42 protein-coding genes, 7 tRNA genes, 3 rRNA genes and 6 pseudogenes (2 of these 58 cut by a window edge) are annotated in these 57,671 nt (G+C 49.6%); 29 read left to right on the top strand and 29 right to left on the bottom strand.

Annotated features, from left to right (window positions below):
• The 3 genes and pseudogenes from IT774_RS02160 to ahr form a co-directional block, all read left to right on the top strand.
• Positions 1-1,127, top strand: the 3' portion of a protein-coding gene (locus tag IT774_RS02160) for a GAF domain-containing sensor histidine kinase (RefSeq protein ID WP_232365083.1). The gene continues 712 nt to the left of window position 1, outside the view; 1,127 of the gene's 1,839 nt are visible here — the last part of the coding sequence; the start codon falls outside the window, past its left edge; it ends in the stop codon at positions 1,125-1,127.
• Positions 1,070-1,276 carry a response regulator gene (locus tag IT774_RS17190; RefSeq protein ID WP_232365082.1) on the top strand — a complete coding sequence of 69 codons (207 nt, stop codon included), beginning with the start codon at positions 1,070-1,072 and terminating at the stop codon, positions 1,274-1,276. Before IT774_RS02160 ends, IT774_RS17190 begins: the two co-directional genes overlap by 58 nt.
• A 204-nt stretch (positions 1,277-1,480) precedes the next feature.
• A pseudogene (gene ahr / locus IT774_RS02155) lies at positions 1,481-2,487 on the top strand (NADPH-dependent aldehyde reductase Ahr).
• A gap of 65 nt (positions 2,488-2,552) precedes the next feature.
• On the opposite strand, the gene mdh reads toward ahr, so the two are convergent.
• Positions 2,553-3,491 (bottom strand): malate dehydrogenase, encoded by a 939-nt coding sequence (gene mdh, locus IT774_RS02150; RefSeq protein ID WP_195811141.1) that lies wholly within the window; start codon positions 3,489-3,491, stop codon positions 2,553-2,555.
• A gap of 221 nt (positions 3,492-3,712) precedes the next feature.
• Here mdh and argR point away from each other — a divergent pair, with 221 nt between their 5' ends.
• Positions 3,713-4,177, top strand: a complete 465-nt coding sequence (gene argR, locus IT774_RS02145; protein WP_195811140.1) for a transcriptional regulator ArgR — start codon at positions 3,713-3,715, stop codon at positions 4,175-4,177.
• 52 nt (positions 4,178-4,229) lie between these two features.
• Here the strand turns inward: argR and IT774_RS02140 are convergent, their stop codons facing one another.
• Together IT774_RS02140 and IT774_RS02135 are read right to left on the bottom strand one after the other, a co-directional pair.
• Entirely contained in the window at positions 4,230-4,916 is a 687-nt protein-coding gene (locus IT774_RS02140; RefSeq protein WP_195811139.1) for a type 1 glutamine amidotransferase domain-containing protein, read from the bottom strand.
• 223 nt (positions 4,917-5,139) lie between these two features.
• Positions 5,140-8,310 (bottom strand): TonB-dependent receptor, encoded by a 3,171-nt coding sequence (locus IT774_RS02135; protein ID WP_195811138.1) that lies wholly within the window; start codon positions 8,308-8,310, stop codon positions 5,140-5,142.
• Positions 8,311-8,746: 436 nt separating this feature from the next.
• Between IT774_RS02135 and IT774_RS02130 the strand changes: the two genes are divergently transcribed.
• The 5 genes from IT774_RS02130 (at position 8,747) to IT774_RS02110 (ending at position 13,561) form a co-directional block, all read left to right on the top strand.
• The gene (locus tag IT774_RS02130; RefSeq protein WP_195811137.1) at positions 8,747-9,592 is read left to right on the top strand and encodes a PhnD/SsuA/transferrin family substrate-binding protein; all 846 of its coding nucleotides are present in this window, start codon (positions 8,747-8,749) and stop codon (positions 9,590-9,592) included.
• Positions 9,585-10,553 carry a hypothetical protein gene (locus IT774_RS02125; RefSeq protein ID WP_195811136.1) on the top strand — a complete coding sequence of 323 codons (969 nt, stop codon included), beginning with the start codon at positions 9,585-9,587 and terminating at the stop codon, positions 10,551-10,553. Before IT774_RS02130 ends, IT774_RS02125 begins: the two co-directional genes overlap by 8 nt.
• Positions 10,554-10,700: 147 nt before the next feature.
• Positions 10,701-11,324 carry a uridine kinase gene (gene udk / locus IT774_RS02120; RefSeq protein WP_195812178.1) on the top strand — a complete coding sequence of 208 codons (624 nt, stop codon included), beginning with the start codon at positions 10,701-10,703 and terminating at the stop codon, positions 11,322-11,324.
• 23 nt (positions 11,325-11,347) lie between these two features.
• Complete coding sequence (locus IT774_RS02115) at positions 11,348-12,559, top strand: NupC/NupG family nucleoside CNT transporter (protein ID WP_195811135.1); 1,212 nt, start codon at positions 11,348-11,350, stop codon at positions 12,557-12,559.
• Between the two features lie 162 nt (positions 12,560-12,721).
• A complete protein-coding gene (locus IT774_RS02110; RefSeq protein ID WP_195811134.1) occupies positions 12,722-13,561 on the top strand; it encodes an isopenicillin N synthase family dioxygenase in 840 nt (279 codons plus the stop codon).
• Between the two features lie 63 nt (positions 13,562-13,624).
• On the opposite strand, the gene IT774_RS02105 is transcribed toward IT774_RS02110, so the two are convergent.
• Positions 13,625-14,785 carry a tetratricopeptide repeat protein gene (locus tag IT774_RS02105; protein WP_232365081.1) on the bottom strand — a complete coding sequence of 387 codons (1,161 nt, stop codon included), beginning with the start codon at positions 14,783-14,785 and terminating at the stop codon, positions 13,625-13,627.
• Between the two features lie 163 nt (positions 14,786-14,948).
• On the opposite strand from IT774_RS02105, the gene IT774_RS02100 reads away from it, so the two are divergent.
• A complete protein-coding gene (locus IT774_RS02100; protein WP_195811132.1) occupies positions 14,949-15,455 on the top strand; it encodes a fasciclin domain-containing protein in 507 nt (168 codons plus the stop codon).
• Between the two features lie 204 nt (positions 15,456-15,659).
• On the opposite strand, the gene IT774_RS02095 is transcribed toward IT774_RS02100, so the two are convergent.
• The gene (locus IT774_RS02095) at positions 15,660-16,298 is read right to left on the bottom strand and encodes a LysE family translocator (RefSeq protein ID WP_232365080.1); all 639 of its coding nucleotides are present in this window, start codon (positions 16,296-16,298) and stop codon (positions 15,660-15,662) included.
• A gap of 127 nt (positions 16,299-16,425) precedes the next feature.
• On the opposite strand from IT774_RS02095, the gene grxB reads away from it, so the two are divergent.
• From grxB to IT774_RS02075, 4 genes are all read left to right on the top strand, one after another.
• Positions 16,426-17,076, top strand: coding sequence for a glutaredoxin 2 (grxB, locus tag IT774_RS02090; protein ID WP_195811131.1), 651 nt, complete (start codon positions 16,426-16,428; stop codon positions 17,074-17,076).
• Positions 17,077-17,153: 77 nt separating this feature from the next.
• Entirely contained in the window at positions 17,154-17,576 is a 423-nt protein-coding gene (locus IT774_RS02085; protein ID WP_195811130.1) for an MAPEG family protein, read from the top strand.
• A 209-nt stretch (positions 17,577-17,785) separates the two neighbouring features.
• The gene (locus tag IT774_RS02080; protein ID WP_195811129.1) at positions 17,786-18,715 is read left to right on the top strand and encodes a GGDEF domain-containing response regulator; all 930 of its coding nucleotides are present in this window, start codon (positions 17,786-17,788) and stop codon (positions 18,713-18,715) included.
• A gap of 26 nt (positions 18,716-18,741) precedes the next feature.
• Positions 18,742-19,098: an Hpt domain-containing protein gene (locus tag IT774_RS02075; protein WP_195811128.1), complete on the top strand. Its 357-nt coding sequence runs from the start codon at positions 18,742-18,744 to the stop codon at positions 19,096-19,098.
• Positions 19,099-19,134: 36 nt separating this feature from the next.
• On the opposite strand, the gene IT774_RS02070 is transcribed toward IT774_RS02075, so the two are convergent.
• Together IT774_RS02070 and IT774_RS02065 are read right to left on the bottom strand one after the other, a co-directional pair.
• Positions 19,135-19,860, bottom strand: a complete 726-nt coding sequence (locus IT774_RS02070) for a hypothetical protein (RefSeq protein WP_195811127.1) — start codon at positions 19,858-19,860, stop codon at positions 19,135-19,137.
• 1,059 nt (positions 19,861-20,919) lie between these two features.
• Positions 20,920-21,006, bottom strand: a tRNA-Leu gene (locus tag IT774_RS02065).
• Between the two features lie 291 nt (positions 21,007-21,297).
• Between IT774_RS02065 and IT774_RS02060 the strand changes: the two are divergent.
• The 4 genes and pseudogenes from IT774_RS02060 to IT774_RS02045 all read left to right on the top strand — a co-directional run bounded on the left by IT774_RS02060 (position 21,298) and on the right by IT774_RS02045 (position 27,286).
• Positions 21,298-24,719 (top strand): annotated as a pseudogene (locus IT774_RS02060) (hybrid sensor histidine kinase/response regulator).
• A 186-nt stretch (positions 24,720-24,905) separates the two neighbouring features.
• Positions 24,906-25,811 carry a 30S ribosomal protein S6--L-glutamate ligase gene (gene rimK, locus IT774_RS02055; protein ID WP_195811126.1) on the top strand — a complete coding sequence of 302 codons (906 nt, stop codon included), beginning with the start codon at positions 24,906-24,908 and terminating at the stop codon, positions 25,809-25,811.
• Between the two features lie 5 nt (positions 25,812-25,816).
• Positions 25,817-26,842, top strand: a complete 1,026-nt coding sequence (locus tag IT774_RS02050) for a succinylglutamate desuccinylase/aspartoacylase family protein (RefSeq protein WP_195811125.1) — start codon at positions 25,817-25,819, stop codon at positions 26,840-26,842.
• 6 nt (positions 26,843-26,848) lie between these two features.
• Positions 26,849-27,286, top strand: coding sequence for an ATP-dependent zinc protease family protein (locus IT774_RS02045; protein WP_195811124.1), 438 nt, complete (start codon positions 26,849-26,851; stop codon positions 27,284-27,286).
• A 6-nt stretch (positions 27,287-27,292) separates the two neighbouring features.
• On the opposite strand, the gene IT774_RS02040 is transcribed toward IT774_RS02045, so the two are convergent.
• Both IT774_RS02040 and acs read right to left on the bottom strand, forming a co-directional pair.
• On the bottom strand, positions 27,293-27,943 hold the full coding sequence (locus IT774_RS02040) for a response regulator transcription factor (protein ID WP_195811123.1): 651 nt from the start codon (positions 27,941-27,943) through the stop codon (positions 27,293-27,295).
• 10 nt (positions 27,944-27,953) lie between these two features.
• Positions 27,954-29,898 (bottom strand): annotated as a pseudogene (gene acs, locus IT774_RS02035) (acetate--CoA ligase).
• Positions 29,899-30,159: 261 nt separating this feature from the next.
• Between acs and IT774_RS02030 the strand changes: the two are divergent.
• On the top strand, positions 30,160-31,323 hold the full coding sequence (locus tag IT774_RS02030; protein ID WP_195811122.1) for a DcaP family trimeric outer membrane transporter: 1,164 nt from the start codon (positions 30,160-30,162) through the stop codon (positions 31,321-31,323).
• A gap of 75 nt (positions 31,324-31,398) precedes the next feature.
• Here IT774_RS02030 and IT774_RS02025 read toward each other — a convergent pair.
• Positions 31,399-32,448 (bottom strand): annotated as a pseudogene (locus IT774_RS02025) (aldo/keto reductase).
• A 216-nt stretch (positions 32,449-32,664) separates the two neighbouring features.
• Here IT774_RS02025 and IT774_RS17185 point away from each other — a divergent pair.
• From IT774_RS17185 to IT774_RS01995, 10 genes are all read left to right on the top strand, one after another.
• A complete protein-coding gene (locus IT774_RS17185; RefSeq protein ID WP_232365079.1) occupies positions 32,665-34,197 on the top strand; it encodes a S8 family peptidase in 1,533 nt (510 codons plus the stop codon).
• Between the two features lie 11 nt (positions 34,198-34,208).
• Positions 34,209-34,748, top strand: a complete 540-nt coding sequence (locus IT774_RS17180) for an S-layer homology domain-containing protein (RefSeq protein ID WP_232365078.1) — start codon at positions 34,209-34,211, stop codon at positions 34,746-34,748.
• Between the two features lie 8 nt (positions 34,749-34,756).
• A complete protein-coding gene (locus tag IT774_RS17175) occupies positions 34,757-35,146 on the top strand; it encodes a hypothetical protein (protein ID WP_232365077.1) in 390 nt (129 codons plus the stop codon).
• 84 nt (positions 35,147-35,230) lie between these two features.
• Positions 35,231-36,073 carry a DUF6689 family protein gene (locus tag IT774_RS02015; protein ID WP_195811121.1) on the top strand — a complete coding sequence of 281 codons (843 nt, stop codon included), beginning with the start codon at positions 35,231-35,233 and terminating at the stop codon, positions 36,071-36,073.
• Positions 36,074-36,083: 10 nt separating this feature from the next.
• Positions 36,084-36,479 (top strand): FHA domain-containing protein, encoded by a 396-nt coding sequence (locus tag IT774_RS17170; RefSeq protein WP_232365076.1) that lies wholly within the window; start codon positions 36,084-36,086, stop codon positions 36,477-36,479.
• Positions 36,443-36,946: a GAF domain-containing protein gene (locus tag IT774_RS17165; protein ID WP_232365075.1), complete on the top strand. Its 504-nt coding sequence runs from the start codon at positions 36,443-36,445 to the stop codon at positions 36,944-36,946. The genes IT774_RS17170 and IT774_RS17165 overlap by 37 nt, the downstream gene beginning before the upstream one ends.
• Before the next feature lie 321 nt (positions 36,947-37,267).
• On the top strand, positions 37,268-39,031 hold the full coding sequence (locus IT774_RS17160; RefSeq protein WP_232365074.1) for a protein kinase domain-containing protein: 1,764 nt from the start codon (positions 37,268-37,270) through the stop codon (positions 39,029-39,031).
• The gene (locus tag IT774_RS17155) at positions 38,953-40,218 is read left to right on the top strand and encodes a tetratricopeptide repeat protein (protein ID WP_232365073.1); all 1,266 of its coding nucleotides are present in this window, start codon (positions 38,953-38,955) and stop codon (positions 40,216-40,218) included. The genes IT774_RS17160 and IT774_RS17155 overlap by 79 nt, the downstream gene beginning before the upstream one ends.
• Positions 40,211-40,903 (top strand): sensor histidine kinase, encoded by a 693-nt coding sequence (locus tag IT774_RS02000; protein WP_195811120.1) that lies wholly within the window; start codon positions 40,211-40,213, stop codon positions 40,901-40,903. Before IT774_RS17155 ends, IT774_RS02000 begins: the two co-directional genes overlap by 8 nt.
• The gene (locus IT774_RS01995) at positions 40,900-41,526 is read left to right on the top strand and encodes a response regulator (RefSeq protein WP_195811119.1); all 627 of its coding nucleotides are present in this window, start codon (positions 40,900-40,902) and stop codon (positions 41,524-41,526) included. The genes IT774_RS02000 and IT774_RS01995 overlap by 4 nt, the downstream gene beginning before the upstream one ends.
• 44 nt (positions 41,527-41,570) lie before the next feature.
• Here the strand turns inward: IT774_RS01995 and IT774_RS01990 are convergent, their stop codons facing one another.
• The 19 genes and pseudogenes from IT774_RS01990 to IT774_RS01900 all read right to left on the bottom strand — a co-directional run.
• Complete coding sequence (locus IT774_RS01990; protein ID WP_195811118.1) at positions 41,571-44,027, bottom strand: S8 family serine peptidase; 2,457 nt, start codon at positions 44,025-44,027, stop codon at positions 41,571-41,573.
• A 204-nt stretch (positions 44,028-44,231) separates the two neighbouring features.
• On the bottom strand, positions 44,232-44,780 hold the full coding sequence (locus tag IT774_RS01985) for a hypothetical protein (RefSeq protein ID WP_195811117.1): 549 nt from the start codon (positions 44,778-44,780) through the stop codon (positions 44,232-44,234).
• A gap of 278 nt (positions 44,781-45,058) precedes the next feature.
• Positions 45,059-46,243, bottom strand: a complete 1,185-nt coding sequence (tuf, locus tag IT774_RS01980) for an elongation factor Tu (protein ID WP_195811017.1) — start codon at positions 46,241-46,243, stop codon at positions 45,059-45,061.
• A gap of 67 nt (positions 46,244-46,310) precedes the next feature.
• Positions 46,311-46,386, bottom strand: a tRNA-Thr gene (locus IT774_RS01975).
• Between the two features lie 8 nt (positions 46,387-46,394).
• A tRNA-Gly gene (locus IT774_RS01970) sits at positions 46,395-46,469 on the bottom strand.
• 32 nt (positions 46,470-46,501) lie between these two features.
• Positions 46,502-46,586, bottom strand: a tRNA-Tyr gene (locus IT774_RS01965).
• A 9-nt stretch (positions 46,587-46,595) separates the two neighbouring features.
• Positions 46,596-46,671 (bottom strand) — tRNA-Thr (locus IT774_RS01960).
• A 99-nt stretch (positions 46,672-46,770) separates the two neighbouring features.
• Complete coding sequence (locus IT774_RS01955) at positions 46,771-47,526, bottom strand: type III pantothenate kinase (protein ID WP_195811116.1); 756 nt, start codon at positions 47,524-47,526, stop codon at positions 46,771-46,773.
• On the bottom strand, positions 47,516-48,502 hold the full coding sequence (gene birA / locus IT774_RS01950) for a bifunctional biotin--[acetyl-CoA-carboxylase] ligase/biotin operon repressor BirA (RefSeq protein WP_195811115.1): 987 nt from the start codon (positions 48,500-48,502) through the stop codon (positions 47,516-47,518). Before birA ends, IT774_RS01955 begins: the two co-directional genes overlap by 11 nt.
• Entirely contained in the window at positions 48,499-49,491 is a 993-nt protein-coding gene (gene murB / locus IT774_RS01945) for a UDP-N-acetylmuramate dehydrogenase (protein ID WP_195811114.1), read from the bottom strand. The genes birA and murB overlap by 4 nt, the downstream gene beginning before the upstream one ends.
• Positions 49,492-49,595: 104 nt before the next feature.
• Entirely contained in the window at positions 49,596-49,883 is a 288-nt protein-coding gene (locus IT774_RS01940; RefSeq protein ID WP_195811113.1) for a hypothetical protein, read from the bottom strand.
• Positions 49,880-50,083, bottom strand: a pseudogene (locus tag IT774_RS01935) (integrase core domain-containing protein); the annotation flags it as partial. The gene IT774_RS01940 and the pseudogene IT774_RS01935, both read right to left, overlap by 4 nt.
• Before the next feature lie 20 nt (positions 50,084-50,103).
• Positions 50,104-51,156 carry an IS110 family RNA-guided transposase gene (locus IT774_RS01930; protein ID WP_195809695.1) on the bottom strand — a complete coding sequence of 351 codons (1,053 nt, stop codon included), beginning with the start codon at positions 51,154-51,156 and terminating at the stop codon, positions 50,104-50,106.
• 194 nt (positions 51,157-51,350) lie between these two features.
• Positions 51,351-52,309, bottom strand: a pseudogene (locus IT774_RS01925) (IS3 family transposase); the annotation flags it as partial.
• Positions 52,310-52,965: 656 nt separating this feature from the next.
• Positions 52,966-53,081: ribosomal RNA gene (gene rrf, locus IT774_RS01920) — 5S ribosomal RNA — on the bottom strand.
• A 249-nt stretch (positions 53,082-53,330) separates the two neighbouring features.
• A 23S ribosomal RNA gene (locus tag IT774_RS01915) occupies positions 53,331-56,427 on the bottom strand.
• Positions 56,428-56,897: 470 nt separating this feature from the next.
• A tRNA-Ile gene (locus IT774_RS01910) sits at positions 56,898-56,974 on the bottom strand.
• 174 nt (positions 56,975-57,148) lie between these two features.
• A tRNA-Ala gene (locus tag IT774_RS01905) sits at positions 57,149-57,224 on the bottom strand.
• Positions 57,225-57,304: 80 nt separating this feature from the next.
• Positions 57,305-57,671, bottom strand: a 16S ribosomal RNA gene (locus IT774_RS01900); it runs 1,169 nt beyond the window's last position.
• Together the 16S, 23S and 5S rRNA genes with 2 tRNA genes alongside form the textbook arrangement of a ribosomal RNA operon.

The raw sequence follows: 57,671 nt of genomic DNA, 5'->3' as shown, positions 1-57,671 counted from the left end.
AAGACTCGCCAAAAGCAAAACGCCTTGAACCCCGCACCTCCTTTACCGTGCATGAGCGTATTATTACCGGTCATTCTAAAGCTTTTGATAAAGCCGATATCAACACGGCTCATCGCCTTAACCGCATGTTTTTAGTGTATGCCCTGGAAGTCCAGGAGCGGATGCACATCAGCATTAAAGAGCTGGAAAAACAGGACAAATACCGTAACGAGTTTTTGGCAACGCTGGCCCATGAACTGCGCAACCCACTTGGTCCAATTATGTCAGGGGCCAGCATTCTAGAAACCGTCGATGATGAGAGCACCCGAAAACGCGTAACCTCTATTATCAATCGTCAGGCTGAATACATGTCGAAGCTGATTAACGATTTGATGGATATCTCACGCATCACCCGCGGTAAGGTTAAGCTGGAATTTGAAAAACTCAATATTCATGATGTTATTTCAGAGTCGCTGGAGATTGTCGATCAGCATGTTAAAGCCAAACACCACACGCTGGACGTGCAATATTTAAGTGAAGGCGTCACCGTTTTTGGAGACAAAGCCCGCCTGAGTCAGATATTTTCTAACATTATTCATAATGCCGCCAAGTACACCAATGATCAGGGCCAGATTCAGGTCGACATAAAAAAAGAAGGCTCGATGGTGGTGGTTCGCATTAGCGATAATGGCATGGGCATCCCAGAAGATCGTCTTAAAGATGTGTTTAATATGTTCACCCAAATTGAAGCGCACTCCACCCACACCAAAGGCGGGCTGGGCATTGGCCTGACGCTGGTGAGTAAACTGGTGGCATTACACCATGGCAGTGTCAGTGTGAACAGTGCCGGTACGGGGCAAGGCAGCACCTTTACCGTCAAGCTGCCCATGTCAGAACAGGCTTTTGAAAACCATGATGATAGTGAAGAGATTCATACAAGAACAGCTGGAAAGCGCATCATGTTTGTGGACGATAATGAAGATTTGGTCGACATGTATTGTCTTTTGGCCAACTCCATGGGTTTTAAAACCCGCGGTATCACCGCCCGCGCGATGCGATTGAAGAATTTAAACGCTTTAAGCCCCACTGTGTGTTTTTGGATATTGGCATGCCGGACCTGGACGGGTACGAACTGTGCAAAATCTTAAAAGCCTTGCCTGAGGCAAATATGGTGAAGTTTTATTCGCAAAGTGGCTGGGGCACCGACAAATATATAGAAAGCTCCAGACAGGCCGGTTTTGATGACCATTTTGTCAAGCCGTTGTCTAAGGAAACCATTAAAAAGGTGATGGACTAATCGCCATCTCATGCAGGGTCAGCCTGTTTTTTTGACCTGGCCCTGCATCACAAGCTGTGTAAATACGCAAAGGACCCAACGGTTCGCCTTATCCGTTGATAAGCGCTCCCCTGCTCATTAATCTGCCCCAGCCTCCGCTGACCCATTTTCCGTTAATCCGTGTAAAAAACCTACTACTTCTTTCTGAATATTTGAGACCTTTCTATGATCAATGCTTATGCAGCAAAAGACGCCGGCGGCAAACTGGAAGAGTTTTGTTACGACCCGGGCCAGCTTGGCCAGGACGAAGTTGAAATCAACGTGGAGTCCTGTGGCGTATGTCACAGTGATATAAGCATGCTAGACAATGAATGGGGCCTTACCGAGTACCCCTTCGTACCTGGCCATGAGGTTGTAGGTACGATTGGCCAGGTTGGCAGCAATGTCAGCGCATTGAAACCCGGTCAGCGTGTGGGTCTGGGCTGGCATTCGTCGTATTGCAACACCTGCCGCACCTGCCACAGCGGCGATCATAATCTATGCAGCCAGGCTCAAATGACCATTGGCGGGCGTCACGGCGGCTTTGCCGATAAAGTACGTGCGCAGGCCACGGCCGTCATTCCCTTGCCTGACAACATCAATCCCGATACTGCCGGTCCGCTTTTTTGCGGCGGCATCACAGTGTTTAATCCGCTGAATCAGTTCAATATCACCCCGACCTCAAAAGTGGGCGTTATCGGCATTGGTGGCCTGGGCCATATTGCGCTGCAGTTTTTGAATGCCTGGGGATGTGAAGTCACCGCATTTACCTCCAGCGAAGCAAAAAAACAGGAAGCCAAAGAGCTGGGAGCGCATCATGTGTTAAACAGCAAAAATGAAGATGAACTTGAAGCGGCGCAGGGCCAGTTTGATCTGATTATTTCAACGGTGAATGTCAAATTGCAATGGGACAACTACATTGCCACTCTGGCCCCAAAGGCCGACTGCATTTTGTCGGTGCCACCTTAGAGCCGCTGGATATTAATGTCTTTGGGTTAATTTTAGGACAACGGCAGGTCTCTGGCTCGCCGGTGGGCAGCCCGGCCACCATTAAACAGATGCTGGATTTTGCCGCCCTGCATAATATTGAACCGGTCACCGAAACCTATCCCTTCAGCGATATTAATGAGGCGCTGGATCGCCTACGCGAGGGTAAGGCGCATTATCGGGTGGTGTTAAAACACGATCAATAGACAATAAAAAACCGGGCTGTTTCCGGCCCGGTTTTTTAAATTTGGCTATTAAGCAGCTATATGAATTAGCTGTTTACAAAGTCTACGCCAAGCTGAATGTCCCCACGCAGGCCTTCCAGCATTTCTTCTTTAGCTTTTTGTTCAAAATCGCTAAGCTCGCCATATGGCAGAATTTCTTCTACACCATTGGGACCCAGACGTACCGGGTGCGCAAAGAAGGCAGCATCGTCGCTGTCGTCAGTTTGAACATAGGTGTACTCAACCACATTCTCACCCTGCATAGCAGCAGTCAGAGACAAACAGAAACGGGCTGCAGCCTGACCCATAGACAGGGTTGCTGAACCACCGCCCGCTTTCGCTTCAACTACCTCAGTACCTGCATTCTGAATGCGGGTCGTCAGGCTTGAAATGTCGTCGTCACTGAAACTTACGCCTTCAACCTGAGACAACAATGGCAAAATGGTGGTACCAGAATGGCCGCCAATAACCGGAACATGCACGTTGGCCGGGTCCATATCATTTAATTCAGCAACAAACGTTTCGGCGCGGATCACATCCAGCGTAGTAACACCGAACAACTTGTTTTTGTCGTATACGCCTTTTGCTTTCAGCGTCTCAGCAGCAATTGCCACCGTGGTATTAACCGGGTTGGTAATAATACCCAGGCACGCTTCAGGGCAATGCTCAGCTACACCTTCGACCAGCGCTTTAACAATGCTAGCATTGGTATTGAACAAATCAGAGCGGTCCATGCCTGGCTTACGCGGTACACCGGCAGGGATCAATACGATGTCTGCGTCGGTAAGTGCAACGCCCAAATCATCTTTACCGTGACCGGTTACTTTTACCGCTGTGGGGATGTGGCTTAAATCGACGGCAACACCCGGTACAACCGGTGCAACATCATAAAGCGCTAATTCTGAACCCGCTGGAAGTTGTGTTTTTAACAACAACGACAGCGCCTGACCAATACCACCGGCAGCACCTAACACGGCTACTTTCATTTCATTTCTCCTATGGAAATTTCACGTTTGTATAACGGTACGTCACCCTATAGTAACGCTATGAAAAAAACAATCATCGGGGCAGTTTGGCACCACGACAACATTCATTCTGCTCAAACATTCATCGACAATGCATGAATATGCATTAAAATTGCATCGGGACACCCTCTACGGCACAATAATAACTCTTTGTGAGATTAACACCAACACTGGCAGGCGCTATGGCAAATCAAAAACAAGAACAACTCATCAAAGCGTTCAAAGAAATTTTAAAAGCAGAAAGTTATGGCTCTCAGGGCGACATTGTTGAAGCATTGAAAGAACAGGGCTATGACAATATCAGCCAGTCTAAAATTTCGCGCATGCTTAGTAAGTTCGGGGCGGTGCGTACTCGCAATGCCCGCGGCGACATGGTTTATTGCCTGCCACCAGAGTTGGGGATGCCGACAGCCAAAAGTCCGCTGAAACAGTTGGTACTGGATATTGTGCATAACAATGTCATGGTGATCATTCGCACCAGTCCCGGGGCGGCCCAGCTGATCGCCCGTCTACTGGACTCTCTTAGCTCCAAAGACGGGGTATTAGGTACTATTGCTGGTGATGACACTATTTTCATTGCACCAGCGGATGTCAAAAAGATTGAAGAGCTGCGCCAACGGGTGGAAGATCTTTTCGATAATGTTTAATGCCTGCTAAACAAGGTCCCGGTTAGCACCGGGACAGGTTGTGTGACTTAGATTACTTACCCAGTTGTTTAATCAAAGCTTCAGCCGCAGGCTTTGACGAGGGAGGATTCTGACCGGTAATCAAACGACCATCTTCTACTACATAAGATTCAAAGTCGCCTTTTTTGGAATACTCTCCGCCAATATTTCGCAGTTCATCTTCCACCAAATAGGGCACCACATCGGTCAGCCCTACCGCGTCTTCTTCGGTATTGGTGAACCCTGTCACTTTCAATCCTTTAATCATTGGCTCACCAGCTTTGTTCTGCACGTTTTTGAGCACAATAGGCGCATGACAGACCGCCGCTACGGGCTTGTCCGCATTCAGCATATCTTCAATCAAAGCTTTTGAGTGAGCATTGTCAGACAGATCCCATAACGGCCCGTGACCACCAGGATAAAAGACGGCATCAAACTCGTCGGCTTTAACATCTTCTAAAGGGATGGTGGACGCCAGCGCAGAGTTGGCCAGCTCATCATTGGTAAACCGCTCGGTGTCTTCGGTTAACGCATCATCGCCTAAACTCATGGGATCCACCGGGACTGCGCCACCCATGGTTGAAGCCAGGGTAATGGTGTAGCCTGCATCCACAAATGCATAATACGGGGACGCGAATTCTTCCAGCCAGATGCCGGTTTTTTTACCCGAGTCGCCCATGATATCGTGCGAGGTCATTACCATTAACAGACGTTTTGTCATTGTGCTTCTCCTTTACGAGTTGAGTCATTGATACATAACTTGAGGTAAATTAGATTAGATTCAAGGGCAAGTCGGGGACCATTACACTGAGCGGGTACAAGCTATCAATAAGTACCCAGTGCAACACCTAGCCACCAATAAAAAAACACCGCTGCAGCGGTCAGGCTACAGCGGTGTTTTTATCTTATTGCCGGCACGGTAGTGCTGGCAAATTATGGTCTGATTAGAAGGTGTAGTTAATACCTACACGCACTTCCCATAGTGACGGCGCACGCTCAATGCTTTCGCGAGGTGCACTAAAGCCACTGTAAACATACTGACCAGCATCATTCACAGCTGCATCAATCACCGTTTCACCTACAAATGAACCCTGGCGGAAATCACCCCAGTCATCATTAAGCAGGTTAGTGAAGTTTTCCACCACGATAAAGGCGTTAGCATTATGACCGTCGGTAAAGCCTGGCAACTGCTGTGACACACGAATATCCGCTTTCAACCACCAGGCCGCGGTTTCACTGTTGCGCTCTAATGTCTGTCCACGCTCAAAGCCGTTTGCTTCAACCCACTCATTAAAGCCGTTTTCGGCTTCTGCTGCAGTTTGCAAAACGACGCCGTCACGGGTGACATCATCACCAAACACTACATTGGGGTCGCCGGCTTCTGGAATGTACAGCAGTTGGCGAGAGCGAGCAGTATCCCACGGGAACGCCGCATCATTCCCGTACACATACGAGTAAGGCTTACCTTCGTTGGCAGTGGCAAACAGGCTAAAGCGAGTGTCATAGCCATCAACTAACTCGGTCGTGTAGCTGAGTGACAAGTTAAAACGATTGCCAATGGCATAATCTGAAGTTGCCGCAGCCGGGTTATTCGGATCAGTGGTGGCAAAGTTTACGTAGTTAGAAAATGCCACCGAACTGTTCATCGGGTTGGCGTCTTCTGCATCCACGTAGGCATAAGATAGGCTAGCATCGATGCCATTGTCCCAGCTTTTGGTCAGACCCAACGAGAAGATGGTAGAAGACCCATCGCCCTGGTTTACATTACCCAGCACAAAATCGCTGCCTACCCGGCGATCAGCATCTACTTGCTCATACACTGGACGGCCATCAAATCGTGTGGCGCCAGAATACTGGATGTTAGGGTCACGATAAATCGCTGAGTCCTGACGATCGGTGAAAATCACATCGGCGGTAACAACCACCTCATACGGGGCAATATAAGTCGCGCCCAATGCGTATTTCCATTCAGAAGGAATATCAAAATCCGGGTCAGTGGCAACGGTATTACCATCGCCGTCTACCAGACTGGTATTCGCGACTTCGTCAAACTGTGCCTGCGGGATGTCATAAATTGGACGACCTTCGCCCGTTAACGGTACATCAAAGATTGAGGTCTCGCCGCTTACCCAGCCCGGAATATCACCTTCGCGGGTGCTGATATTGGTCACACCGTCATTTGAATAAGCATTGGAGATCCAGACGTTCGGGTTACCGCCGGAGTACAGACCAATACCACCACGCACTTCCAAATCGTCATTAACGGTATAGGTAAAACCAAAACGCGGTTGCAATAGGCTAATGCCATCGACATTACCGGTATTGTCATAACCATAACGGTTGGTGAAGTTTTCGTTCAACCGTGGGGTATCGCCAGAGCCATAGGTGTCATAACGCAAGCCCAGCATTACTTTCATGTCATCAGTCAGATAAAACTCATCCTGAACATAGAAGGTAGCCACATCAAAGCTAAACGAGGCACCGGCATCCGCCGGATTGTTGGTACCAGCTGAGTTGTTGTAATAAATACGGTCAGCCAGACCGGCTTCAAAATCAGCCAGTGAATCAAACCGGTATTCACCCACGGTATGCTGCATAAAGAGGTTAAATACATTGGTTTTTTCATACTCAACACCGGCAGTGATAACATGCTCACCCCAATAGTAAGTACCCGCCAACTTCATAGTGGTGACATCGTATTCCAGCTCGTTAGACTGACGTGAGTCATCCGGGCCAAGATAAATAGTACCACCATCGGCAGCATCAATTTGTACTTCAGCAAAGCCCGAGTCAGCATCCAAAGAGGTTTGACGGTTGTCCAGCTTGATATGACCTACACGAAACTCTGTAATAAAGTCTGGCGTCCAGTCTGAATACAGTGAACCCACTAAGCTTTGCAGTTCTGCGCCACGCTCATAAAAATGGTTACTGAACGGCAGTTCATCGCTGTCAGCGTCTGACTGGCTAATACTGAAACCATCATTCCAGTTGTAGACCAGTGACGCACGGTGACTAGAGTTGATGTTCCAGTCTAATTTAACCAGCAGCTTTTCATCTTCAATGGGTGACGACGGTGGGAAGCCGCCAGCATCATAACCATAAACGCGCTGAGCAATTTCAGCGGCGGCATCGGCATCTTCCTGAGAGATACGGTTGTTTAAACCGTTGTAATCAAATAATTGACTACCTTCCAGCTTTTCGTAAGTGGTGAACAAGAACAGCTTATCTTCAATTAGTGGCAGCCCTACGTTGAAACCGTAGCGTTTTTCGTTGTAGTTACCATTGTCCTGTTCGATATCGTCGGCCGTGTCACCACGCAAAGAATCGTTGGTGTAATCGAAGAACACGCCGCCATGAATCTCGTTGGTGCCTGATTTTGTAACCGCGTTGATGTTACACGCAGTAAAGCCACCGTATTCCACATCAAACGGGGCCAGTTCTACCGCAACTTGCTGAATGGCATCGTATGGAAATGGCATGCGCTCGGTTGGATAGCCATTGCTGTTCAGACCAAAGCCATCGTTCATACGAATACCGTCAAGGGTCAGGCTGTTGAAGCGGGGGCTGGCACCACCGCAACTGATCGCATCATTAAAGCTTTCGTCAACAAATACGCGCGGATCAGCACGCACAATGTCGGTAATACTACGGTTTATTGCCGGGGCATTTTCCAATTCATCCAATCCAAAAACACTTTGCGGCCCGGTGGCGCCAAAGTTTGTCGCAGCCAGCGAACTGCCGCTTACCGAGATAACTTCGATATCAGAAGGCTCCTCAAGTGCCAGATTCAGACCGTACGGGTCACCCAGGTTAATGAAGATATCGTTGATGGTGGTGTCTTGGTAGGTATCCGAATCAACCACAATTTTATAAGGGCCACCTACTCGCAAACCACGCAGGTTGAAGGTACCGTTGGCGTTAACGGTAACCTCACGGGTGGTACCAGAGGGCACATGGACTACTGTGACTGTAGTACCTGTAGCCGGTGTTCCCTGCGGCGTTACGATTTTACCTTCCATCGACGACGAGGTTTCCTGGGCCATTGCAGTAGAGGCAAGGCCCACCGACAATGCAACCGCCACCGCGACGCGACTGAATTTTGATTTAGAGATCATGTGTGTTTCCCTTTTATTCATAGTATGTAGGTAATTGTCATTCGAAAGCTGTTGTTGTATTGGCAATATAAGTTGAACTTTTCGCGGGCCGGATTGTTAAACATGTATGTTTCAAAAAGATGACAGTGTATGAAAAGCTCTGTCATACCTACTTCTGCTACATATTATTATCATGATTGCGCATCAGAAGTTGAAACCGGCTCAATGTAATACCGCCGCCATTGCCAGGTCCTGTTTTTATCGCGGCTTATTCTTTACTCAATTTGATTGGATAAACACCGTTTAATCAAATTCAGAATAAAACATATAATAACCTTTTAAATCAGACGCTTACTCGTTTCAGGTAAAGTTATCTATTGCATTAAATAAGCTTAACTGGTGAAATCACTCCAACAAATAAGGTTATAACCTTGATCTCGTTTTATTGTCAGAGTGCATGTATAAATTCGGAAAAACCCTGATAGTCCTGTTGGCTGCAGTAATCTGCTTTGTCTTAGGTTTTTATCAAAAAATAACAAATTTTGCACAGGTGCCCCCGCAGGTCGGGCAGTATGTCTATTGTAACGACACCCTGTCGTCAAACAAAGACGTGCTGAATGTGTATCTGACCGAGACCAGTATGGCCTCTACCCTGCTAAATAAGTTGTGCAATAACCCTATTGTGAAACGTCAGTTTGGGAATGTGCAATTGATGGTAGGCCAGAACGACTATGACACCTTCCGTTATATTAACCACGGGGTCAGTGACCTGGCGCTGGTGAAGAGCAATGTGGTCGAAGCTTTCGGGGCCCATGAGATTTACGGCTACGAAACGCTGGCTACCCATAATAACTACAGTGCTTACTTTATCGCTTTGCGTGAAAAGCCCGAACTGTCTAAGGAATATCTGATAGGCAAGCGTCTGGGGATTCTGGACTACCCCAGCAGCCGCTCGGGGCATATTGTGCCCAAGACGGTGTTACAATCGCTGGGACTAAGCGAGGACAATGTCACCTTGCGCTATTATAGCTCCCACGAAGAGCTTCGCCGCGCATTGAGAGCGGGTGAGGTGGATGTCATTGCGTCTTACTGGAGCGAGGCGGATGAGCAGCAGCTCTCCAAAAACTACATCACCGCCCTGGTCAACGATGTCAGTGGTATGCGCTGGTATTTACGCATGCAAACCCGGAATACGGATTTACGCTGCGCCTTACAGCAGGTGATTCAGTCTGCGACCGCCCAGAGCAACAAATCTTATTACCAGCATGTAAAGCTGGTGGATAAATGTGACCACAATGTTTGAGATAACACGATACTCACCCAGACAGTGGCTTAAAGGCACTAGCGTGGCTATCGGCTTGTTTGTGCTGTTCCAGCTGATTATCTCGGCAGGACAGCTTGCAGGCCACAAGTTTACCTATCATCAGGCTGTAGATGCAGTGAAACAGCGGGTCAGCCTGGATAGCGCTTATCTTGATATTGGTAACCAAACGTTGAATACCCCCGTTAACCAGTCCGCGGTGGCCCGCTACATCGATAAGCTCAATACCGCCTTAGCGGCCATGAAATTTCCGGTACGTCTGGCCAGTTTGCAGGGCGTCAGCGGTAACCAGCCTTTGCCTTCCCATCACAGTGTAGAAACTGTCTTTAGTATGCAAAATGCTGAGCAGCAACTGCATATCGCGGTATCAAAGATAAGCTGGTGGCAGGAAGTACAACTGCACCCGGCAAGTTTCATCGGGGCGCTGATTTTAGCACCGATGCTGGTGCGTTTGCGCCAGACTCAAAAAGCCCGGCGCCTGGCCGCGGTGATCAGTAGTCAGGAAGACACTCCACAGCCGCGGCTGGTTATCGACCTGCATAAGAAGACTATTGGTAACGGCGTGGATGACACCCATCCGCTGATGCAAAACAAACCGTTTTGTTTTTATGTGGCACTGGTCAAATATTGTATTGAACACCCAGACACGCCGTTGCTGCATCACAAAGACGTACCACCGGAACTTATTCATGCCGCCAATAATGTGTTTAGCCGGTTGATTGAGTTAGGACACACTAAGCGCAAACGGCCCGATTTTAATGCCAATCTGGATAAAACCCTGAGTGAAATCCGCTCAGCGTTAGAAGAAGTCTTCAGCCAGTTTAGTGAAGCAAAAGAAAAGTACTACCCTCCCCGGGCCCAGGGTGAAGGCTCGCGTTCAAAGCAACATTCCTTCGCGCTGACCAATTTAGATGAACAAGATGTTGAAATCATTGGAAACTAGGGCTTACCGTTGCGTCGGCAGCGCTTCGCAATGACTAATCAATGACTAAGCAAAGACTGATCCATACAAAGATAAATAGTAACTTAACATTGATTCATCAGGTATGATTGCGTATCTTTGCACCAGGAAAATCAGCCCCAAATCAATATGCAGTCTCCATTAATCATTGCTATTTCCGGAGCGTCAGGCTCTGGCAAGTCACTATTTACCGAAAATTTGCTTAACGCGTTTGCCATTCAGGGGCAACCGGTGCAAATCCTGCGCGAAGATCATTATTATCGCGCTCAGGATCACTTGCCTATGGAAGCACGTGAGCAAAATAACTACGATCACCCCAATGCCTTTGAGCATGAATTGCTTAAAGCGCATTTGCAGGCGCTGCGGCATGGCGAACCCATCGATTACCCGCATTACTGCTTTAAAACTCACACCCGCCTGCCAGAAACCGAACGCCTGAATCCGGCGCCGGTGATTATTCTGGAAGGGATTATGCTGCTGGCTCGTCCCGAGCTGCTGCCAATGTATGATGTGAAAATCTTTATCGACACGCCGTTAGACATTTGTCTGATGCGTCGCATGATGCGCGACGTGAAAGAACGTGGCCGTACCATTGAGTCGGTTGCCAGCCAGTATGAATCTACCGTTAAACCCATGTATCATGAGTTTATCGAACCCAGCCGGTTCACCGCCGATGTGGTGGTGACTCAGGGTGGTAAAAATCAAATTGCCCTGGATGTCATCAAATCCCATATTCAACAGGCAATACAATAAAATAATAAGAAAGGAATTACCCTATGGTGAGTTTACTGGGCATTGTAATGCTGCTTGGCATTGCATTTGTGTTGTCATCTTCCAGGCGCAGTATTAGCTGGCGCACGGTGGGTGGTGCCTTTGCGGTGCAGGCGCTGATCGGTGCTTTCATTTTGTACTTCGAACCAGGGATTCAATTTCTTCATGCCGCCACCAAGTTTGTCGGCAATATTATTGGCTATAGCCAGCAAGGCATAAACTTTATATTTGGTCCCATGGGCGATCAAAGCATGGGTTTTATTTTTGCTTTCAATGTATTACCGGTCATCGTGTTTTTCTCATCGCTGATTGCGGTGTTGTATCACCTGGGCATCATGAGCTGGGTGATTCGGCTAATCGGTGGCCTGCTGCAAAAGTTATTGAAAACCAGCCGGCCGGAGTCGATGTCGGCAGCGGCGAATATTTTTGTGGGCCAGACTGAAGCGCCCCTGGTAGTGCGCCCGTTTATACCTCATATGACCAAGTCCGAGCTATTTGCGGTAATGGTAGGTGGACTTGCCTCTATTGCCGGTTCAGTCATGGCCGGTTACGCCAGTATGGGGGTTGAACTTAAATACCTGCTGGCGGCCAGTTTTATGGCGGCGCCCGGCGGTCTGCTGATGGCCAAAATTATTCAACCGGAAACCGAAACAGCCAAAAATGAGCTGACCGACATCCAGTCTGAAGATACCAACTACGCCAATGTCTTTGATGCGGCTGCCAGCGGCGCTGCGTCGGGGCTGCAACTGGCCCTGAATGTCGGGGCTATGCTACTGGCGTTTGTAGCCTTGATTGCCATGCTAAATGGCATCATTGCCTGGGGTGGCGGCTTCTTCGGCTATGAAGAACTGTCGTTTCAAACGATTCTGGGCTTCTTGTTACAGCCATTAGCCTGGGTGCTTGGGGTGCCCTGGGATGAAGCACAGTTGGTGGGCAGCTTTATTGGCCAGAAAATTGTCGTCAATGAGTTTGTCGCCTACCTGGACTTTGTGTCCCATCAATCCCAGCTGTCGCCGGTGACTCAGGCCATAGTGACCTTTTCTCTGTGTGGCTTTGCTAACTTTTCGTCGATTGCTATTCTTATGGGTGGTATCGGTGCGATGGCGCCCTCGCGACGCAAGGAAATTGCCACCTTAGGATTAAAAGCGGTCATCGCTGCGACGCTGTCAAATTTGATGAGCGCCGCCCTGGCCGGGTTCTTTTTTGCGCTGGGTTAAAAGTTAAACCCGCCGGATGCATTAAATACACATTAAGTAGACTATTCGGTCAGGTTTTTATACATTACCGCTATTGGACGGATACGTTCTATGACACGGCCGTCGTTGTTTTTAAGAAGAGGCACACATTATTGTGCCCTTCGCGTTTTACAGGACACAGTTATGCAATTAGTTGCTGTTGATTATCAGTCTCCGACTGCCAAAGAAGATTTTGTTGAATCATTGCGTGAAACTGGCTTTGGGGTTTTAAAAAACCACCCTATCCAGCAATCCATGGTGACCGACATTTACAACACCTGGCAAAGCTTCTTTGACAGCGAAGAAAAGCACCAGTATGTTTATAACAAAGGAACTCAGGACGGGTTCTTCCCCCAGAGCGTTTCGGAAACGGCCAAAGGTAATACTAAAAAGGACATTAAAGAGTATTATCATTTTTATCCGTGGGGCCAATGCCCACCGGCACTGCGTCCGCAGCTGGAGCAGTACTATAAAGAAGCCAATAACCTGGCGCAGGAACTGTTGTCATGGATTGAGGCGTGCTCGCCCGAGAATGTGGCCAGCGAATACAGCCAGCCGTTATCGCAAATGATTGAAGACAGCGACCAGACCTTGCTGCGGGTGTTGCATTACCCGCCACTAAGCGGTGATGAAGAGCCTGAGGCGATTCGTGCTGCGGCGCATGAAGACATCAACCTAATCACCATTTTGCCGGCGGCCAATGAGCCGGGTTTACAGGTAAAAGCCCGGGACGGCAGCTGGTTAGATGTTCCCTGTGATTTTGGTAACCTGATTGTCAATATCGGAGATATGTTGCAGGAAGCCTCCGGCCATCATTTTCCATCCACGACTCACCGGGTGGTCAACCCTGACAATGCCGATATGACCAAGTCTCGTATCTCATTGCCGCTGTTCTTGCATCCGCGTCCGGACGTGAAGTTATCTGAGCGCCACACTGCGGGCTCATATTTGCAGGAACGTCTTAGAGAGCTTGGGGTTATCTGAGTCTGATTTTGTAATTAGAAAAGCCGTCACTCTCCTGACGGCTTTTTTTAGCCCGCTGCCGTGCTAGTTGCTGGATTGCAGGGCCGAAATTTTACGCTGATAGCGCTGCTTATCCTGATCCGAGCTGGCCAGATTTGCGGCCCGACTTAAAAAATGCTCGGCTTTGGTAATATCCCCCAGTTCGTAATAAGCGCGGCCCATCCCAAACATGACTTCATGCTGAGTTCGATCAAGGCGCATGGCGGCACGATAGTGTACTAATGCGGCTTCTGGCGACTCATTATCCAGCGCCTCTTCCCCTAAAATAAAATGATAAAACGGATTGGCTTCCCGTTTGGCGGTGATCCGGGCCTGAATAGTGTGAGCCTGCTCTTTACGGTCGGTCAGCCTGTATAAAAGCGCCAGATTTTCCCACGCCGTTAAGTTTTCGTCGTTAAGCGATAGCGCGCGCTGATAGCTGTTTTCCGCCGCCCCATAAGCATCCTGTTTTCGGTATAACACGCCCAGGTTGACCCACACCTGCCCAAGGGTTGCATCGGCTTTGGCGGCCGCCCTAAAATACGCATACGCCCGTGAATAGCTGTTGGCTATTAAAGCATCAGCCCCTTTGTTGTTGTAAAACATCGCCACCACCCTGTCTTTACTGATGGGTACCCGATCAAAACGGCTGCGTACCGCCTGTGGGTCAAAGTCGACATCAATATAAGGGGTTAACAGGCTTAGCTGCTGGCTGTTGGGCATGGGCTGTACCCGCAGGTTGATATGCCCATTAAGCAAATTATAACCATCTCTGCGGGTCCAGTACTCGGGAATATTGACCTGATAAAACTGCGGCATAAGTCCGGCCGCCCGCGCCATCGCATATGTCATCACCGACAGCGACAAGCAATTGGCCGCCCGATTATCAAAGGTCTCACTCGCGATAGAATTAGCACTGCCCTGATACAGTAATCCCAATTCCGAGTAGTCAAAAATCTGATTCAGCAGCGCCCGCATGTTCTGATGGGTATCATGCTGCGAGACCTGGGTACGGCGCACAAAGTCTTTAGCGTCTGCATTAAGCGCAAATATTTCATCTGGTGTTTCAACGCTGAATAAGTGGTGACTGGGGAATAAATCGTCTCGCAGTACCTGAACTTGCTCAGGTTCTGGGTGGTTTGAAGTGGCGCATCCTGTTGTGCCGATGAGTACAACCGCAACAACTGCTATCGCGATAGTTTGCATATTCACCTCCAACGGCGAAGTAACGCTAACTTTTCACATCGTTTAAATAGTATACACATTTTTGCTGGTTTTGGGATTACTCTTTTGACGGTCAATCCAGATCTACAGTGCTACGTATTAATAGAGTCGTAATTACTAGCCCCTTTAATGTTCGGAGAAATTAATGAAACTAATCAATAGCATGAAGTATTTATTGGCGCTTAGCTGTGCCCTGTTAAGCATGTCGGTGGTGGCAAATCATCATGGTGAAAAAAAGTCTCATGATATCGTGCAGGTACTGCAAAATGATGAGCAGTTTTCTACACTGGTCAAAGCGATTGAAGCTGCCGGCATCACTGACATCCTGAAAGATTCTGGTGATATTACGGTATTTGCTCCCAACAACACTGCGTTTGAAAAGCTGCCTGAAGGTAAACTTGATGAATTGCTAAAGCCTGAAAACAAAGAAAAACTGGTTAAAGTTCTGACCTACCATGTGGCCGAAGGTAAAATTGACGCGGAACAGGCCGCCGCCAACAAATATGCAGAATCTCTGGAAGGCACCAACCTTCAGTTAATGGTTAAAGGCAGTAGAATGACGGTGGAAAAGACTATGATTGTTGAGGAAAATATCCGTGCCAACAATGGCATAGTGCATGTGATTGAAAAAGTGCTTATGCCAAAATCGTAAATAGTTGACGCCGTGAATTAACATGGGGGCGGCCAGCGGTATCTACCGCCCCACCCTGTGAACCGTGAAATTTGTAGCGGGCGCTTTGTAGCTTTAGCTGTCATTTCTTATCACCACTGGCCCTCGCCCTTCGTTTAGCTGCCTGCAGCTACGACTGCGAACGCAATGTCAGGCGCCAATACTTTACGAACAATAACATCGTGGCTAGCTACCCAGACTCAGAACATCCGCCATCAGGATGAAGCCACCCAACGCTATCAATACTCCCCCGGCGACCTGATTCTGCCAGTAATGAAATGAACTATGATGGCTCAGCCAGCGTCGCAACTGGCCACTAAGGATCACCATAAATAAATCCGAACCCAGCGCCAGTAAGGTGTAAATTGCCCCTAAAATCAGTAGTTGAGTAACAACTTCTCCCCCTGCCGGGGTTACAAATTGCGGCAGAAACGCGATAAAGAATAACGCGGATTTAGGGTTGGTCAGTTCCACTATTATGCTTTGTCTAAGGCCTGTGGAGGTCGGTTTAGCGGGTTCGTGGCCTTTGGCGTCGTCTTTGGCGGTGCGCAGCGCCTGTGTCCCCAGCCATATCAGATAGCCCGCGCCAAGGATCTTTAGCACAGTAAACATCACCGGTGAAAACACCACCAGCGCGGCTATCCCCGATACCGATAACACGACATAGATAATGCTGCCCAGCGCCAGCCCCATGGCGGCTGCCACCCCGGCTCTTGGGCCCTGATGCAAAGTACAGGCAATAATGTACAGATTCGAAGGCCCCGGAGAAAAGGTCAGGGTTAATGTGGCAAGGCAAAATGTTGCTAACAGTGAAAGGTCGGCCATAGACTCCTTAATCTACCGGTGATTAATAAGTCGTCCAGATGAATCCGGCTACGGGGTTGTAACTTGAGACTGGCGACCGTATGTATAAGATTCTGTATTTTATTAGCATAACGCTACGGAGAATCCTATGGTAACACTGTATCAGTATCTTCATTGTCCCTATTGTGTACGCGCCGATATGGTGGCCAATTATCTGAATATCGACCACAAAAAGGTATTTTTAGACAACGATGATACCGACACCGGCGAGCGTTTGGTGGGCAAAAAAATTGTACCCATTCTACAACTCGAAGATGGCAGCGCGATGGCAGAAAGTATGGATATCGTGCAGCACCTTGTCTCTATGAGCAAGACGGATCTGCATGAAGGTAGTGGCTATCAGGCCCATCTGCAGATGCTCGATGATATCTCGCAGGCGACCAGAGGGCTATTGTACCCGCGTCATATCAGGGTGACTCAGCCTGAATTTGAGACGCAGTCGGCCCGGGATTACTTTCAACACAAGAAAGAGGACATGCTGGGTATGTCGTTCGACGAGGCTTTTGAAAATACCGAAGCCTATCAAAGTCAGGTTGAGCAAACCCTGGCAGCCTTACCAGAAGTTATTTTACCTGAAGAGCGTGACAATCAGTTAAGCTGGGATGATGTGATGTTATTTCCAATCTTACGAAACTTAACCTTAGTCAAAGATTTGAAGATCCCTGACCAACTACGCAGTTATATTAATCAGGTCAGCAAGCTGACCAACATTAAATGCTACTATGACCAGGCGGTATAGATTGCAGATGAGGTGGTAGTCCAACCGGCACCGGTCAGCCGCCGTAATAACAAACATGATATTAATCAGGAGTAATTATGAGTCATACTTATTGGTGGAGCCTGACCGGCTTGTGGTTTATTTTGCTGATGGTGTTTTTGCAAAATTTTATTGCCGCGGCGGTACACAGCAAAAAAGGTAAAACGCCACCGGGTCAGGTCAGCAATAACCTGGGCCATGAGTCTCTGGTATTCAGAACCCACCGAACTTTTCACAATTCATTAGAAAACCTGGCCGTATTTGTGATTCCGGTTATCATTGGCATCATCATCGGGGCAGACCCGGCGGTTCTTGGCGCCATGGTATGGGCCTTTGCCCTTGCCCGACTGGGCCATATGATCCTGTACTATGCTATTGCCACCGAGAAAAACCCCAGTCCCCGTAGCTATTTCTTCTTAGGTGGCTGGCTGATCAACGCGGCGCTCTATGTATTCGTGGGTATACGTTTATTTATTGGATAAACTCACGCATTTTTTATTTTACCGTATACTAGGGTTAGACATGCGCCAATAGTCTGCATGAGCAGGCCATAGGGCTACGCCAGATATTCAATTGCCATAGAGTCATAAAGTACCTGAAAGTATAATTATCAAAAACTTGCTACCGTTATATTGTCTTAAATTAGCTGTTATGCGTCCTGATACGCCGATATCAATTCACAGGAGCCTTAGTGACTTTTGAAGAAAATCGCCCCCGTACACTAGATGATTGCCAGGTGCTCATTGTTGACGACCAGATTTCCAGTTTATTGATTATGGAAACTTTGCTTGCGGACATCGCCCAGTGTCATACGGTTTCCAGTGCGTCGGCCGCCATGGAGTTTTGCGCTACAAATCGTCCTGATTTGGTGATCACCGATGTGAATATGCCAGGATTCAGCGGCCACGAACTTAGCCAAAAGTTACATCTGAAACCAGAAACAAAGCAAATCCCGGTGATTTTTGTGACTGCCAGCGACGATGATGAAGAGCAGGAACAATGCTGGGCAGCCGGTGGGGTTGATTTTGTTATTAAGCCTATCAATGCCACTACCTTTCGTAACCGGGTAAAGTTTCATTTGTCCCATAAGCTTAAATCTGACTTACTGGAAACATTAATTTATACCGATCGGCTGACAGGGGCTTTCAACCGCCATTATTTGGAAGAGCGTCTTCCCGCTATCGTCAAAGACTGTATTCGGGATCAGCAGCCCCTATCGGTGGCGATTTTTGACATTGACTTTTTTAAGCAATACAACGATGAGTATGGCCATCCAGCCGGAGATGAGTGCTTATGGCAACTGTCGAGCGCGGTTCAGAACACCCTGATGCGACCTATGGACCACCTGATCAGAATTGGCGGCGAAGAATTTATGGTGTTGTTGCCCAACACCAGTGGTGCCGGGGCGAAAGTGGTCTGTCAGCGGCTACTGGAAACCATCCGGGCGCTGAATATCGAGCATAAGCATACCGACACCGGCTATGTCACCGTAAGTATTGGTCACAGTATCTTCTCACCGGAGCAACAACTCCCTATCGAACAGGTCATTTCCCAGGCCGATCGACACCTTTATCAAGCCAAAGCACAAGGCCGTAACCGGTTTGTGTGCAGCCACGGTTAATCGTAGTAACAAGGTTATAGCAATACATGCCCCACTCCAGTTCTCATTTTGATGCGGCGGATGCTGCACGTCGTTTAATGCATAATCCTCAACTGCTGACCAGGGTGCTGACACTGTTTGTGCAGCAGGTGCCGACTATGCTCAGCCAGCTTGATAAAGCCATAGAACAACACGATCACCAGCAAATATCCATGCTGTTACACACGCTTAAAGGCAACGCGGGTCAGGTGGGCGCCCAGCGGCTGTATCATCATTTCAAGGTGTGCGAATATGAGCTGACCACCAGGCCGGAACAGTTACCGGCCCGTGTGTCAGCAAGTTACCGGCTGTTTGATAAGTTTGTTGAGGTGGTGAAGATTCAGCACCCCACTGTGTCCGGGTAATCGCTGTGGCTCATTCTCTGAGGCTGGAATTTATGTTCAGGTAGTCTGAGGTGTAAGCGTAAACCGGACTACCTCTCGCGGTGGCGCCGGATCAATTTCGAACACAATAAACAGGACAAAGGTCGCATATAAGGCACTTAGCACCACAAAGAGGGCACTAACATCCAGCCCAATAAATGCCGCCACCACCGCCAGACTTGCCACCGGCATAAAGGCAACCAATAGTTTAAGCTGGGTCAGCAACTTCAGCCATATCGCTTCGCCCTGCTTTTTATTCAGGCCCAGGCTCAGACAAAAATAACTTAGCACCAGGGGCATGATTTGGGTCATGCAAATAAGAGCCGCCCCCACCACCATACCGCCTAATACCGTGCCATCAAGTATTATGGCAGTATCACTGTGCTGATTATGGGCCGCACCACTTATACGCACTAAATGCTGTGCTACCCAGATGCCGCCCCAGCTTAGCGCAAGGACGCCGGTAATAACCCCAAGCCATAGCGGTTGTTGGAACTTGAGTTCAGCCAGTAATGGTCCCAACGAGCCGGTTCGATATTGTGTGGTGACCAGGGCAACGCTAAAGCCCAGCAGTGCCACCAGCGCAGCCATTTTTAAAGGAAACTGGGCCATCGACAATTCGCTGACTAATCCGCTCAGAATCAACAATATTGTTCCTATTACGGGATGCCGAAACAAAAAACTGGCCAGATTTTTATAGGCTCTGGTGAGATCCTGCATATTTAATTTTGTATTGACGTTCATACCACCCTCACTTCAGTCACTTTAACTATATCGTGTGGGCACTTAATGAACAGCGTTTAAGATTAAACAAGCGTATAGCAAAGCTGGCGGCGGTATTACCGGCAATACTTCAGCAATGCGGGGAACCAGATTCAGTACCAGTGTTTCTTTCATGTGGATAGGCACAACGACAAAAATCTGTGATTTTTGGCTGGAATAGTCCGCCGACTGCTTAAAACTTTATAGAAACAATGTGAATAAGAATTTATTCGAAGAACTAAGAAATGGTGCCCAGGGGCGGGTGCAGCAAGCGCAGTATGCAAAGCACCGCTTTGCGCGCAGCGTAACGACAAAAATCTGTGATTTTTGGCTGGAATAGTCCGCCGACTGCTTAAAACTTTATAGAAACAATGTGAATAAGAATTTATTCGAAGAATAAAGAAATGGTGCCCAGGGGCGGGTGCAGCAAGCGCAGTATGCAAAGCACCGCTTTGCGCGCAGCGTAACGACAAAAATCTGTGATTTTTGGCTGGAATAGTCCGCCGACTGCTTAAAACTTTATAGAAACAATGTGAATAAGAATTTATTCGAAGAACTAAGAAATGGTGCCCAGGGGCGGGTGCAGCAAGCGCAGTATGCAAAGCACCGCTTTGCGCGCAGCGTAACGACAAAAATCTGTGATTTTTGGCTGGAATAGTCCGCCGACTGCTTAAAACTTTATAGAAACAATGTGAATAAGAATTTATTCGAAGAACTAAGAAATGGTCCCCAGGGGCGGGTGCAGCAAGCGCAGTATGCAAAGCACCGCTTTGCGCGCAGCGTAACGACAAAAATCTGTGATTTTTGGCTGGAATAGTCCGCCGAGTGCTTAAAACTTTATAGAAACAATGTGAATAAGAATTTATTCGAAGAACTAAGAAATAGTGCCCAGGGGCGGGTGCAGCAAGCGCAGTATGCAAAGCACCGCTTTGCGCGCAGCGTAACGACAAAAATCTGTGATTTTTGGCTGGAATAGTCCGCCGACTGCTTAAAACTTTATAGAAACAATGTGAATAAGAATTTATTCGAAGAATAAAGAAATGGTGCCCAGGGGCGGACTTGAACCGCCACGCCCTTGCGAGCACTAGCACCTGAAGCTAGCGTGTCTACCAATTTCACCACCTGGGCTTACAAGATACAAACACGGAGTATTGCTGTGTCTGCGTCGTTGTGGGTGCGCAATTTACGCAAGCCCTGCCCTTTTGTCAATCACTAAACTGTGGTTTTTTGTGATTAATTTCATCTTTTTTTATTTTCGTACAAATTATCCACACTATGTACACTTTCACCCCGTTTTATTTGTGGATCCGCGCTCTGGCAGTCACCTCATCGTGATCTTCTGTTATCAACATGCCATTATGCAGGCCTGTAGTATGGGGCCCGAACCCCGGTATTTTTAACAACAGGATGTAACCGACAATGACGTTGGGCTGGATTGCACTCGCATTGCTCTATCTGGTGAGCTTATTTTATATTGCCCGCTGGGGTGACAAAAACTCGGTAACTGCCCGCTGGCTGACGTCTCATCCGGCGGTATATTCGCTGGCCCTCGCCATCTATTGCACCGCCTGGGCATTCTTTGGCTCGGTGGGCCAGGCCAGTCGTTTCGCCTGGACCTACCTGCCGATATTCTTAGGCCCGGTTATTTTGTATGTGTTTGGTTACCGGTTTATCTACAAACTCACCTTAGTCAGTAAAAAGCAGCATATCACCACCATTGCCGATTTTATCGCCTCCCGTTATGGTAAACGCCAGCCGGTGGCGCTGCTGGTCACCTTAATTGCCTTGCTGGCGACTATCCCCTACATCGCGCTGCAACTTAAAGCAATCGGGGCCATTTTTCAGTTACTTACCCAACAGTCCGATACGCGGTTGATCATTGTGGTCGCGACCCTGTTTATCGCGTTGTTTGCCATTTATTTTGGTACCCGCCAAACCGATGTTACCGAATACCGGCGCGGGCTGATGCTGGCTATTGCATTTGAGTCATCAATTAAGTTGCTGGCACTGGTACTGGTGGCCTTGCTGGGCTATACCGTCTGGACCACACAGGCCAGTACCGCCATGGCCGACACATTTTTTTCCAGCGCCGCACTGGCGCAGTTTGCCTCGTTTGATTTTATCGCCCAAACCGTCATGGCGGCGGCTGCAGTTATCTGTCTGCCCCGGCAGTTTCATGTGGCCATCATCGATAATTTAAGCCTGAGTCATCTGAAAACGGCGCGCTGGTTATTTCCGCTTTATCTGAGCATAACTGCCCTGGTGATCCCGGTTATTGCGATTGCCGGAAATCAGTTGTTTGCCGGCACGGGCGTGGAGCCCGACACTTATGTGCTGTCGATGGCAATTTACTACGAGTCGCTGTGGCTGCAGATGATTGTTTTTCTGGGGGCTTGTCAGCCGCCACCGCCATGATCATCGTGGCGACATTAACCTTAAGTACAATGCTGACCAATGATGTGATTTTGCCACGTTTACTGGCGCACCGGCAGTTAGCCATAGACACCCGGGATTACAGTCACAAAATCCGGCTCATCCGCCGCCTGGTGATAGGGCTGATTTTGCTGCTGGCGTTTGTATACCACCAGCAAATGACCACCAGCCGTTCGCTGCATTCCATCGGACTGATTGCGTTTTCACTGGTTATTCAGCTATTGCCCGCCATTGTGGGCGCACTCTACTGGAAACAGGGCCATGCGTACGGAGTCTACGGCGGGCTTCTCGCCGGGCTGAGTTGCTGGATGCTGCTACTGGGCTTGCCGGTGATAAATGCCGGTGTCCCTACCCTGGCCCCCGGCGAATTTCATAGTCAGGGCGCGTTGGTGAGTTTACTGGTCAATGCACTGGTCTATATGCTGGTCAGCAGAGCTACGCGGCCAAGACTGATAGACCGATTACAGGCAGAGGCGTTTGTTGTGCCGGCAGATGCGTCGCTGCCTGCCCGCACTCCCCAAAACAGTACCATGACCATCGACGACTTAATCACCCTGCTATCGACCTTTATGGGGCCGGGTCGCTGTACGCAGCTGCTGGCCGATTATGAGCAAACTAACCAGCAAAACCTGAAGCCTGGTGAGCTACCTGACGAAGCCTTTATTGGCTTTTGTGAACGGGCGCTGGGCGGCGTTATCGGCGCTGCCAGTGCCAAGGTCCTCATCGACAGCGTGATCCACGGTAAAAAACTGGACCTGACCGAGGTGGTAAACTTTTTTGATGATACTACTCAGGCCATGCAGTTCAATATGACCGCCCTGCTTACGTCGCTGGAAAATATTGATCAGGGGATCAGCGTGATCGACAAACACCTGAATCTGGTGGCCTGGAACAAGCAATACGTCAATTTGTATCACTATCCCGAACATTTTTTGAATGTGGGAATGCCTATCGAAAAACTTATTCGGTACAACGCCGAGCAGGGGGAGTTTGGGCCGGGGGATGTTTCAGAACATGTGGAAAAGCGTCTGCAACATCTGCATGCCGGCACCGCGCATCGCTTTACCCGAAAGCGACGTGATGGCCGTGTCATTGAAATGGTGGGCAACCCATTACCGGGCGGCGGCTTTGTCACCAGCTTTAATGATATTACCGGACATGTGGAAATACAGCAGGCCCTGGAAGAGTCCAATCTGGATCTGGAAGCCCGGGTAAAAAAGCGTACCGAAGAAGTCTACTCTATCAATGCTGAATTGCGGCTGGAAATTGAACGCCGCCGTGAAGCCGAAAAAGAGCTGATTCGGGCACGCAAGGTGGCGGAAGATGCCAATGCCAGCAAGAGTCGATTTCTGGCGCTGGCCAGCCATGATGTGTTGCAACCCTTAAACGCCGCCAAGCTATATATCAGTGCGCTGCAGGACTCATCACTAAATGATGCCACCCGCCAGATTGTAACGCGCCTGGGCGACAGTGTGGTGGCCAGCGAAAATCTGATCGGTACGTTGCTGGATATTGCCCGTCTTGACCAGGGTGAAATGCAACCCACGTTGAAGCCGCTGGCGCTACCCACCCAGCTATCGGCGCTGATTGAACAAATGCAGATGCGTGCAGCGGATAAGAACCTGACCCTCAAAGTATGCCTGCGTGAGTGCTGGGTAATGGCTGACAAAACCTACCTATACCGGGTAGTACAGAATTTGTTGTCGAATGCCACCAAGTACACCGAGCAGGGCAAGGTGCTGTTGACCATCCGGCCTTATGGTCAGCAAGTGCAAATTCGGGTATTTGATACCGGCGTTGGCATTGAGAAAACCCAGCAACAACTGGTGTTTGGAGATTTTTACCGTACGCATGACAGCGCTGAGCCCGGGGTGGGATTAGGACTGGCGATTGTGCGTCGCTTTACCACCGCCATGAACGGCACGTGCTCGGTTCATTCAACACCGGATAAGGGTAGCTGCTTTACCTTGATGCTACCAGCCGCGGCGCCTGCTACTGCTGCGCCCCGGCCACAGGCTGCACGCGTTGCCTCATTTGCCGGGCTGCGGGTGTTGTGTGTGGATGACCAACAGGAAAACCTGGATGCGCTGAGCACCGTACTGAAAAAATGGGGCGCCGAGGTCAATACTGCTTTAACCTGGGAGGACGCTTTGGCCCTTGCCTGTGAGGTGCGGCCCCAGGTGGTACTGATGGACTATCAGCTGGATGAGTCCTATAACGGCTTGCAATTAATTGAGGCTATTCGTCAGCAACTTGATGTAGTGGTACCTGCCACCCTTATCACGGCTGAACGCGATGAACAATTGTTAGAACAGGCCACTGCGCAAGGGGTCAAGTATCTTAGCAAGCCCTTAAAACCTGCCAAGTTACGGGCGTTGTTGCAAAGTATGACCCGGCACAAGCAGTAACCCCTGCCCTACCGGGTTAGCGAATGCTGATTCACTTTATTAACGCAAATAGATTTTTTGCTCGTTGCCATCATAATTTGTGTAAGCGTACCGCCCTGTCCTTGTTTATGATAGCGTAGATATTGCTCAACGCAGCAGCACCCCACGGCCGTGGCTGCGCTTTTTTTCTTAATAGGACGCTAACTCATGCGCATCGCTATTTTATCCCGTAATCCGCGCCTCTACTCTACCCGACGTCTTCAGGAAGCCGGTATTGCCCGCGGTCATGAAGTCGATGTTATCGATACCATGCATTGTTACATGGACATCACCAGCTCAAATCCATCGGTACGTTACAAGGGTAAACGCCTGCCGCGTTATGATGCGGTAATTCCTCGTATTGGCGCTTCGGTCAGCTTTTACGGCACCTCGGTGGTACGTCAGTTTGAAATGATGGGCACGTACAGCATCAATGAATCAGTGGCCATCAGCCGCTCCCGGGATAAACTGCGCTCATTGCAGCTATTATCCCGTAAAGGCATCGGTATGCCGCGCACCGGCTTTGCCCATCACCCGGACAAAATCGATGATCTGATTAAAAATGTCGGCGGTGCGCCAGTGGTGATCAAACTGCTTGAAGGGACTCAGGGCATTGGCGTGGTACTGGCCGAAACCCAAAAGGCGGCAGAGTCTATTATTGAGGCATTTATGGGTCTGAATGCCAGTATTTTGGTGCAGGAATACATCAAAGAGGCGGGTGGCTCAGACATCCGTTGCTTTGTGGTAGGCGACAAGGTAGTGGCGGCCATGAAACGCCAGGCGGCCCCGGGTGAGTTTCGTTCAAACCTGCATCGCGGCGGGTCGGCCAGTTTAACCCGGCTGTCGCCGGCCGAGCGTAAATGCGCCATTGATGCCGCCCGTACCATGGGCCTGAATTGCTGCGGCGTGGATATTCTGCGTGCTGTTAATGGTCCGGTGGTGATGGAAGTAAACTCGTCCCCCGGGCTGGAAGGCATCGAGTCGGCCACCAGCAAAGATGTAGCAGGCATCGTCATTGAGTTTATTGAAAAAAATGCGGCAGCTCATAAAACCAAAACTCGCGGCAAAGGTTAAGCTGAATGAACGAATTTGTGATTGGCGGTAAATCTATCGCACTGGGTGAAACCGCACGTATTGAGCTGAAAATGCCGCCCTTATACACCGCCACCCAAATGGGTATTCCGGTGTATGTTAAGCGCGGCAAGCGCCCGGGTCCGACCCTGTTTGTCTCGGCAGCAATTCATGGTGATGAGTTAAATGGCATCGAGATTGTGGCGCGTCTGATTCGCTCAAAGTCAATTGAGCGGCTACGGGGTACGCTGGTTGCGGTGCCAATGGTCAATGTGTATGGCGTATTGAATCAGTCACGTTACTTGCCCGACCGGCGCGATTTGAACCGGAGTTTCCCGGGCAGTAAAAAAGGCTCACTGGCCGGCCGCCTGGCGCAGTTGTTTTTCACCGAGGTAGTGTCTAAATGTGATGTGGGCATAGATTTACATACCGGCGCCATTCATCGCAGTAATTTACCGCAAATTCGGGCAAACCTGGATGACCCGGAAGTTCTGGAGATGGCCAAGGCATTTGGCGTGCCGGTGTTACTCAATGCCAACATTCGGGATGGTTCGTTGCGGCAGGCGGCCAGTGAAGCCGGTATAAAAATGATGCTGTATGAAGCTGGACAGGCACTACGTTATGATGAGTTTTCCATCCGGGCGGGGTTGCGGGGTATTATCAGCACCATGCGCCATTTGGGCATGCTCAACAAGCGTAAGCATACCGGCCATGATATCAAGCGCTTTATTGCCCGTGAAAGCGGCTGGATTCGAGCGCCTGAAAGTGGCTTTATTACCCACCGGGCACAGTTAGGCGACTTTGTGGGAAAAGGCGATAAACTGGCAGTCATTGCCGACCCATTTGGTGATATTCAGACTGAAATTATCAGTCCGGCTGAAGGGGTCATTATCGGCAAACAGAATATCCCGCTGGCGCAGGAAGGCGAAGCGGTTTACCACATTGCTTACTTTAAAAAGGCCGAGTCGGTGGCCGAACATGTGGAACTACTGCAAGATAACTTGGTTTTGGGTGAAACACCCACTGGGGAGTAAACCAGCATGACACAGACACATTCTAAACAACTGGTGGGCGCTTTGGAGCAATGCGACCTGCCGGCACTGGCTATCGAAGCGCTGCATATTCGCGTAGATACAGGCGCGGCTACTTCCTCACTGCATGTGGATAACCTGGAAGAATTCGACCAGGACGGCGATCTGTGGGTCAGTTTCGATATTCACCCGGACATCCACAATGTCAGCCGGGTAATACGACGCAAGGCCCCGGTATTGACGAAAAAACGGGTAAAGAGCTCTACCGCCACGCTGGAACGCCGGTATGTTATAACCACGCCCATTGTGCTGGGAGGCGAGCGCTGGGATATTCAGCTGACCCTTACTGACCGGTCTGAAATGACCTATTTAATGTTGTTAGGCCGTGAAGCCATGGCAGGCCGACTGATTGTGGACCCAGAAATGGAGTACCTGCTGGCCCGATAAGCGCCGTCAGGATTTGGTGACCGGGGGTTCCAGCTCCAACTGAGAGGCAATCAACACCGCCTGGGTCCGATTATTAATGCCAAGCTTTTTAAATATCGCGGTCACGTGCGCTTTTACCGTGGCCTCGGCAATATCCAGGTTATAACCAATCTGCTTATTCAGCAGCCCATCACGCATATAGCACAGCACTTTATATTGGGAAGGGGTAAGGCTGGATACTTTGTCAGCTAAGGCAGCAAAGGCCTCATCAATTTGCTCAACTTCCTGACTGATGGTGTCTGGCAGCCAGATATCCCCATCAAGAATGGCCTGTACCGCAGCCCCAATATCTTCAGCGCTGGCCGTCTTTGGAATAAAGCCTGATGCACCGGCACTGACAATTTTAGAAATAAGAGCCGGATCTTCGGTGCCCGACACTATCGCCACCGGCAGCTCAGGAAAACGGCTGCGCACATGCAGCAGCCCGAATAAATCGTGACTGCCAGGCATATGCAAATCCAGCAATAACAAATCGACATCATGATGTTGCAGGACCTCAACGGTACCTAGCAAATCGCCGGCCTCAAGCAGAGTGAGGTCAGGCAATGACATCGATAATGCCCCACGTAACGCATCGCGATATAAGGGATGATCATCAGCGATGAGCAGCGTTACCATGGATACTCCGTTATTTATTTAGCCTTTGCTCAATCAGTGTATCAACAACTGACGGGTCCGCCAATGTTGATGTATCTCCTAATTGATCATGCTCATTCGCCGCAATCTTACGCAGGATACGACGCATGATTTTACCCGAACGGGTTTTAGGCAAGCCTTCCGACCACTGAATCATATCCGGGGTCGCAATCGGGCTTAACTCACTACGCACCCAGTCACGCAACTCCTGGGTAAGCGCTTCATCAGGTTCAACCCCGTCGTTAGGCGTGACATAAACATATATACCCTGCCCTTTAATATCGTGTGGAAAGCCCACTACCGCCGCCTCAGCCACCTTACTATGAGCCACCATCGCGCTTTCAATCTCGGCCGTGCCTAAGCGGTGGCCCGAAACGTTTAGTACATCGTCCACCCGGCCGGTGATCCAGAAAAAACCGTCCTCGTCCCGGCGTGCGCCATCGCCCGTGAAATACACGCCTTCATAGGCACTGAAATAGGTATTAATAAAGCGCTCGTGGTCGCCATAAACGGTTCTTGCCTGGCCTGGCCAGCTGTCTTTGATGACCAGATTGCCTTCGGCTTCGCCCTGCATATCGTTGCCTTCAGGATCAAACAGCGCCGGCTGAATACCGAAGAACGGACGCGTCGCCGAGCCTGGCTTTAACTCGGTAGCACCAGGCAATGGCGTGATCATGTGTCCGCCGGTTTCGGTTTGCCACCAGGTGTCCATGATTGGACAGCGACTCTGACCAATGACCCGGTAATACCACTCCCAGGCTTCGGGGTTTATCGGCTCGCCGACGGTGCCCAGAACTTTGAGTGAAGACAGATCGCAGCCTTCGGCGGGTTTATCACCGTGGGCCATCAACGCGCGAATGGCAGTGGGGCGGTGTAAAAACTATTCACCTTATACTTTTCAATAACCTGAGCAATACGACGCACATCGGGATAGGTAGGCACACCTTCAAAGAATACCTGGGAAGCGCCATTGGCCAGTGGTCCGTAAACCATATAACTGTGGCCGGTAACCCAGCCCACATCGGCTGAACACCAGTACACATCCTCAGGCTGATAATCAAAGACATACTTAAAGGTCAAAGCGGTGTACAGCAAATAGCCGCCGGTGGTGTGTACCACGCCTTTAGGGGTGCCGGTAGAGCCCGAGGTGTAAAGAATGAATAACGGATCTTCGGCGTTCATCGGCTCCGGTTCGCACTGGCCTGAACAATCATCCACCAGGGTATCCCAGGCGATGTCCAGCGAATCATTCCAGTCGATATCACCATGGGTCAGCTGATGCACCACCACATTGGTGATAGAAGGACAGGCATTATCGCTCAATGCTTTGTCTACATTTTGTTTCAGGGCACACTGCGGCCGCCACGGCGCCCTTCATCGCAGGTTATGACGACTTTGGCGCTGCTGTCATTGATCCGATCGGCAATCGCATTGGGAGAAAAACCACCAAAGATGACCGAGTGGACTGCGCCGATGCGAGCACAGGCCAGCATGGCGTAGGCCGCCTGGGGCACCATAGGCATATAGATCGCTACCCGGTCGCCTTTTTCGACACCCAGTTTTTTCAGCCCATTGGCCAGCTTACAGACTTCGTAATGTAACTGCTGATAGGAGATTTCTTCGCTGTCTTCGGGGTTGTCCCCTTCCCAGTATAGCGCCGTCTTTTTGCCATTGTCCGCCAGGTGACGGTCTATACAGTTGTAGCTGGCATTTAGAACACCATCTTCGAACCACTTAATCGACACTTCGTCTTTGGTAAATTTTGTATTCTGACTTTTTTGCGGTGTTTTATACCAGTCAAGAAAGTCGGTCTGTGCTGCCCAGAATGCAGAGGGGTCAGTTACCGATGCCTGATACATTTGCTGGTATTTTTCTGAAGTAATGTGGGTCGTTTGTTTAACCTGTTCAGGTATTGGATACGTCTTGCTGGCCGTCATTGGTGCCCCTCCGAAGTACGAATTAGATAAGTGGTTGATACAGATACTTCAATGTAACGCTTAACGATTAAAGCAAAATGCGACTTTGGTCTTAACAATCTGCTAACGCCATGTATGATGTGCGCCGTTCGATCTAAGGGTAAGACTTTAGTCTTATCGGGTAAGAACCCTATTTAATATTTTCTTTATGTGATTCACTCTACACGCATTCACATTATAGTTACACAGCCTTTACTTCCACAATAAAGACGGGAACGACCAATGAAACACACAGTGAAAAAAACCGCCGTCCTCTGTGCGCTTTTTTCTGCCGGCTTCAGTGCTTCGGCGCAAAACATTGCAGACACGCAATTTAAATTTTCTGGCTATATCAAAGCCGACGCCATAGTGACTGATTATTCGGATGGCTCGCTGCCCTCTGGCAGCGTGGGACGCGACTTTTATATCCCATCTTTAACGCCGGTTGACGGCAATGATGAAGGTACTCAGCTTGATGCTCATATTCGCCAGTCCCGGTTTCGAATCACTACCAACTCCCCTACCAGCCAGGGCGACAGCATTAAGGGCGTACTGGAACTCGACTTCATCGTAACCGGAGGCGGTGATGAGCGGGTGAGTAACTCTTATACCCCCAGAATCCGCCATGCCTTTCTTGAGTATCAGGACTGGCTGATTGGTCAGACCTGGTCCACCTTTATGGATGTCTCAATTCTACCTGAGTCACTGGATTTTGTTGGGGCAGCCGATGGGGTGATCTTCAACCGTCAAACAATGGTTCGCTATTCCAAAGGCGGCTTTCAGGTAGCATTGGAAAACCCTGAAGCCACCATAGCTACTGACAATATCGGTTCGCGCGAAACCGCCGATGATAATGTCGTGCCGGACCTGATTGGCGCATACAAAGTACGCAAGGACTGGGGCCATATAAAGGTGGCGGGCATGCTGCGCCAGCTATCTTATGACAATGGCATGGATGTGGATGAAGATGAGATTGGCTATGGTATGGCGGTCTCTGGCAAATTAAACTTTGTTAACGGCGATGATCTGCGGATGTCGTTTAATGCCGGCTCTGGAATGGGCCGATATATGGCAGTAAATGCCGCCACGGGCGTAGCCGTTAATCCGCAGAAAAATAATCAATTAGAAGCAATTGATTCTTATGGTTACTCGATTGCCTATCGACACCTGTGGAGCGATAAAGCCCGAAGTTCGGTTATATTTGCCGCGCTGGAAGTTGACAACCCGGTGGCATTAACCGGCCCTCAAGCCACCAAAAGCACCTATAGTACCCGGATTAACTATTTGTACTCGCCGGTCTCCGCGCTTACCTTTGGTGCCGAATATGCGTTTGCCAAGCGCGAAGTTGAAAGCGGCTTGGAAGGGGATATGAACCGGGTGCAGTTCTCAGCAAAGTATGCCTTTTAAGCAAAACGCTTAATTCAAAAAAGACGGCCCTGGCCGTCTTTTTTATTAACAAACCACTGTTACGATACCTAAGGATTAAAACCCCACCGGATACTGACGCAGTACCTTATCCACTGCTATCAGCGCCTCCTCGGTCAGGGGTGCTTCAAAGGCCTGCAGATTCTCCTGCAGCTGCGTGAGGCTGGTAGCACCGATAATCGTCGACGTTACGCCCGGTACCTGCCGGCACCAGGCCAGGGCAAGCTGGGCCGGCGTCATGGACAACTCCCGCGCAAGATCAACATATGCCTGCGTGGCCTGCTGCGCCATCGGCTGATTTCGAAATAACCCCTGTCGCTGAGTGTAGGTCCACCGGGAGCCGTGGGGGCGCGCCTCATTCAGATACTTGCCGGTCAGCATGCCCGTGGCCAGCGGCGACCAGGGTAAATAAGCAATATTTTCTAACGCGCACATTTCTATCAGGTACGGCCAATCTTTGATGTGCAGCAGACTGAATTCATTTTGGATGGACACCGGGCGGGCTACCCCCATCTCATCACACAGGCGTAAAAAGGTATGGATCCCCAGGGCGTGTCATCGGATAAGCCCAGTGCCGAATTTTTCCTGCCTGCATAGCCGTATCCAGGCCCAGCAGTATATCCCGCATCCCGGCCAGTTCCTGCTCCCGATTGATGTCCTGCGGGTGGGTCATTCCTGGCCAGTGTTTACCAAAATGTGGGGTGGTTCGATTCGGCCAGTGCAGCTGATAGACATCAATATAATCGGTTTGCAGACGTTTCAGCGAGTCCTCAATAGCCTGACCTATCGCGTGGCCGGAAATATTCTGTCCCTCCCGAATCCAGCTCACACCGTTGCCCACAATTTTGGTCATGACGATAAGATCCTGACGCCGGCCGGCATGGTTTCCTAGCCAGTTTCCTAACAGTCGCTCGGTATCTGCATAGGTCTCCTTATTTGGCGGCACCGGATACATCTCGGCAGTATCCAGAAAATTGACACCTGCCGCCAGTGCCATGGCCATCTGTTCATCTGCGTCGTGCTGAGAATTCTGGATCCCCAGGTCATGGTACCCAGACACACATCAGACACCTTTAACTTGCTTGTGCCTAACGGTAAATATTTCATGTAGTTTTCCTTTTATAAAATGTGGTAACAGACCCCGTCTGTGGCTCCGGTGTGATGAGTACAAGTGACGCTGAGCAAAAGATGTAAACACCGGGTTAAAGATAGGGAGATCCCCCTATAGCCGACCCTTGTTTAAAAAGCGCATATTGGACGGGTCAATTATTCATCATTGCAATCAGTACCTACTATCTGATGCGAATCTCCATGGAGTTCTACATGAAAAAATTTGCCTTATCCACTCTTACTGCAGCAATGTTAAGTATCCCCGCCAGCGGCGCACTGGCTGATGCCTACATCGGTGAGCAGCTGAACACCAAGCTGACTTCATTGACCGAAAACCAGCAAATTATGGCGGTGGTCACCTTTGACCAAATGGCGCCACTGGCCGAATCACAGATTCAGCAACTATTGAATTTAGGTATTACCGAAGGGGTTCAATTCAAATCACTGCCCATTATCGGGGTACTGGCTACCCGCCAGCAAATTGAAGCTATTGCTGCTTTTGAGGGTGTGCGTTCGGTATTTGCTAACCGCAAACTAGAATTTTTCAATGCAGATGCCCGCCAGATCACCGGGGTAGCCGACTTACAGACCAGCGACTTTGAGCAACGAAATGGGGTGAGCTACACGGGTAAAGGGGTCACGATTATGGTCAATGATTCTGGCGTAGATGCTTCGCACCAGGATCATTTCTTTGGCGATACGGTCGTAGAGAATGTACAGGCGCTCACCCACGCTTCTGCCATTGGGATTACCGGCATGACTGACGGTATGGTACTTACCGGTCAGGTGAATACCGATACCAATTCGGGTCACGGTACCCATGTTGCCGGCACCATCGCCGGTAATGGCGCTATGTCCGGAGGTAAATATGTGGGTGCGGCCCCTGACGCTGATTTGATTGGCTACGGCTCAGGCGGCGGGCTGTTTCTGCTTGACACCATTGGTGGCTTCGATTTTGCCATCAACAACCTGTACAACTACGACAACCCCATCAAGGTGATCAGTAACTCCTGGGGCTCCAGTGGCAAGTATGAGCCCAAAGGACCGGTTTCGCTGGCAACCTATAAAGCGCATCAGCTGGGTATTTTAAGTGTGTTTGCCGCCGGTAACTCGGGTCCGGGTGAAGACTCACACAACCCGTATGCCCAAATACCTTGGGGAATTTCAGTGGGTGCCGGTGATAAGTTTGGCAATCTGGCGGGGTTTTCTTCTCGCGGATTGAAAAGTGAAAACGGCGACTTCACCATGCCTGACGGCAGCCAGTGGACCTACAATAACGAAGTCAGCATCGTAGCGCCGGGTGTGGACATTATTTCTACCCGGGCCGCCACCAACCTGGCTGCCAACGGCGGCGATGCCGATGTGGATGCCATCGAAACTGAAAACCTGCCCTTTTACACTATGATTTCAGGGACCTCCATGGCGACCCCGCATGTGTCGGGTATTATTGCGCTGATGCTGGAAGCAAATCCCTCCCTGGATAATCTAACCATCAAAAAACTGTTGCAGGAAACCGCCACCAATATGCCAGGTTACGAGCGCTGGGAAGTGGGTGCAGGCTATGTGAATGCACGTTCAGCCGTGGCCGCGGCACTGGATTACGATATGAGTCATGCCACCACGGTTAATAACCTGCCGGGTAAAATGTTCAACGCCAATGCGCTGGTTTCCACCAGTGAGCGCACCGAAACATTTGAGCTGTTCTATGCCCCGTTGGTGAGCCGCAAGTTGAACAATTTGAGGTAGGTACTGACGACGTGTTGGTCAAAGCCTCTGCCAGTACGTTGGCGAACCTGACCAAACTGGTATTGGTGGCCCCGGACGGCACTGAATATTTTGGCAACCTGAGTACTCCGGTACTGAGTGAGACAATGCGGGTTTCTGCACCGGCGCAGCCAGGCACCTGGGGCATTTACGCCTATGGCTTAACCTCATTATCAGGGGTGCAAGCCGATGTACTGGGCGTTACCAATGGGCCGGGTATTCCGGAAACCTTTGATGTTACCGTTTCGTTTGAACAAAGCAGTGGCTTTGATGGATTGAACGACGTCGCGGGTCATCCGCAGCAAGGCGCTATTGAGTTTGCGGTGAGTGAGCGCTTGATGGACGGGTTAAACAACAACAAATTTTTTCCTGACGCCAGCCTTAAACGTAAGGACTTTGCCCGGTACGCTGTGATGGGCGGTGCGGTCAGACAATATCGTGACCTGTTAAATGATGCGGCGCCAGAGCTCGGCAATCTGCCTGGTTTTGATAAAGCATTTATCGAGTCAGTGTCAGTCTCTGGGGGGCGCTAAAGGATAATTTGCGTGAACAAGCTCCAATCCTGCCTACGGTGAATGGCAGCGCCGACCCTTTTGGCAAAATGGACAAAGCTGATATGGCCTACGCGCTGGTCCAGTTGCTGGGTCTGCAAGACCTTGCTACCAGTTTTGATCCAAACCGGGATATCGTGGTGAATTATCGTGGCGAAGAGCTTGTGCTAGCGGACCAGGACGAGATTGCCGCAGAGATGAAAGGCTATGTCCAGTTGGCCATTACCCTGTCGCTGGTGAATGTGGAATTTGGTATCGAACAGGGTCCATTTGCGGTGTCACCCACATTAACGGCACGATTTAATGCTGATGAAACTATCACCCGGGCTCATTATGCGCTGCTGGCTTCACGTTTCTATACGCAATACCTTGAAAACTAAATTATAAACTAACTTGTGCCATTATCATTTGATAATGGCACTCTTTTCGTATAGTTTTTAAGCACAGCTTTAAGAGGTAATACTATGAAAGTTATGCAAGGCTCCATCTGTCGTTTATTAGTGCTTGGTACGATGATACTAGGGCTCCTCCCCACCGTCCAAGCGCAGTCCGTAGCGCCTCACACCGTGTCTTATAGTGACAATCAGGTGCAGGCGAAGTTTATGTTGGGCCAGTCTTTTGATTTAGCATTGTCGCTGGAGTTCGACCAGGTGGTGGGTCTGCATCCCGCGAATCTGGATATTTCTGCTGAAATTGTAATGCCCACCGATCCCCGGGTGGTTGATCGCTTACCCTCATCTCTGGTTGATGGTGTAGCAGGGTTTCCGGTGTTGGTGTCGGTGCAACCCAAAAGTGATAAAGGCTTTGCGTTTGAGGGGTTAGCTAATATTGAATTTTACACCAAAGCCATTCATTTTGACCCGACCGTACCATGGCGCCTGTTTACCTCTCATGATGAGGGCACCTTCGAAGATATTACGACATTGACCAGCACCGGCAGTTACCGGGCACGGGGTAGCACAGGCCGCTTTTCCGATTTTATTATTTTGCTGGACTCTCGTGACACCAACACCATCATCGAACATAAGTTTGCGCTGTTGAGTGATACCTTGCGGGATAACCGCGCGATGTTGCCTGCCGCGGTGACCACTTTGCTTGATCCGCTGATGCTGACTCTGGAAAGTGCCATTCTGACCTTCGATACTGACAGCGCTCTGACAGCAAGTGATGCCTTAATTGCCGCTTTGGAAGATACTACCGGTAACACGGTGCCAGATGTATGGCGTTCCAGCGGTGATATCGTTAATGTAAAAGGTGATTTACTGTCTCGTCTGTATACTTTGCGCTATACCCTTCGCACCCAATAAGGCACTGATTATGCCCTTGCAAATTGCCTATACTCAGACGGATGGTTCGGTCTGTGAGCACATGCTCTTCGAAGGACGCCAATATCGTATTGGCCGCTCTGGTGACGCCGATATCACCATTGCGCACCCCCAAGTGTCGCGCCTCCACGCTTGCCTGCAGGCCCAGAATGATGCTCACTGGACATTTAGCGACACCAGTTCCACTGGCTGTTTTGCGCATGGCAAGGCTATTAGTAATCTGATGATAAACCAGGTGTATACCATTTTGTTAGGCCCGGTGGCCTGTCAGTTAACCCCCTGGCCGCACAAGACGTGGTGCGTTTGGATAGCCAAAGGGTGTGGCGCGAAAAGCAGCTCACCCGGCACTCTGTGCAGTTACAGCAATGCACCGATAGTCAGGCTTTAATTCTGCTGGCGCAGGAATGTCTGCAACAATCACTGGGGTGTGAGCGTGCAGCAGTTATTCTGCTCAGTGAGGATGCCAAAAGCCATCAAAGCTTAGGCTTTACGCCCTGGATGCAGGATGCCGGCTTCACCGGCAGCCGCACTTTCATTCGGCAATGTCTGGAGCAGCGCAGTACCCTGGCGGTAGGGAGCCTGGCCGATGATAAAGGCCTGGCCCACCAACAAAGTGTGATTCGGTTTAATATTCAGGCCGCCCTGGCCATGCCGTTGATGGTAAATGACAATATTGTCGGTGTCTTATATGCCGACTCCACCCAGGACAAACGCTTTTTCACCCAGATTGACATCGCATTTGCACAAAAGTTAGCTGACCTCTTGTCTTTAAGGCTGCTTTATCACAATATTGAGCATAGAATTAATATGCTGGACAAGACACGGAGTGCTTTGTCGCCAGTGGCGATGCATTAAGTATCGTATTGCACCGGCTTTAGCGCCTGAGCAATAAATAAAAACGGTTACCGAGAAGCACGGTAGCAACTCACGGAGGACACCACTGGCACATATCTGCCTGACTATACAGGCGACTGAGATTGCTAAACCACACGGGTTATGAGGTAACTATGTGAGCGGGCATAATGTTTTACCGTCCTCACCAAACGCACTACCGACTGAACAACTTCATTCAGGCCCTCAGCTTGCCTGTCAGACCCTCCTTGCCGATCGCTTCAGAGTGGTGGCCCCTTAGGCAGTGGCGCCCAGGCCGCCGTTTACCGCGCCTATGATGAATTATTGGATGTTGAGGTCGCCATAAAACTGCTTGCTGGCGCGGCAACAGACCCTCACAGTATGCAAACCCTGCGCAACGAGGTATTGGTTGCGCGTAAAATCCAGCACCCTAATATTATTCGCGTGCACGATGTTTTTTCTGATGGCCACGATGCTTTTTTTACCATGGCACTGGTGACGGGTCGGCCCTTGTGCGAACGCCTGCTTAGCAGTGTGGGGCCGGCTTCTTATGACAAATGGAACCGCCAACTGCTTGAGGCTGTATTAGCCTGTCAATCGGCTGGTATTCATCATGGTGATATCAAGCCTGATAACATTTTGATTACCGATGATGATGATCTGATGCTGATTGATTTCGGCATTGGCCACTCGCTCAGCACCCAACAGCATACCAGTGGACACTTGCAATATGCCGCGCCAGAGGTCATAAATAACGGTATTTCTACTCTCCAATCAGACACCTACAGTGCTGGCATGGTATTGCAGGAAGTATTGGCGGCGGTGCCGGTGAAACAAATGCTATGGGACTGGCGTTGGCGTCAAAAACGGCAACGAAACAATGCCCGGCTGACCCACCCTCATCCTGAACAGCGTCCCAAGCTCAGCAATGTGCTAAAAGAGCCTGAGTCTTCCAACACCCAGCTTCGTAACCCGCTTACGGTTGGTCTTCTGTTAGTGTTTTTGGTGGGGGTTATCGTAACTGGGTTGTCGCGCTCCCCGGCGCCCCACACACCCACGCTGCCCGAAAAAACCTTACAGCTTGCCTTGCTGCATGATGAGCAGTATCCGCTGTTAGGCACAATGACACGGTTGCTGCGTTACCCAATGGCCCTACACCCTGACTTGGCATTGGTCCCGGCCGCCACCAGCAAGCAATTGATTCAAAATCTAGCACTGCAACCGTTACAAAATGACCAGGACCGGTTGAACCTGGCGACCACCCTGGATGCCGATTTAATTCTGACGCTGGAATTGACTCCAGCAAATACCGGCCAGTATCTGCTGCATGCCACCATGATTCTGATGCCGGCCAATGATGTCATTTTCACCCAAACCCAGGAAGTCGCCAGTGGTGACCTGGCCACTCACCTGGAACAGTTTTCAACAACACTCATTGATACTCTGTTTGCCCAGTTGACTACCCCGGTGGCTTTACCTGACCTGACCTACCTTGAAGCATTAACCGCTCTGGACACCGCCACTACCTTTGGCGATGCTTTAGCCCAACTACAACAACAGGCACCTGACTACCCTGGCACCTGGCTGGCAACAGCGCAATACGCAGCCGATAACAATGATATCGCCCAGAGCCGGGAGGCGTTGTCCACACTGGCTAACTTTTCAGATTTACATCCTTACTGGAAACTCCAGGGTAATTTACTCACCGCTCAGCTCAATGATGATTTACCGCTAGCGCAGCAAAGCATTCAGGCGCTAGTAGAGGCCTATCCTGATCGCCCAGAATTACTTGCCACCCGCGCCGATATTAATCAATGGGCCAATAATTTAGCCGCGGCGGAACAAGACTATCAACGTGCCATTGAGCTGCAACCGCACAATGGTCAGTGGTTATTCCAGCTGGCCCGACTGCAAATTCTGCGTGGCGACTTTGCTGCGGCCCTGGACAAAACCCTGACCAAGGCGCTGGTTGCATTTCGTCGCAGCAAGGATCCCATGGTGAAAGCCTGGTGCTCAATGCATTCGGCATTGCTCATCTTCGCCTGGCAGAATATGAACAGGCCCAGCGCTATTTTGAAGATGCGCTGACCCTTCGCAGTGCTCAGACCCAACCGGATGAACGGGCAAAAACACTGGCCAACCTGGCGATCGTAGGCATTATTCAAGGCAGTTTTGATGAAGCCGAAGACAGCCTACAGGAGGCCCGAACTTTGGTAGAGGCGCAACGCGACCAGGCCGAGCAAGCTCATATTATGGATACCTTTGGTTTCTTGTATGAGGAACAGGGGCGCTACCCTACCGCGCTCAAATATTACAAACATGGGTTGGATTTGCGAGTGCAAATGTCGGATACACAACTGCAACCGGAAAGCATGAGCAATGTTGCCTACATGCACTTCTTGATTGGTGACATTGCCCTGGCCGAAATCTACTGGCAGCAGGCATTGTCGTTATTTACCCGAAATAATGATCAAAGCCACCAGCTACGCACCCAACAGAATCTCATTCATCTTAAGCTAATGAAGGGCGATAACACGGCGGCCAGCCGCGAGCTGGGCGAATTGACGCAAAGTCTATCACCCGAGCTGGGGCAGGAGCGCCTGTATCAACATCTGTTGCTGAGTTATTTGCATTTTGCCAAGGGCAGCCTTCAAGAATCGATAAAACACACCGAAGCCGCACAGTCACTTGCCCAACAGGCAGAGGACCCGAAGGCTCAGCTTGAAAGCAGCTTGTGGATGGGCGAGATTTGTCTGAGAACCGCTGACTGGCCTTGTCTGGAGCAAAAACTTACGCAGTTGAGCACCCAGGTTGACCGCACCAGTAGTGAACAACAGATGGTGTATCGCTGGCTTAAACTGGCGCACGCCTTTCATCAGGGGGAGCGGGTCAACGAGAGTCATCCAGGCTATCTGGCCCTGGTCAATACCACCAATATGCCCATTCATGTGGAGCTAAAAATATTGCTTGATATACAGGAGCGGTTTGAGCTTTCCGCGCAAAGCCTGGCTATGCAAAAGGCCGATCAGCTGCATCGCCCGGTATTTTATCAAACCCATTTACAATGGCTGTACCTGAAGGCTCGCGAGGGCGATGAACAAAGCCTGGCCAGACTGGAACAACAATTGGCAGTGCATCCGGATTATTGGCGTAACCACCTGTATTACTCCGTTGTGCCAGCCAGCAGTGAGCAACAACAGACCTTGTTATCCCAGTGGTTGCAGGAGCTCCCCGAAGAACAAATTCAAACCTACCAAGAGACCTATCTTGAATAATACGTACGATGCGGACCTGCAAACCATCAAAGCATTGCAAGCCACTTTAAAGCAGCGGCTGGATAGTGAGCAAGAGCAGCTGACCGGGTTGGCAAAGCGACTGTGGGCCCAACAGGAAGCCGAAAAATCCCGCCTGTCCCGTGAGCTACACGATGGGGTCGGCCAGTTGTTAACCGGCCTTACCCGGCGTTTGCATGACCTGAGTGCGCAACAACCCGAACTTACCGCATTGCACAGTATTGCCGAGATGGCACTGGCGGATGTGCGCCAGTTATCACGTTTGATGAGTCCAACCATTTTAGATGACCTGGGTTTGCAGCCGGCGCTTAAATGGTTGTGCCGTAGTTTGTTAGAACATGAGCAAATCGACTATCATTGTCAGCTAGACGTCAACGTTGAGATTAATAAAGAGATCAGCGTGCTGTTATTCCGGATTGCTCAGGAAACACTGGTCAACACGGTAAAACATGCCCAGGCCAGTAAGGTCGAACTTAAGCTGATGACCCACCATAATGTGATCCGGATGGAGCTCAGAGATGATGGCTGTGGGTTTGACAGAGCACAGATAGAACCCGGTGTAGGGTTGATTAGCATTGCAGACAGGGCCAAGGCATTTAATGCCACCCTGAGCCTGGAGTCAGCGCTGCACCAGGGCACTAGCACAATAATTTCGGTACCATTATGACAATAAAAATTATTATTGCCGATGATCACGCGCTGATGCGTCAGGGCGTAAGCACGATGCTGCAGGCCGAGCAGGGTTTTGAGGTAATTGGCGAATGCGGCGACGGTATTGAGCTACTGGCCATGGTAATCAACCTGGCCCCGGACATCATCCTGATGGATATTTCGATGCCGCGGATGAGCGGGTTAGTCGCCATTGATAAGATATTAACCCAGCGTAGTGATGCAAAAGTTCTGGTGTTGTCGATGCACAACGAAGTGGAATATGTTGAAGCCATGCAGGCTGCCGGCGCCAAAGGCTATATTCTGAAAGAGTCATCGCAGGAAACACTGATTGCAGCAATCAAAACGGTGGTGGGCGGACGTACCTGCTTTCCCCAAAGTCTGCATGAAAACGGAAGTTCCCCGGAAGCTCATATCAGTCCGCTTAGTGTTTTAACCCGCCGCGAGCGTGAAGTTTTTTTTCTGGTCGCTGCCGGTAATACCAGCAAACAAATCGCGGAGCTGTTGTCGATGAGCTTGAAAACCGCAGAAAATCATCGCAGCAATATTTATCGAAAGTTACATTTGAAGAGTTCTGCGGAGCTGGTCAGAATGGCCGGCAAAGCCGGCCTGTTGGAATGAGACAGAGGTATCGGGGTGTGTAGGAACACGCCCCTTAGGATGGCTTACTTCAATTGGTCAAACTGGGTCACAATAAAGGCGGCTTCACCCCGGCTTACCGTATCGGCCGGATTGTAGAAGGCTTTCAGCGTTGGCTCCAGGTCATACTGGCCCTGGCTGACCTGCACTTCTACCTGAATCAGGCCAGTCGCAACCGCTTGCTGTACATAGCCACGCAAATGCGGCGCAATATCACTGGTATCTTCCACGATAACGCTTTCACCTAACACGACGGCGACAATATCATCGTCTGGATTGAAGGCTTCCGCCGCGGCTTGAAGGCCTAGTGCCTGCACCATTGAATAGGCCATCGCTTCACGGGTTACCGTATCTTTGGAACCAAATACCTGGCTGCCACCGGTTTCAATCAGGGCCTTGTCTGACATCGTCAAATCTGCCAGTACGGCGCCCGGGGTGGTGGCCGAGTTAACAGCCGCGGCATAACGGTTATTCACATCTAAAAAGTCGGTTTGGTTACCTTGTAAAGACTGACGCACGGTACCGCTAAGCGATAACACGTCGGCTAAGTCTTTCATCTTCAGCGCTGCATCGGGTTTGAAACCATGCTTTTTGGCATCCATCAGCTGATTACTCACTACATACTCAACAAATGAGCGCGACGGGTGATTTTGCGTGTCATCAATACCCGTATAACCCGAGGTCTCCAGTAACCGAATATTGACATCGGCGGTACTGGGTACCCCCACTCCATTCGTCACTCCTAACGGGTCCACAGACACCCCACTGATACTACCAATACCGCGGCTATACAGCTTCCAGGTGCCGGGCATGCCAGGGGCAGCCGTACCTACAGAGGAACCCAGCACTGGTAAACCAATGCCACTTCCATAGCGATTACCAGCCGGATCTTCTAATACAAATGCGGTAGCGGACTCGATGGAGGCGTTAGCCACTACCATTGACACATTGTCACCAACATTAAAGGTCTCGGTGGGGGAATCGCCAGCCGGCAGATAAGTGGTGGTGAGGGTAAAACTGTCACCTTCACTGATATTGGCGAAAGCATTAAACTCACGATTCAGTTTGACGGTATCACCGTACACTTCAACGCCATTAACAACAGCGTTAACCGCTGCATGGGCATTGACATAACCAGCACCGACTTCCCAGTCACTCATGCCCGCCATAGGTGTCGCGGTTTCCTGAAGGATATGTTTTACATCCTGCCATTGCAGACTGGTATCCGCTTCAAGCATTAATGCCACAATACCGGAAACATGGGGCGCCGCCATGGAAGTGCCGCTGGATACCGTATAAAAAGGCAGATGTTGTGGTTCTATCATCTCAGCATCCGTGGTGGCACTAAGTCCGCCCAGGCTGGAGGTGGAAGCACGGGCGGAGATGACATCTACGCCTGGCGCGGTGATGGTGGGGCGATCTTCCCAGCGGAAAACTTCACCATCGACAACCGCTTCACCACCCTTGCCATCAACGCCACGTGAACTAAAGTCAGCCAGTTCACCCTGCTTGTTGCCCGCCGCAACGGTCACAACCCAGGGCGCTTTTTTAAAGTTACCGGTAATCGTGGATTCGCCAGGACCGGAGTTACCGGCTGAGAACACCGTGATAATGCCGCGATCGGCCAGTGCTTTGGTGGCCACATTGGTGGGATCATCCGGATTAAAGTCGGTGCCTACATCACCGGTATTTCCGAACGAGTTCGAAATAACCCGGATTTTATAATCGTACTGGTGAGTGAGCGCGTAATCAAACCCGCCGATGGTATCAAGAATAAACAAGCCCGCACCGGAGCCATATCCGATAATGTCCGCACCCGGAGCAACCCCTGCGTGTAAGCCTGAACTTTTTGCACCATTACCACCTACGGTACCGGCCACATGGGTGCCGTGCCCGCCGGCAATATCGGTATTGGCTACATTTTCCTGATAGGTAATAGGCAACAAATCAGAAAAACTTGCCAGGTTGAGCTGGGCCATTACATTTTGTACCACGTGATCGCCAAAGGCCAAATCAGAATGGGTGCCATCAACACCAGAGTCATTGACAACCACGCCAATGCCGCGGCCAGAATACGGTATGCCGTGATTACGTAAATCCTGATCGGCACGTAATGCCTGTACGCCTGTAATTTGTGTAGACTCATGGTTTTCCAGCACCAGAGCATCATTGTTCCATACCGAGACAACATCGTCGCGCTGATATAGAGCATCAACCTGTGCCTTGGTGGCCATAATGCCAACAATGGGTAATGCCTGCATGCTCACGCCAGCGTCAATACCCAGTGCTTTAATCGCATCTAACTGCTCATTACTGGCGGGACCATTACCCTCGAAAGTAACAATAACCTGTTGGAGTTCATTGGGTGCGGCCAGCAGCGACTCTGCCAGCGTTTGATCAAATGTTTTTGCCCATGCATTGCTGGCAGGAAGCGACAGTGCCACAGCGGCGGCGATAAGTGTTTGTTTGGTGGAGAAAGTCATAATAAACCTCAGTCGTGATTACGCATTCAGTATTTCGTAATCACGAACGTGGCTCTATGGGGGTTCCCCCTATCATTCACTTTTTGTTAACAGTAAAGCCTGATCACTCCTGGCAGTGAGCAATAATAAGAAGGGTGCGGTAAGACTGGTAAACTGAAATAATCGACACTAAAAAAAGCGCATCCATGCGCTGCAAGTGACGTTCTAAAGGGAGTTATTTGATTTTAGTACCGGCGCATCTCTGCCATACAATTTCCGGCGATAGCCTAATAACAACAGCGGCACCAGTAACGCAGCCGTAGCGGTTGTCGGAATCTCAGCCGCGATGCGTCGTTTGCTTAGTGAAATTAGCCCGTTGGCACACAGTTGCTGCTGTTCTGTGTAAAGGCAGGTATCGTTGCCGATCGCTGCTCGGCCGCTGTACAGGTTAAAATTATCGCCAAAGGCGAAGGAAAAGCCTTCCTCCGCTTCATCACCGAACTGCAAATCATCCAGATCGCTGATGTTTATTTGGTTTAAATCATCTTCATCTAACTGGTGAACCGTATCTTCAAAGGTCAACCAGAACAGAAAGTGATACCAACGATGACTATCCCTTGGTCCGGCTGTATCGTATTGAATACTGCCTTCAATGGTGGCTACTTCTCCTGCGTCACCACGCATTTCCAGCGTGTTAAATCGATACTCAATAAAGTCGGCCTGGCAGGGAAAAGCAAAAGCCATCACCAGTAAAGCGGTCCATAATCGTTGCATAATCAGACATCCTGTTTTGATATCAATTATGTTGGCCTATCAGGGAACGTATCGCTATAGGGGGTAACCCCTAGTTTTAAAAGATAATTGCAGGTGATGGTTAACGGCATCAGATTGCCGCGCGGCGTGGGAATAGATTGCAGAATGGTGCTCAAAGATGGAGCTTTATATACTTTATATAAGGTAGCAGTGGTGCGCTAAAGCCGACTGTCAGAGTGACAGGCAATAAAAAAGGCCGCTTGCGCGACCTTTTTCAGAGTACTTAGTACTGTTTCAGATTAGTCCATAATCTTAGAAACAACACCCGCACCTACAGTACGACCACCTTCACGGATTGCGAAGCGTAAACCTTCGTCCATCGCGATAGGAGCAATCAGTTCTACTACGAACTTCAGGTTGTCGCCTGGCATTACCATTTCTACGCCTTCTGGTAACTCTACAGCACCAGTTACGTCAGTTGTACGGAAGTAGAACTGTGGACGGTAACCTTTAAAGAATGGCGTATGACGGCCACCTTCGTCTTTGCCAAGTACGTATACTTCAGCTTCAAACTTAGTGTGAGGAGTGATTGAACCTGGCTTAGCAAGTACCTGACCACGCTCAACTTCGTCACGCTTAGTACCACGCAGAAGAACACCAACGTTCTCACCAGCACGGCCTTCGTCAAGAAGCTTACGGAACATCTCAACGCCGGTACAAGTTGTCTTGGTAGTGTCTTTCATACCAACGATTTCAACTTCTTCACCAACTTTTACGATGCCTTGCTCAACACGACCGGTTACAACAGTACCACGGCCTGAGATTGAGAATACGTCTTCGATTGGCAGAATGAACGGCTTATCGATAGCACGCTCTGGGTCAGGGATGTAAGAATCCAGGGCTTCACCCAGCTCTACGATTTTCTTTTCCCACTCTTCTTCGCCTTCCAGCGCTTTCAAAGCAGAACCCTGAATTACTGGCAGGTCATCACCTGGGAATTCGTATTCGTTAAGCAGTTCACGAACTTCCATTTCTACCAGCTCAAGCAGCTCTTCGTCATCAACCATGTCGCATTTATTCATAAACACGATTATGTGAGGAATACCAACCTGACGGCCTAGCAGGATGTGCTCGCGAGTCTGTGGCATAGGGCCATCAGTCGCCGCAACAACCAGAATCGCACCGTCCATCTGAGCAGCACCGGTAATCATGTTTTTAACATAATCGGCGTGTCCTGGGCAGTCTACGTGAGCGTAGTGACGAGCTGGAGTGTCATACTCTACGTGTGAGGTAGAGATGGTGATACCACGGGCTTTTTCTTCAGGCGCGTTATCGATCATATCGAATGCCTGAGCTGAACCACCGTGCGCTTTTGCAAGAACAGTAGTGATTGCCGCAGTTAGAGTGGTTTTACCATGGTCAACGTGGCCGATTGTACCCACGTTGACGTGAGTTTTCGTACGTTCAAACTTTTCTTTTGCCATTTTCTATTTTCCCAGCAAAGTTACTTAAAAACTTTTAAATTCATTATATATGAGCTGGGGAGAAGAATGGTGCTGATAGGCAGATTCGAACTGCCGACCTCACCCTTACCAAGGGTGCGCTCTACCAACTGAGCTATATCAGCACACTAATTGGAGCGGGCAGCGGGAATCGAACCCGCATCATCAGCTTGGAAGGCTGAGGTAATAGCCATTATACGATGCCCGCGTTCCTAATTCTCTGGCCACCTCATAGAAAAGTGGTGGAGGGGGCAGGATTCGAACCTGCGAAGGCTGAGCCGGCAGATTTACAGTCTGCTCCCGTTGACCGCTTGGGTACCCCTCCTGAGATTGATGGTGCCGACTGCCGGAGTCGAACTGGCGACCTACTGATTACAAGTCAGTTGCTCTACCAACTGAGCTAAGTCGGCACGTCATCAAGTGGTGCGCATTCTAGAGTAATCACTTACTCAGTGCAATAGCCTTTTCGAAATAATTTCGATTTTTTCTTCTGACTGATGAAGTAGTTATCATCGGTCGGAAACCAGCGCCGGAAGTAAACTTCTGGCGTAGCGGGCAAGGCCATGCACCACCAAATTCGCGACGAGGATGCTACCATCAGATTCAGCAAATGCAAGCATGTTTTTGCCCCCACCACCGATAATTATCGAAAATGAAGACTGTTTGCTCGACAAATAATCAACGGCGCTCAAATAAACACCACGCACCGCCGCCTGGCATCCCATAGCGACACATATTTCAGTATCCTGCCCTACTCCAAAATCCGAAGGAATACGCGAATCGATACTCACTTTGGAGGTGTTTTCAACCAGGCTTTTTTGCATCAAGGCAAAACCCGGAACGATCCAACCGCCTAAATGTTGACCATCTTCCACAAAATCACAGGTTAGTGCCGTACCAATATCTATTACCGCATAGGGTTGAGTGGTCATTTCTTGTGCGGCGATCATGGCCAACCACCGATCGCTGCCCATTTTACTTACATTTATATAGCTATTTTGTAGCCCAAAACGACATTCTTCCGTGCGAATGATATGAAGCTCAATCCTGGACTGCTGACAAAACTCAATAAAATGCGTTTCAATTAATGCTTTTCCCACATTACATAAAAAAATATGGGTCGGTAGGGGGTCTTCACTAAGCACATTAAACAAGCTGGCGGCAGAGTCGGCGCAAAAAATATGCTTTTTATATTGCGCCAGGCTGACATATTTTAGCTGAGTATTGCCAGCGTCGACCAACAGCACTGATTTTTCAGTAACCACGCAGACTTACCTCGCCACCGTGAAAGCGGGTGATGCCATCTTCAGTTTCTACTAGCAACGCCCCGCTGGCATCGACACCGCGATCTACCCCGCAAAAGCGTTTTTCTCCCATCTGCAGCACAATCTTTTTATCAGCAAAGATATCCAGCGACTCCCAAATAGGCACATATCTGTCAAATCCATGGGCGGCAAACCCATCAAGATGCTCCCAAAGGGAAGCAATCACTTTCGCGGCCAGTTCGTTGCGGTCGGGTTCGCTGCCCAGCACGGCCGCTAAATCAGTATGTGGCTGACCCACATCGAACTCATCGGCCGGCACATAGACATTCAGGCCCACTCCAATTACACAATGGGCAGTGGCCCCGATTTGGCCTTCAACCTCAATCAAAATACCAGCCAGCTTTTTATGCCCTAGATAAATGTCGTTTGGCCATTTTACCTGAGCATCATCAACGCCCATGGTTTGTAATGCTTCACAAATGGCCACCCCTACTAATAGTGACAGCCCTGTCATGCTTTGATAGCCGTCCGGAAACGACCAATACATTGAAAATGTCAGGCTACCGCCAACCGGAGCCAGCCATTGCCGACCGTGACGTCCCCGCCCCGCGGTTTGAATCTCAGCCAGCACGGTATCACCGTTGGCCAGTTCTTCTCTGGAATTGGCGATACGTTTTTTCAGCTCTGAATTAGTCGACTCTAACACCGGTGCCACATTAATCACTGCCAGCCGGTTTTTATTCTGATGTTTTTTAATGTGCTCGGCATTTAATAAAGTAAACGGACGATTAAGGCGGTAGCCCTTGCCCTTTACTTTAAAAACATCCAGCCCCCAGTCAGAAAGCTGACTGATATGCCCCGCGACAGCGGTTCGCGATAAGCCCACCTGTTGCGCAATTACCTCACCAGAGTGAAACTGCCCATCTGCCAGGAGCGCCAGTATTTGCTGGCGAATTAATTTGGATGCTTGTTTCATAGCGTGGTCAGTCCATGTTTTGCAATCAAACGCACCTCAGGTTCCAGCTCAATGGCAAACCGTTGTTTCACTGAGCTGATTATTTGCCGTGCCATCTGTAAGACCTCCTCGCCACAGGCGTTACCCAGATTGGTCAATACCAACGGCTGAGTAGGATGACAGCGCACCTCACCCAGCGTTTTGCCTTTAAATCCAAGCTTATCAATTAACCAGGCTGCCGGAACTTTCATACGATGGTCGTCGACTTTGTAAGCGGGAAGCCCAGGGTGGATGTTTAGTAATTGTTCATATTGCCCAAGCCCAATAATGGGGTTTTTGAAAAAGCTTCCGGCGTTGCCAAGCACAGCGGGATCCGGCAACTTTTTTTGCCGTACCCGTATAACTTCATCATAAATATCCTGAGGCCCAGGGTTATTTAACGCTGCCAGCTCACCATAGGTGGTCACTGGCGTATAATTTGTGGGCAATTTAAAGTTTACCTGAGTAATAACCACTTTACCGGCCAGGCTATGTTTGAAGATACTGTCACGGTAGCCAAACTGACATTGCTCATGAGTTAATTGCTGAGTTTCAAAGGTAGCCAGATTGATGCATTCAACTGATTCGATAAAATCGGCAACTTCTATCCCATAGGCACCGATGTTTTGAATAGGGCAGGCACCGACTGAGCCAGGGATCAGCGCCAGGTTTTCCATGCCGTGATAACCGTTTTCTAGGGCATAGGTCACCAGTTTGTGCCAGTTTTCACCTGCGCCTACCTGTAAGTGCACAGCTGTTTCGGTGGTAGTACTGCTAATACCTTTAATTTTATTCACCAGTACAGTGCCGGCGAAGTCCTCAACAAATAAAGTATTGCTGCCCTCCCCTAATAAATAGTATCGAGAGGCATTATTAAGCGCTGCACGAAGCTGCTCGACATTTTCAAAAGCAATCAGCGATTCACAACAGCTGGAAAGATGAAACGAATGATAGGAGGAAAGACCAAGCACACCGGCACCTTTTGTAAAACAAAACTGCCGATATAGTAGGGGATGTGGCGCTAGATGAAAAGGTGAAGCGGTGGATTAACCCCAACCGCCAAATGTCTTATTCTTTAGCGATGCAACGAAGATTGAAATTTTTGATAAGCATTCAGTGCTTCTTTATCGGTCACATTCAGCAGGACCTTATTTAGTACCCCGGCCTGAGAAGCTTCGCTTTGTTCAATAATTTTTAAAACCCGGGTGTATCGCTGGGTTACCGATTCTTTCGCTAAAATTAGAAGAGAGGTATCGACATATTGACCGACCGTTTTTTCTATCTTAATACGGTAGGTCTTATAAGCGTCCTTATTAAATCTGACCTCAGTCACCTTCGAGCGATCAGCGTATGTAGTGGTCAACTAATACCGGACAGTATTTTAGGTCGACTTTCTGCTTTGGCAGGGACCAACCCTTCATTAAAACTGTGCGGCCGTTGCCAGTTATAATACTCCATCAGGTAGTAACTGATATCCTTTGCCGCTTCTTGTTTGGAGACATAACCCGTAGAAGGAACCCATTCGGTTTTTAGACTACGAAAGAGCCTTTCCATGGGGGCGTTGACGCTCCTATGTCAAGCTATCACGTTAGTATGGATAGATCGGATACCATTATCGGGTAAAGCTCTCTAGCAATGTAGCGTTTGAGACATCGTTGGATCTCTTTAATTGATTTACCCTCAGCTGTTCGCTTAGCCGCATAAACCCTCGTCCTTGGGTCACTTCGCATCCTAATGAGGGCTACTGTCCATAGCGCATTATTAGCATCCCTTGAGCCGCCTCGGTTAAGACGATGACGTTGAGTTTTACCTGATGATGCTTCTAGCGGATTTACACCACACAGCGCCGCAAATGAAGACTCTTTATGAAGCCGGGTCGGATTATCACCGGCTGTGACCATGAGAGTTGCAGCGACGTATGGGCCAACACCAAATTGTTCAAGTAAGTGGCAGGCTGTTGATTTTGTCAGCTCTGTCAGACGTTTTCCTATTAGTCTGAGTTCTTCAGTTAGCCTAAGCCAACGATCGGCTAGTAGATTGAGCATTGCCGCTAAAGTTCTTAACCGCACATCACTGTCGTTGCTCTGAATTTGTTTACAAGCAGCTATACATAGACGGGTCGATGGGACATAACATGCTACCCTAACTTGCTCAGGGGCTGTGACTAGAAGCGCTCTGATTTGATTGATGGCCTGAGTACGGGCTTTAACAGCGCTTTTCCGGGCGACAACAAGATACCTCAAGGCTTCGACAATTCCATCATGTGACTTAGGGATGGCTGTTGACTCATTCGCCAGGACTGAGCGCGCTGCATTCTCAGCGTCAGTGGGATCTGATTTTCCTCTGAGTCGACGTTTCGCCCTGTTTGGCCGATTGACTTCAAAGACTTTCAAACCCTTTTCCTCTAGGAACTTGCAAAGACCAGCACCGTAAGTGCCGGTTCCCTCCAGTCCAGCCTGTCTAATATTTCCAAATGATTTTGCCCAGTTGAAAAGCTTCTCATATCCAATATAACAGACCGGAAACTCCTGCGTATCGACAACCTTACCAATATTATCAATTAGAACAGCAACATGGCTAGTAAGGTGAGTATCAACTCCGAGGGTGAGTTGATTATTTAAATGATCACGGTTCATCAGTTTTTCCTCAGTAAACCAGCCACCGGACTGGACACTGAAGATGCAAAACAATGCTCCTATTAGGTCACGGATACTGGAATGATCCCAACTTTAACTGACGAGCAATAATCGACAGGTCAACACAAAGACACAAGGTCAATCCCAGCACGGGTCAGATTATTACTGTCAGCACTGGTAAGTATAATCTCTGTATCCCAGCAATTTCCTCGCCGACTCATGCTCTGAACCATACGATAACGCCATAACCTTTGTCTAACGTTACGGCTGCCATACTGGCTACCCTGGTCACTATGGAACATGATGTTTTGTGGCCTGCCTCGCTGTTCATAGGCCATTGCCAATGCTTTTATTGCCAACTCGGCATCAGGCTTTGCAGATAATGCCCAACCCACTACGCGCCGTTTGTGGAGATCTAATACTACAGCCAGATAGTGCCATCGGCTTCCGGCCCAGATATAAGTGATATCGCCACACCACACGGTATTCGGTGTCACCACGTCAAATTCACGCTTCAGTACATTGGGTATATCTGGCCTTTCAACCGTTGCCGTTTTATAGGCATGGGAACCCGGTTGTTTAGATATCAAGCCCAGCTCTTTCATTAACCGACGTACTTTGAAACGACCAATAGTATAGCCATCTTCCTGCAACATGAGCATGATGCTACGACTGCCTGCTGAGCTACGACTGTCGCGAAACAGCTCATTCACCTTAATACGTAATGTTGTTCGCTCTACGTCAATTTTGCTACGGCGTTGTCGTTGCTCATAATAACTGCTGGATGCTACATCAAATACGTCACAGACCGTCTCAATGGCTTCCTGCTCTCCCAATTGGTCTATTAATGCGTACGTTCGAGTTCGTCCGACATCAAGAGAGCTGTAGCCTTTTTTAGTATGCGTTTTTCAGTTTCAAGTCGCTTAATACGAGCTTCCAGCTCTTGGATCTTTTGTTGTTCAGGGGTTAACGCTTTGGACTTAGGCGTATTGCCTTGATGCTCTCCCTGTAATTGCTTTATCCACCGACGAATGGCAGTTTCACCAACATCCAGGGCCCTTGAGGCTTCAGATACTGAGTAACCTTCCTCGATGACCAGATTTGCAGCTTCCAGTTTGAACTCTGTCGAAAACGAACGACGTTGTTTTTTCATTAAACACCTCTTCTAAGGCGGTAACTTTACCACCTAAATTGGTGTCCGGGATCATTAGACCACTACACCCAGCACCAGGGATGGGTGAGGCTCCGGTTTGCAACGCAAATTTAAGGTGACTTAACGTCACCTTAAAAGGAACGAACGGGCGTACAGGAAGTACGCCCTGGCACTAACCAACATGGATGTTTCCGAATGCAATGACTCAACTACACGATGGGTTGGGTTACCGTTGAAGTAGCATCGCAGGATGCTGCTTCTTAAAACAAAAAACCCCGCATGCGCGGGGTTCTTTGTTTTCGAATGAGGAGCTCCGTAGCCGGCAAGGGCCAGTGTGCTACTCTCACATGGGGGTAAATCACGCCAGGGCGAGGATTAAGTATCCTCGTCAGTGATTTACGGCTCGCCAAGGAGGGCGAGACTGGTGGCAGCACCAGGGATGGGTGAGGCTCCGGTTTGCAACGCAAATTTAAGGTGACTTAACGTCACCTTAAAAGGTACGAACGCGAGCATAGGAAGTGCGAGCTGGCACTACGCCACATGGAAGTGTACGCCTGCATCAGCCCCAGCTAGAGTAAAGTATCAACACTATTTAGGATGCTGCGCATATACGAAAAAGCCCACTCAAATGAGTGGGCTTTTTCGTGTAATGAGGAGCTTGGCGGTGTGCTACTCTCACATGGGGAATCCCCACACTACCATCGCCGCTAACGTGTTTCACTTCTGAGTTCGGAATGGGATCAGGTGGTGCCACGTCGCTATGGCCGCCAAGCAAAAAAGGTTGTTACCGGCTGCGCCGATAACATAACAATTTGGGAAATCTGATATTCAATCAATCACTGAGTAACATGCTACTCTGACTTACACTTTCAATATTTAGCTTGTCTTCTTTACAACCCTGAGCTTTACCTCCTCTTTAGCGAGGATAAGATTTGTCAGCAAGCTCGCAGCTTGCGATAAGCAAATCTTTACGACCACTTGCAACGCAAGTGCTTGTAGGTAAAAAGCCGCTTCGGGTTGTATGGTTAAGCCTTTCGGGCAATTAGTACAGGTTAGCTTAACGCCTTACAACGCTTCCACACCCTGCCTATCAACGTTGTCGTCTTCAACAACCCTTCCAGACCTTAAAGGTCAGGGATGACTCATCTTGGGTTCGGCTTCCCGCTTAGATGCTTTCAGCGGTTATCCGTTCCGAACGTAGCTACCGGGCAATGCTATTGGCATAACAACCCGAACACCAGCGGTTCGTCCACTCCGGTCCTCTCGTACTAGGAGCAGCTCCCCTCAATCATCCAACGCCCACACCAGATAGGGACCGAACTGTCTCACGACGTTCTAAACCCAGCTCGCGTACCACTTTAAATGGCGAACAGCCATACCCTTGGGACCGACTTCAGCCCCAGGATGTGATGAGCCGACATCGAGGTGCCAAACACCGCCGTCGATATGAACTCTTGGGCGGTATCAGCCTGTTATCCCCGGAGTACCTTTTATCCGTTGAGCGATGGCCCTTCCATACAGAACCACCGGATCACTATGACCTACTTTCGTACCTGCTCGACGTGTCTGTCTCGCAGTTAAGCTAGCTTATGCCATTGCACTAACCTCACGATGTCCGACCGTGATTAGCTAACCTTCGTGCTCCTCCGTTACTATTTGGGAGGAGACCGCCCCAGTCAAACTACCCACCAGACACTGTCCACAATCCCGATAAGGGACCTATGTTAGAACATCAAACATACCAGGGTGGTATTTCAAGGTCGGCTCCACGCAAACTGGCGTCTGCGATTCAAAGCCTCCCACCTATCCTACACAAGTAGGTTCAATGTTCAGTGCCAAGCTGTAGTAAAGGTTCACGGGGTCTTTCCGTCTAGGTGCGGGTACACAGCATCTTCACTGCGATTTCAATTTCACTGAGTCTCGGGTGGAGACAGCGTGGCCATGGTTACACCATTCGTGCAGGTCGGAACTTACCCGACAAGGAATTTCGCTACCTTAGGACCGTTATAGTTACGGCCGCCGTTTACCGGGGCTTCGATCAAGAACTTCGCTTACGCTAATCCCATCAATTAACCTTCCGGCACCGGGCAGGTGTCACACCCTATACGTCCTCTTTCGAGTTTGCAGAGTGCTGTGTTTTTAATAAACAGTCCCAGCCACCTGGTCACTGCGGCCCTCATCAGCTCAAGAAGCAAGTTCTATCACCAACAAGGGCGTACCTTCTCCCGAAGTTACGGTACTATTTTGCCGAGTTCCTTCACCCGAGTTCTCTCAAGCGCCTTAGTATTCTCTACCTGACCACCTGTGTCGGTTTGGGGTACGGTTCACATAATCATACGTTTAGAAGCTTTTCCTGGAAGCATGGCATCAACAACTTCACTCCCTTAGGAGCTCGTCTCGTGTCTCGGCCTTGAAGAACCGGATTTACCTAATTCTTCAGCCTACTCACTTTCACCTGGGCTACCAACGCCAGGCTTGCTTAGCCTTCTCCGTCCCTCCATCACTGATTATACAAGTACGGGAATATTAACCCGTTTCCCATCGACTACGCGTTTCCGCCTCGCCTTAGGGGCCGACTTACCCTGCCCTGATTAGCATGGGACAGGAAACCTTGGTCTTCCGGCGTGGGGGTTTTTCACCCCCATTATCGTTACTCATGTCAGCATTCGCACTTGTGATATGTCCAGCAAACCTCTCGGTTCACCTTCATCCACTTACACAACGCTCCCCTACCCAGAGGACATCCTGAATGCTACTTCTTCGTTCTTTATCTTCACCACCTTGTGATGAACGCTTTACCAGCGGCTGGCTTTGCCAGGTCGCTGTTAGCTTAAATAGCATTGAGTGATGTCCTCTGCCGCAGCTTCGGTATATTGCTTAGCCCCGTTACATCTTCCGCGCAGGCCGACTCGACTAGTGAGCTATTACGCTTTCTTTAAAGGATGGCTGCTTCTAAGCCAACCTCCTAGCTGTCTGTGCCTTCCCACATCGTTTCCCACTTAGCAATATTTAGGGACCTTAGCTGGCGGTCTGGGTTGTTTCCCTCTCCACGACGGACGTTAGCACCCGCCGTGTGTCTCCCGGATAGTTCTCATCGGTATTCGGAGTTTGCAAAGGGTTGGTAAGTCGGGATGACCCCCTAGCCTTAACAGTGCTCTACCCCCAATGGAATTCGTCCGAGGCTCTACCTAAATAGATTTCGGGGAGAACCAGCTATCTCCCGGTTTGATTGGCCTTTCACCCCCAGCCACAAGTCATCCCCTGACTTTTCAACGTCAGTGGGTTCGGTCCTCCAGTTGATGTTACTCAACCTTCAACCTGCTCATGGCTAGATCACCGGGTTTCGGGTCTATACCTGGCAACTCAACGCGCAGTTAACACTCGCTTTCGCTACGGCTCCGCTATTCGCTTAACCTTGCTACCAAATATAAGTCGCTGACCCATTATACAAAAGGTACGCAGTCACCCCATCACTAAGCACCCTGCTTGATTGGTGGCGGTTTACCGTTGGCTGCTTCGCAGGTCAACGTTAATCGTCATATCAAGGGTTAGCACTTTGTGAGTCACATCACTAAAGGCACTTAGTGATGGGGCTCCCACTGCTTGTACGTATACGGTTTCAGGTTCTATTTCACTCCCCTCACAGGGGTTCTTTTCGCCTTTCCCTCACGGTACTGGTTCACTATCGGTCAGTTAGGAGTATTTAGCCTTGGAGGATGGTCCCCCCATATTCAGTCAAGATAACACGTGTCCCGACCTACTCGATTTCACATTTAATTCGTTGTCGTGTACGGGCTATCACCCGGTATCGCGCCACTTCCCAGAGGCTTCCACTAACTTATAAAATGCTTAAGGGCTAATCCCCGTTCGCTCGCCGCTACTAGGGGAATCTCGGTTGATTTCTTTTCCTAAGGGTACTTAGATGTTTCAGTTCCCCTCGTTCGCCTCTTATAGCTATGTATTCACTATAAGATACCTGTAAACAGGTGGGTTTCCCCATTCGGACATCTGTGGCTCAAATGCATTTTGTCAGCTCACCACAGCTTTTCGCAGACTTACACGTCCTTCATCGCCTCTAACTGCCAAGGCATCCACCGTATACGCTTTGTCACTTAACCATACAACCCCAAGCAGCCTTTTGACTTCTGCGTTAGGCGGTGAGTTAACACCTGCTGTATGATGACAAGCTAATCGATAAATTGCCTTGCTATCTCATTGACAATCGGACTTGCCGATTGGCACGCTTTTCAGCGCTTTTCGATAACAAGTAATTTAAGTCAAGTAGAGTAGCTTACTTGAAAGAACATCTTTCGATATTCAATCTCAGTTACTCAATTTTGATTGATTACTAATTAATATCAGCTTTCCAAATTGTTAAAGAACGTTGGGTATTTCCTGCTCAAAGCAGTACTTTTATCCTTAGGGTAAAAAACCCTAATCAATGCTTACTGAAACAGTAAATATTCATTAGGATTCCGGTCTTCCTGGCAACCAGTTTTTTTTCGCATTTCTTCTCTGATTGAGGCATCGGATTGCGTAGTGTGCAAGCAGCACATAAGCAATTCGATAACGAAAAGCAGGGAAGAAATGGTAGGCTTGGGCAGACTTGAACTGCCGACCTCACCCTTATCAGGGGTGCGCTCTAACCAGCTGAGCTACAAGCCTGTTCTAGCTTTTCGCTTTGCCTTGACTGAGCACCTTGGTTTCATCGCTTGTCAGTCACATACGTATGTATGCTCCTTCCTCGCTCTTCAAGTCGGTACGCATTCAAACCAAATCGCTTCGCTATAACCTTCTTTCAGCAATCTGACTCATTTTGAATCAAATAACGGGCGGAAGTGGTGGAGCTAAGCAGGATCGAACTGCTGACCTCCTGAATGCAAATCAGGCGCTCTCCCAGCTGAGCTATAGCCCCATAAAAACGGTCGTTCTTCTTTTCTATAACAAGACTATCTGTGTGGACACTACGCTAAGAGTGCTCGTCGATTCTTTTGGTAAGGAGGTGATCCAACCGCAGGTTCCCCTACGGTTACCTTGTTACGACTTCACCCCAGTCATGAAACACAAAGTGGTGATCGCACTCCCGAAGGTTATGCTAACCACTTCTTTTGCATCCCACTCCCATGGTGTGACGGGCGGTGTGTACAAGGCCCGGGAACGTATTCACCGCAGTATTCTGACCTGCGATTACTAGCGATTCCGACTTCACGGAGTCGAGTTGCAGACTCCGATCCGGACTACGACATTCTTTAAGGGGTCCGCTCCACATCACTGTCTCGCTTCCCTCTGTAAATGCCATTGTAGCACGTGTGTAGCCCTACACGTAAGGGCCATGATGACTTGACGTCGTCCCCACCTTCCT

The sequence above is a fragment of the Salinimonas marina genome (assembly GCF_015644725.1).
Lineage (GTDB): Bacteria > Pseudomonadota > Gammaproteobacteria > Enterobacterales > Alteromonadaceae > Alteromonas.
The sequence above is the reverse complement of the archived record's forward strand: the minus strand, read 5'-3'. Positions and strand labels throughout refer to the sequence as shown.

Coding starts and splice junctions, on each gene's coding strand:
- IT774_RS02075 (WP_195811128.1), top strand. CDS start 18,742: ATGCCCCACTCCAGTTCTCATTTTGATGCGGCGGATGCTGCACGTCGT.
- IT774_RS02105 (WP_232365081.1), bottom strand. CDS start 14,785: ATGCAAACTATCGCGATAGCAGTTGTTGCGGTTGTACTCATCGGCACA.
- IT774_RS02140 (WP_195811139.1), bottom strand. CDS start 4,916: ATGACAAAACGTCTGTTAATGGTAATGACCTCGCACGATATCATGGGC.
- IT774_RS01995 (WP_195811119.1), top strand. CDS start 40,900: ATGACAATAAAAATTATTATTGCCGATGATCACGCGCTGATGCGTCAG.
- IT774_RS02095 (WP_232365080.1), bottom strand. CDS start 16,298: ATGGCCGACCTTTCACTGTTAGCAACATTTTGCCTTGCCACATTAACC.
- IT774_RS02100 (WP_195811132.1), top strand. CDS start 14,949: ATGAAACTAATCAATAGCATGAAGTATTTATTGGCGCTTAGCTGTGCC.
- IT774_RS02110 (WP_195811134.1), top strand. CDS start 12,722: ATGCAATTAGTTGCTGTTGATTATCAGTCTCCGACTGCCAAAGAAGAT.
- IT774_RS01990 (WP_195811118.1), bottom strand. CDS start 44,027: ATGACTTTCTCCACCAAACAAACACTTATCGCCGCCGCTGTGGCACTG.
- tuf (WP_195811017.1), bottom strand. CDS start 46,243: ATGGCAAAAGAAAAGTTTGAACGTACGAAAACTCACGTCAACGTGGGT.
- IT774_RS02125 (WP_195811136.1), top strand. CDS start 9,585: ATGTTTGAGATAACACGATACTCACCCAGACAGTGGCTTAAAGGCACT.
- IT774_RS17185 (WP_232365079.1), top strand. CDS start 32,665: ATGAAAAAATTTGCCTTATCCACTCTTACTGCAGCAATGTTAAGTATC.
- IT774_RS01985 (WP_195811117.1), bottom strand. CDS start 44,780: ATGCAACGATTATGGACCGCTTTACTGGTGATGGCTTTTGCTTTTCCC.
- IT774_RS02135 (WP_195811138.1), bottom strand. CDS start 8,310: ATGATCTCTAAATCAAAATTCAGTCGCGTCGCGGTGGCGGTTGCATTG.
- IT774_RS02015 (WP_195811121.1), top strand. CDS start 35,231: ATGAAAGTTATGCAAGGCTCCATCTGTCGTTTATTAGTGCTTGGTACG.
- IT774_RS02050 (WP_195811125.1), top strand. CDS start 25,817: ATGAACGAATTTGTGATTGGCGGTAAATCTATCGCACTGGGTGAAACC.
- IT774_RS02045 (WP_195811124.1), top strand. CDS start 26,849: ATGACACAGACACATTCTAAACAACTGGTGGGCGCTTTGGAGCAATGC.
- IT774_RS01930 (WP_195809695.1), bottom strand. CDS start 51,156: ATGAACCGTGATCATTTAAATAATCAACTCACCCTCGGAGTTGATACT.
- mdh (WP_195811141.1), bottom strand. CDS start 3,491: ATGAAAGTAGCCGTGTTAGGTGCTGCCGGTGGTATTGGTCAGGCGCTG.
- udk (WP_195812178.1), top strand. CDS start 10,701: ATGCAGTCTCCATTAATCATTGCTATTTCCGGAGCGTCAGGCTCTGGC.
- grxB (WP_195811131.1), top strand. CDS start 16,426: ATGGTAACACTGTATCAGTATCTTCATTGTCCCTATTGTGTACGCGCC.
- argR (WP_195811140.1), top strand. CDS start 3,713: ATGGCAAATCAAAAACAAGAACAACTCATCAAAGCGTTCAAAGAAATT.
- birA (WP_195811115.1), bottom strand. CDS start 48,502: ATGAAACAAGCATCCAAATTAATTCGCCAGCAAATACTGGCGCTCCTG.
- IT774_RS02040 (WP_195811123.1), bottom strand. CDS start 27,943: ATGGTAACGCTGCTCATCGCTGATGATCATCCCTTATATCGCGATGCG.
- IT774_RS02030 (WP_195811122.1), top strand. CDS start 30,160: ATGAAACACACAGTGAAAAAAACCGCCGTCCTCTGTGCGCTTTTTTCT.
- IT774_RS02070 (WP_195811127.1), bottom strand. CDS start 19,860: ATGAACGTCAATACAAAATTAAATATGCAGGATCTCACCAGAGCCTAT.
- IT774_RS02130 (WP_195811137.1), top strand. CDS start 8,747: ATGTATAAATTCGGAAAAACCCTGATAGTCCTGTTGGCTGCAGTAATC.
- IT774_RS17170 (WP_232365076.1), top strand. CDS start 36,084: ATGCCCTTGCAAATTGCCTATACTCAGACGGATGGTTCGGTCTGTGAG.
- IT774_RS02085 (WP_195811130.1), top strand. CDS start 17,154: ATGAGTCATACTTATTGGTGGAGCCTGACCGGCTTGTGGTTTATTTTG.
- rimK (WP_195811126.1), top strand. CDS start 24,906: ATGCGCATCGCTATTTTATCCCGTAATCCGCGCCTCTACTCTACCCGA.
- IT774_RS02115 (WP_195811135.1), top strand. CDS start 11,348: ATGGTGAGTTTACTGGGCATTGTAATGCTGCTTGGCATTGCATTTGTG.